Consider the following 56,064-nt stretch of genomic DNA (forward strand, 5'->3'; position numbering starts at 1 on the left):
AACTGATGCGCGCGCGCCCGCTCACGAACCTCGCCGCCCTCATCGCCGTGCTCGCCCTCCTCCTGGCCGGCTGCGCCTCCGGGGCGGACCGCGACGACGGCCGGATCACCCTGCGCTACCAGTCGCTCGCCTGGCAGGACGAGTCGGTGGAGATCAACAAGCGGCTGGTGCGGGAGTGGAACGCGGCGCACCCCGAGGTCCGGGTCGAGTACGTGCAGGGGAGCTGGGAGAGCGTCCACGACCAGCTGCTCACCTCCTTCGAGGGCGGCGAGGCGCCGGACATCATCCACGACGCCTCCGACGACCTCGCCGACTTCGCCTACGGCGGCTACCTCGCCGACCTCACCCGCCTCTTGCCCGAGCGCCTGAAGTCCGATATCCCGCGCCGGAGTTGGCAGACGGCGACCTTCGGGAAGGGCCTGTACGGCGTGCCGTTCCTCCAGGAGCCGCGCGTCATCATGGCCAATCGCACGCTGCTCAGGAAGGCGGGCGTACGCGTCCCCGACGCCGAACACCCGTGGAGTTGGCCGGAGTTCGAGGAGGCGGCCAGGCGGATGACGCGCGGCGGCACGTACGGCGTCGCCTGGCCGCTGAAGGACCCGGTCTCGGCGACGCTCAACCTGTCGCAGTCCACCGGCGGCCAGGTCTTCCACCGGGGCGCCGACGGCAAGGTCGCGGTCCGCTTCGACGCCGCCGACCAGCGGGTGCCGCGCGTCATCCGCGACCAGGTCGTACGGGACCGCTCGGCCGCCCGTGCGACGCTGTCCATGGGCGGCGCCGACACCCTGCCGGGGTTCTTCGGCGGCAAGTACGCGATGGTGCCGCTCGGCTTCTCCTACCGCCAGCAGATCGTCCAGCAGGCGCCCGAGGGGTTCGACTGGACCGTACTGCCCGCGCCCGCCGGGCCCGGCGGCGAGCGGAGCCAGGGCGTGAGCCCGCAGACCCTGTCCGTGGCGCAGGACAGCCCGCACAAGGCGGAGGCGGCGCGGTTCATCGACTTCCTGCTGCGCCCCGCGAACATGGTGCGGCTCGCGAAGGGCGACTGGATGCTGCCCACGGGCACGGCTGCGCTCGCCGCCCCCGAGCTGCGCGGCGCGCGGCACGGCTGGGCCACGGGTGCCGCGCTCGCCGCCGACCTGCGCCCGGCCCCGGCCCGCTCGGTGCGCGGCTACCCGGAGTGGAAGGACAAGATCGCCACGCCCGCCTTCCAGGAGTACTACAGCGGCGCGATCGGGGTGGGGGAGCTGCGCCGGCGGCTGGTGACGGACGGGAACCTGGTGCTGAAGCGGTATCAGAGGTGAGGGAGGCGCGGGCGTACGGGCGTACGTACGCCCCGTATCCCGCCCGTCGCGCCCGTCGCGGGGCCCGCCCCGAAATAAGATTGCACGATACGTATCGTCTCGCATAGCCTGCCGCCCATGCCAACGCCACAGCGTGCCCATATCGCCATGTTCAGCATCGCGGCCCACGGCCACGTCCAGCCCAGCCTGGACATCATCCGCGAGCTCGTGGCCCGCGGCCACCGCGTCACCTACGCCATCCCCGAGCCCCTGGCCGAACTGGTCGCGAGCGTCGGCGCGGAGCCCGTGATCTACCGTTCGACGCTGCCCACGGAGGAACAGCCCGAGGCGTGGGGGAGCGAGCTGATCGACCACGTCGAGATCTTCCTGAACGACGCGATCCAAGCGCTCCCGCAGCTCGCCGCCGCGTACGAGAACGACCGCCCCGACCTGATCCTGTACGACATCACGGCCTACCCGGCACGGGTGCTCGCGCACCTGTGGGACGTCCCCATCGTGCAGCTCTCCCCGAACCTCGTCGCCTGGGAGGGATACGACGAGGACCCCGTCTCCGAGCCCTTCCGGGCCATGAAGGAGACCCCGCGCGGCGCGGCCTACGACCAGCGCTTCCGCGACTGGCTCACCGAGCACGGGATGACCATCGACCCCGATCTCTTCATCGGGCGGCCGGACCGGATCATCGCCCTCATCCCGCGCGCCCTCCAGCCCAACGCCGACCGGGTCGACGAGCGGCGCACCACCTTCGTCGGCTCCTGCCAGGGCGACCGCGGCCACCAGGGCGACTGGGAGCGCCCCGCCGCGCTGGGCCCCGACGACAAGGTGCTGCTGATCTCCCTCGGCTCCACCTTCACCAAGCTGCCGGACTTCTACCGCGAGTGCGTGAAGGCGTTCGGGGACCTGCCGGGCTGGCACGTCGTGCTCCAGATCGGCAAGCACGTCCAGGCCGCGGACATCGTCCCCGAGGGCGCGGCGCTGCCCGCCAACATCGAGGTGCACCACTGGGTGCCGCAGGTCGCCGTCCTCGGCCGGGCGGACGCGTTCATCACCCACGCCGGGGCGGGCGGCTCGAAGGAGGGGCTCGCCTGCGGGGTGCCGATGGTGGCCGTGCCGCAGGCCGTCGACCAGTTCGGCAACGCGGCGGTCCTGGAGGAGCTGGGCGTCGCCCGGCACGTACCCACCGAGGAGGCCACGGCCGAGCGGCTGCGCGAGGCCGTGCTCTCCCTCGTGAACGACCCGGCGGTGGCGGCCCGCTGCGCCGAACTCAAGGCGGAGCTGGCCGCGGAGGGCGGCACCCCGCGCGCCGCCGACCTCATCGAGGCGAACCTACCGGGCTGACGGGCCGCCGGAGGCGGGGTCAGGGGTTCTTGCGCGCCGCCTCGCGGCGCTGCCGCTTGCCCAGCGGCGCCTGGGAGAGGTCCTCCGCGCTGCTCCGGAGATCCGTGTGGCCCAGGCCCGCGCCCGGCCAGCCACGCCTTCGCCGCCTGTTCGGCGCGTTCGGCGTGGCTCCACCGCGTTTCCCGGCGGCGCACGGTGCGGCCCGCGGTGCGGTGCCATATCGGAAACCTCCCGGAAAACCGCACCGGCGTCCGCCTCGGCGGGTCGGCCAATCCGGTGCGGAGTGGCCTGATCGGATCGCCGGGCAAACGTGGCAGACGTTGTCAATTTACTGTCCAATTTGCCGCCGTTGGTCGGGATTTGGAATTCCATAGAGGCGTTGCGTACCTCACACATGGCTACGGAAGTTGAATTGAGCGTGTCAATCCGACAGTGTTTCGAGCCATCCCGGCGCGCCATAGGCCGTCATCGACCGCCGTGCCTTCCCCCCACGAGGCACGGCGGTCGATGGCTATCGGCGCGCCGCCGGCGCGCCGATCCCGTCACTCGACGAGCCACATATCGGCGCAGGAAGGGCAAGGGGGCGAACTTCAGCCGCGGTCATATCCCGGTGGCACCGTTGCCTTCGACCGAAGCGCCCCTTCTGAGCAGGTGTTCCCTGGTTGTTGTGTACGGCACGGAGTTGGCTGGATTGCCATTGATCGTCAGGTGTGGGAGTGCCAGCATGGACGGGTCGCCACGCCCGTGGACGGCATGGCCCACCGGGCCGTACGACGACGGGCCGGTATCGACAATTCGAGACGGGTCCACCGGGGGGAGACGAGTCGATTGTTCAGGGCGTGCTTACACGAAACCTGGTCCACGCACACACGGTGCACTCGATTTCCGGGGACCTCAGGGCCTTCGGTGCATCCATGGTCGTCGGCATCCCCAAGGATTCCGGGGCTGACGGCCCGGCCTGTGCTCGCAATTGACGCGGGCCCCGAAGGGCGGCGAAGCGCGTGACCACGCATCTCGCCGTTGGCAGCGCGCTGGTCGGCGTCTATGTCGCCGCCGCCGGTCTCATCCTCGTCATCGCGGCCCGGAGCCGCAGCGAATCGCTCGGCAGGAACGCTCTCGTGGGGGCCCGCACACGACAGACCCGGAGCGGAGACGCCGCCTGGCGTAGCGGACAGCGCGCCGCGCAGCGACGCTACATACGTCTCGTCCCGGTGCTGGCCGCCGCCGCGGTCGCCTCCCTAGGCAACGCCTTGGCCGGCGGCCCGTTCTGGCTCTTCGCGGTGATCGCGGGGGCCTGTGGCGCTGCGGACATCGTCATCGCCGCATCGTCCGCCTCGGCGGCCAATGCCGCGGCACGTGGCGAACACGGGCGGCCCGTCTAACGGTCAAGGCCGCGTATTTCCTGGTGGCGGCGGCCGTTGACCCCCGCCACCAGTATCGAACGCCGTCGGCACGGTACGGACCCACCGCAGAAACGCGTGGTGTCCGGCCGCCGCCGATGGTCCCACCGCCGGGTGCTTCCCGGCCGGCGCTCTTCTCTGCATGGCCGCAAGTGAAGCGCCGGTCATCGCCGCCCCGGCATGGGCGGAACCACTCAATCGACAGTCCGACGAACAGAAAGTACCTCATGCGTCTGAAGAGAACTACCGCGCTCATTTCCTCCGCCGCCGCTCTTGTCGCGGTCCTCGGCACCGGTGCGGTGGCGGTCGCCGCCGCGCCGTCGCACGCCCGCACGGCCGTCACCGCGAGCGCCGCCGACGGGGAGCACCACGTCAAGTATTCCGACGAGGACATCGTCGGGCTGCTCGTCTTCGCCAAGGGCAAGGCAGCCGACGAGCACCCGGACCTCGCCGCCGAGATCCGCGCGCACCGCAATGAGCAGACCAACCAGGTCACGCTGGCTCAGATTGCCGAGTTCACCAAGGAACTCATGGCCACGGACCCTGAGTTCCACGACAAGATCACCGTGGCTGTCCAGATCAACGACCCGTTCCAGGCACAGGCCGGAATGGAACGGCTCAATGACGACCTGAAGAAGTTCCTGACCGCGCACCAGGTCACGGGCAAGAGCCCGAACCGCGCGGACGGCTGGCTCTGGCATGACGTCAATATCGCCATCGAGGTGAACGCGCTGGCCGCCATCAACGGTGCCGTGTACGCGAACGTGGCGGGCGCCACTGAGGCTGTGGTCGCCCTGGTGGTGGTCCCGTCCGCCGTGAGCTATGGGTTCGACATGAGCCAGCCCAACAGCCTGGATGCGGACGGCATCGTCTCCGCCGTGACCAAGGGCCTGTAGGCACCGCGCTCGCCCGGAGCCGGGAACTGCCCGCCGGGCCGCGTCACCGACGCGGCCCGGCGGGTCCGCCGGCGACCCGTCGGGCCACTCGTATCTCCACGGAACTCATTTCCCACGGATCTCCCAGAATTCAGGGGTCGCGCCCGCATGCCCAGCTCGTCTACCGAATCCCATCTGAGACCGACGGAACGACGCGCCAATTCCGTTCGCCAACTCGTCCTGTTCACCGTTGCCGGCGTCTGCATATTCGGCTATCTCGCTGCCTCGGTCTTCTACACCCTGCCGAGCAATGCGCTGAGCAGTCGACAATCCAAAGGTGCCCGGCAGGCTCTGAACGTCCTCACGCCGGAGAATTGGGCGTTCTTTACCCGCAACCCCGAGACCGTGCAGACCGGGGTGTACGCATACGGGCCGCACGGCGCGGTCCGCGATCTGCTGGACACCCCGCAGGGCGCGCCCTCGAATCTCTTCGGACTCTCCCGTACACAGCGGGCCCAGGGGCCCGAACTGGCCTACATCAGCGCGTCCGCCATCGGGTCCTGGACGGACTGCGCCGGATACCTCGACGCTTGTCTGCGAAAAGAGAACACGAAACCGGCGAAGAGGATGGACAACGAGAGCCCGGTGCCAACCGTGTGCGGGGACGCTTTTCTCACTCAGGAGAAGACAGTGCCGTGGAGCTACCGGCAGTTGGTCGCCTATGACAAGCGCGTCATCAAAATCGCTCACCTGGACGTCCGATGCAACTGACTGCGGCCCTGAACTCCCTGGCCGACCGTCTCGCCGCCCACACCGAACGGCACGATCTGCGCTCCCGGTGGTTCGGAATCGGCCGTACGGTCATCGCCGCCGCCGAGCTGAGCGTGCTGCTCCTGACGCCCGTGAAGGCGCTGCTCGTGCCGGTCCTCACCATCGGGGAATTCCCGCGCTGTGATTCCGCGCGGGCGGCCTCGGCGCTGTGCATCGGCGGTGACACGGTCGGCATGGAGCCCCGCAGATGGCTGCTGATCGCCATCCTCGTCGTGGCCGCCAGCGGATACCGGCCCCGCTGGACCGCCATTCCTCTCGCATGGGCCACCTATTCCGTCGCGGTCAGCATTTCGGTGCCCGACGGCGGCGAGTCCGTGGCCATGATCATGTGCCTTCTGATGATCCCCATCGGACTGGCCGACAACCGCACATGGCACTGGCAGCGGCCGAAGTCCGCACTGGCACCCTCATGGCGGACGCTGTCCCTGGTCGCCTTCCTGGCCATTCGCGTGCAGATCGCCTACCTCTATCTCGACAGTGCCATCAGTAAATTCGGCGTGGCCGACTGGGCGAATGGCACGGCCGAGTATTACTTCCTGCGCGACAACATGTTCGGTGTCAGCGAGCCCTGGGACTCGCTCATGCTGTGGTTGTCCAAGAATCCGCTGATCGTCGTCTCCATGACCTGGGGCGCGCTGGTGATCGAACTCGCCATCGGTGTATGCCTGCTGGCCTCCCGCCGCTGGCGGAAGACGGGGCTGATCATGGACATTGTGCTGCATGGCTCGATCATCCTCACCATGGGCCTGTGGAGCTTCGGCCTGGTGATGATCGGCTCGGCGATCGTCTGCGCGACCCCGGACCGGCGCTCCCCGGCGCCGACCCGCGCGGCCGAAGAAGGCTCCCCCGGGCTGCCCGCACGCGAGGATGTCGCTCCGCCGTGCGCGGCGTGCGGCACGGACGCTCCGACGGCTTCCGCCGCTCACTCCGCCTGACCTGGCTGAACCGACACCGCAAGGCCGGCACCAAGGGCCCGTCGGCGCCCGAAGCGCCGACGGGCCCTGGCGCTCTCCCTCCGCGAAGCTATCGGCGCGCCACCGGCTCGCCGATTCGAAACCTGCTGCCATTGCGCGGGCCGAGTCTGACGGCGACGTCCACGGCCGACGACGTCTCGTCCACGGCGAAGTCCTTGCCCGCCTCGGCGAGCCGCGCGCGCTTCTGCCCCCGGTAGCGAAAATACACGGTGAGGCGGTGCTCGCCAGGGGACACCGGGACTTTCGCGGTGCCCCACTTCGCCGGGTATTCCCGTCCGTCGACCTCGATAACCGGGCTTGTTAAAAGATGGTGGAACCATGCCGCGACAGGGGATGGCCTGACGTCGATGATGACAACTGCCCTTTGTTCAGCCATATATCGATGCTAGAGCCCGTAATGAAAATGATCAACGTGGCGTTATGCGGGGTCCTTTCCTGGTAGTGACGCCCGCAGGCCCGGCCCCGGGGGCGGTCCGCCGCCCATGGCATCCTTGTGTCAACTGATCGACGAGGAGTGCGACATGAGCGGCGGCGAGGCAAGCGGTATGGACGGTTACGTATGGGCCGAGGCGGCGGACGTCCCGGCCAAGGAGCTGTTTCCCGGCATTCGGCTGCGCACCCTGTGGACGGGGGCCGAGGGCGCCTCGGCGCATATCCTGGAGATCGACCCCGGCGGCTGCTGGGAAGGGCTCGACGTCCACGAACCCGGTCCCGAGGAGGTCTACGTCGCCTCCGGCGTCTTCAATGACGGCGTTCGCGACTACCCCGCGGGCAGCTTCATCCACGCCCCGGCTGGCTCCTCGCACATACCGCAGTCCGCCACCGGCTGCACGCTCTTCGTCTTCTACCCCGAGGGCTGACGACGGGAGCGGCGCTCCCGCCGACGGGCTGACCGCGCGTCAGTCCCCGCGCAGCGCCGAGCGCCGCGCCCGCCCCTGCTCCGGCACGCTCGACGCGCGCGGCGCACGCGCTCCCGGCGTCGCGCTCGACGCACGCGATTCCGGCGCCACGCGCGACACGGGCGACCGCGCCCCGTAGGAGAGCGTTAGCACCGTGCGGCGCAGCCCGGCGCGGCGCAGCGGGGTGACGCGGTGCACGCACGCGTCGCCGCGCAGCAGATACGCGTCGCCGGGCCGGTGGTGCGCCCGCCGGGCCGCGGCGCTCCCCAGCCCGGCCGGGTCCAGCTCGCCCGGCGCGTACTCCAGCAGTCCGCCGTCCCGCGGCGAGGACGGCGCGTCCGCGCACAGCACGAACGTCAGCGGATATCCGTCGAGGTGCGCGCCGTGCGTATCGCCCAGCTGATGCAGCACAGTGAGCACGTAGCGCTCCAGCGGATCCGGCGCCTCGACCGCATCGGCCCCCGATATCCGCCGGATCAGCGCGGTCAGCGACGCGTCCGCGTACAGCCGGGGGACCCAGGGCGCGAGCGCGCCGACCATCTGCCCGCCCACCGTCGCCATCCGGCGCGGCGACGCGTCCGCGCGCGCCACCGTGAAGTCCCGCCGCCGCGCGAGCCGTTCCAGCCGCCGGGTCTCGGCCCGCAGCGCCCCGAGCCGGGCCCCGCGCACCACCCCCGGCAGCTTCACGTATCCGTCCCGCCCGAACCGCTCCCGTAACCCGTCGCCCGGCTCGCCCGCCGCGGCGAGCTGCGCCAGGCGATCCGGTTCGAGCACCGTCTCCACACTTCTGATCGGCACGATCGCACCTCCTCGGTCCGTACTGACCGTGGCCAACGTGCATCGCAGTGTAGGCATGGCCCCAGCCGTCACGTACGGCTCTTGGGAGGAAAAGACAGGATCTGTACGGGCTCTTGGCGTCCATCCGGCCCGGTCGGTCAGGCGCTGAGCGCCGGGAGAACCCCGGACGCCGCCACCGCCTCCTCGTATCGCAGCGCCACCAGTCGCGCCAACTCCTCGCACGGGCCCAGCACTTCGGCGAGCACGTCCGCGCCCGCCTCCCGCGCGCCCCGCGCGATACGGTCCGGCAGCCGGCCGGGGGCGATGACGTACGGGGCCACGGCCACGCGCCGGACCCCCTCGGCGCGCAGCTCCCGCACCGCGTCCGCGGTCCGGGGCGACCGGGCGGAGGCGAACGCGGGCCGCACGGCGCACCAGCCGGTACGCCGCCACTCCCGCGCGATTTCAGCGATCACCGCGCCCGCCTCCGGGTCGCTGGAGCCCGCCGAGGCCAGTACGACCCCGGTCGAGCCCCGGTCCTCGGGGCGCACCCCGGCCTCGTACAACCGCCGTTCCAGTCCGCCCGTCAGCAGCGGCGAGGGCCCCAGCACCTCGGCCCGGCGGACCGCGAGCCCCGGCAGCCGGGCCGCCGCCGCGTGCAGCACGGCCGGGATGTCGGTCTTCGCGTGGAACGCGCGGGTCAGCAGCAGCGGCAGGGCGACGACCTCCCGTACGCCGTCCGCCTCCCGTACATCGTCCGCCTCCCGTACGCCGTCCGCTCCCCGTACGCCGTCCCTCTTCCGTCCGCCGTCCGCCGCGAGCCGCGACAGCGCCTGCGGCACGCTCGGCGCGCAGAAGTCCAGATAGCCGGCGGTGACGCGCACGTCCGGGCGGAGCGCGCGGACCCGCGCGACGAGCGCCGCGACCGTCGCCGCGTGCCGCGGGTCGCGGCTGCCGTGGGCGACGACGAGCAGCGCGGGGGCCGGGGCCGCCAGTTGCCGCACGCCCATCAGCGGGCCCCCGCCAGCAGCCCGCGGTTGCGCAGCACCCGGCGCTCCATCGGACTGAAGACGATCAGGTCGATGGCGATGCCGACGAAGAGGATGAGGATGATGCCGAGCAGCACGCCCGGCATGTCGGAGTCGGTACGGGCGTTCTCCAGGTACTGGCCCAGCCCCAGCCCGAGGTCGGGGGAGGAGGCGATGAGCTCGGCGGCCATCAGCGACCGCCAGGAGAACGCCCAGCCCTGCTTGAGCCCCGAGATATAGCCGGGCAGCGCGGCCGGCAGCAGCACGTGCCACGCCCCGCGCAGCCCGGTGGCGCCGATGGTGCGGCCCGCGCGCAGATACAGCGGCGGCACCTGGTCGATGCCGGAGACCAGGCCGTTGGCTATGGAGGGCACCGCGCCCAGCAGGATCACCGCGTACATCGCGGAGTCGGTGATGCCCAGCCAGATCACGGCGGCCGGCACCCAGGCCACCGACGGCAGCGACTGGAGGCCGGAGAGGATCGGGCCGAGCGCGGCGCGCACGATCTTCACACGGGCCACCAGCAGCCCCAGCGGCGTGCCGATGGCGAGCGCCGCGAGGAAGCCGAGCAGGCCGCGCGAGACGCTCGTCCAGACGATGTCGCCCAGCGTGCCTTGGAGCCACAGGGCGCGCAGGCTGTGCCAGACGGCCGAGGGGTCGGGGAGCTTGTAGTCGTCGGTGACCTCGGCCAGGACGAGCAGCTTCCACACCGCCAGCACCAGCAGCACGGCGACCACCGGCGGCAGCACCTTGTGGAGCAGGGTGTGGGAGATCGGCACCCGCTTGACCTGCACGGTGTCGAGCGCGTCCAGCCCGGCCTCGACGCTCGCCAGGTCGTTCCGGCCGTCCGGCGCGCCGGTCTCCTCCTGCGCGGTGGTGGTCTCAGTGCTGGCCATGGCGGCGGATCTCCCCACGCAGTTCTTCGGTGATCTCGACGGACAGATCCGCGACGGCGGCGTCCTCGATGCGGCGCGGCTGCGGGATGTCCACCGACCACTCGCGCGCGACCCGGCCGGGCCGCGAGGACAGCAGCACCACGCGCTGGGCGAGCCGCACGGCCTCGCGGACGTTGTGCGTGACGAAGAGGACCGACAGCTCCGTGCCCTCCCACACGCGGGTCAGCTCGCCGTGCAGCACGTCGCGGGTGATCGCGTCCAGCGCCGCGAACGGCTCGTCCATCAGCAGCACCTTGGAGTCCTGCGCGAGCGCGCGGGCCAGCGCGACGCGCTGCCGCATGCCGCCCGACAGCTCGTGCACCCGCTTGCCGTACGCGCCGCCGAGCCGTACGAGCTCCAGCAGCCGCTCCGCCTCCGCGCGCCGTTCGGACCGCGGCACCCCGCGCATCCGCAGGGTGAGTTCGATGTTGCGGCCCGCGGTCAGCCACGGGAACAGCGCGTGCTCCTGGAACATCAGCGCGGGCCGGCCGCCGGGCACCTCGATGGCGCCGGAGGTCGGCTCGTCCAGCCCCGCCACCAGGTTCAGCAGCGTCGACTTGCCGCAGCCGGAGGCGCCCAGGATGCAGACGAATTCGCCCGGCCGGACGTCGAGGGCGATGTCGTCCAGGACGGGCTGGGCCGCGCCGGGGCGGCCGAAGGACTTGTGGACGTGGTCGATCCGTACGGCGGCCGGTGCGGTCGCGCCGCCGTTGTCCTTCAGGGGCTTCTCGGTGGTCAGTGCCGGTGCCATCGCCGGTCACCTCCTGTCAGCTGGGTGGGCGGTGCGAAGGGGGAGCGGGGCGCTAGTTCTCGCCGAGTCCCGCGGCGTCGACCGTCGGCCTGCCCTCGGCCTTGAGGACCTTGTTGAGGAGCCTCAGGTCGTAGATGCCGCCGAGGTCGGGCTCGGACAGCAGCCCGGCCTTGACGGCGTGCCGCGCCTCGGCGTCCAGGGTCGAGGCCAGCGGGTCGTCGGTGACGCGGATGCTCTGCCAGGCGGGGTCGAGGATGTCGGGCGGCAGTCCCTTGCCCGCCAGGGCCTGGAGCGCCGCGTTGGCGGACGCCCGCGCCTTGGCGGGGTTCGCCTTGATCCAGGCGTTGGTCTTCACCGAGCCGCGCAGCACGGCCTCGACGGCGTCCGGGTGCCGGGCCAGGAACTTCTGCGACACGATCACATTGGTGATGACGAACTTGCGGTCCGGCCACAGCGTGGACTCGTCCAGCAGCACCTTGCCGCCGTCGGCCACCAGCCGCGACGCGGTCGGCTCGGGCACCCACGCGCCGTCCACGGAACCGGACTTGAAGGCGTCCGGGGTCACCTTGTTGTCCGTGCGGACCACCGAGACGTCGCCCTTGCCGCTCTGCGGATCGACCTTCCAGCCGCGCTGGGCGATCCAGTTGAGGAACGCCACGTCCTGCGTGTTGCCCTTCTGCGGAGTGGCGATCTTCTTGCCCTTGACGTCGTCCAGGGACGTGATCTTCTTGGGGTTCACCACCAGCTTCACGCCGCCGGACGCGGACCCGGAGACGATCCGCAGGCCGGTGCCGTGCGTCTTGACGTAGCCGTTGATGGCAGGCGACGGGCCGATCCAGCCGATGTCGATCGAGCCCGCGTTGAGCGCCTCGATCTCGGACGGGCCCGCGTTGAACGTGGTCGACTCGACCTTGGTGCCGCCCAGCTCCTTCTGGATGATCCCCTCGTGGTCGCCGACCAGCGCCGTGGCGTGTGTGAGGTTCGGGAAGTAGCCGATCTTCACGGAGTCGAGGCCGTCGGTCTTCTTCCCCGTCGCGGCCGCCTTGCCGGCGCCGTCCTGCCGCTCGGAGCCGTACCCGCAGGCCCCGAGGGCGCCGATCAGTACGGGGAGGGCGGCGGCTGCCGCCAGGAAGCGGCGGCGGGACGGGGGTGCGGCAGACATGGGAGGGGTTCCTCTCACAGGGCCGGGGCAGCGCGCTCTAAGGCACGCCCGGCGGTTCGGCGGGGCTTCGGGACCGGGTGGTACGCGGGGGAGGGGCCGTCGTCAGCACGCACATCGCCCGACCCCGCCCTGCCCGCTGCCGAGGGAGCCGCTGCCGACGCGGCCGCCCTCCTTGTCGAAGGTCGAGAAGAAGTCCCGGGCCGCCATCAGAAGTCCCAGCCCGCGTCGGCGCCGTCGTCGGCCGCGTCGCCCGCGCCCGCCGCGAACGCGGCGCCCGCCATCCCGGCCGTCAGCGTCGTGCCGTCGGCGGGGTCGATGAGGAGGAAGGAGCCGGTGCGCCGGGAGTCGGCGTACGCGTCGAGGGCCAGCGGCTCCGCGGTGCGCAGGACGACGCGGCCGATGTCGTTGGCGGCCAGCGCTCCGGGCGCCGGGTGCTGGGAGAGGTCGTCGAGCGTCAGCCGCGACGGGATGTCCTTGACGATCGCCTTGACCGTACGGGTGGTGTGCTTGAGCAGCACCCGGTCGCCCGGCCTCAGCGGCCGGTCGGCGACGTGGCAGACCGTCGCCTCGATGTCCCGCGTCGGGGCGGGCGCGTCCGCGCTCGGCGCGATGAGGTCGCCGCGGGATACGTCGAGGTCGTCGGCGAGACGCAGGGTCACGGACTGCGGGGCCCACGCCACGTCCACGCCCCGGCTGCCGAGCGCGTCGATGCCGGTGATGGTGCTCGTACGGCCCGACGGCAGCACCGTCACGGCGTCCCCGACGCGGAGCACGCCGGACGATATCTGCCCGGCGTAGCCGCGGTAGTCGGGGTGCTCGGAGGTCTGCGGACGGATCACGACCTGCACGGGGAAGCGCGCGGGGTCGCGGGACGGGTCGGCGACCACGGCGACCGTCTCCAGGTGCTCCAGGACGGTCGGGCCGCCGTACCAGTCCATGTTCGCCGACGGGGTGACGACGTTGTCCCCGGCCAGCGCGGAGATCGGGATCGTGGTGATCTCCGGGACGCCGAGCGAGGCCGCGTACCCGGTGAACTCCTCGGCGATCGCCGCGAACACGGGCTCCGCGTACTCCACGAGGTCCATCTTGTTGACGGCGAGGACCACGTGCGGCACCCGCAGCAGGGCGGCCACCGCGGCGTGCCGGCGGGTCTGCTCGACGACGCCGTTGCGGGCGTCGACCAGCACCACGGCCAGCTCGGCGGTGGACGCGCCGGTGACCATGTTGCGGGTGTACTGCACATGGCCCGGCGTGTCGGCGAGGATGAACCGCCGCCGGGGCGTCGCGAAGTAGCGGTACGCGACGTCGATGGTGATGCCCTGCTCGCGCTCGGCGCGCAGCCCGTCCGTGAGCAGCGCCAGGTCCGGCGCCTGCTGCCCGCGGCTGCGGGAAGCGTGCTCCACGGCCTCCAGCTGATCGCTCAGCACCGACTTGGAGTCGTGCAGCAGCCGCCCCACCAGCGTGGACTTGCCGTCGTCGACCGAACCGGCCGTCGCGAACCGCAGCAGCGACGTGGCACTCGTGCCGAGGGCGTCGGGAGAGGAGTCGAAGGTCGTGGTCATGGCTAGAAATACCCCTCGCGCTTGCGGTCCTCCATGGCGGCCTCGGACAGCTTGTCGTCGGCCCGGGTGGCGCCCCGCTCGGTGAGCCGGGAGGCGGCGATCTCCGCGATGACCGCCTCGATGGTGTCGGCGTCCGAGTCGACGGCGCCGGTGCAGGACATGTCGCCCACCGTGCGGTAGCGGACCGTGCGCCGCTCGACGCGCTCGCCGTCCCTGGGGCCGCCCCACTCGCCGGGCGCCAGCCACATCCCGGAGCGGGCGAAGACCTCGCGCTCGTGCGCGTAGTAGATGGCGGGCAGCTCGATGGACTCCCGGCCGATGTACTGCCACACGTCCAGCTCCGTCCAGTTGGACAGCGGGAAGACGCGGACGTGCTCGCCGGGGGAGTGCCGGCCGTTGTAGAGCTGCCACAGCTCGGGGCGCTGGCGGCGCGGGTCCCAGCCGCCGAACTCGTCGCGCAGCGAGAAGACGCGCTCCTTGGCGCGGGCCTTCTCCTCGTCGCGCCGGCCGCCGCCGAAGACCGCGTCGAAGCGGCCCGTCTCGATGGCGTCGAGCAGCGGCACCGTCTGGAGGGGGTTGCGGGTGCCGTCGGGGCGCTCGCGCAGCCGCCCGTCGTCGATGAACTCCTGGACGGAGGCGACGTGCAGCCGCAGCCCGTGCTCCGCGACGGTCCGGTCGCGGTAGTCGAGGACCTCGGGGAAGTTGTGCCCGGTGTCCACGTGCAGGAGGGCGAACGGCACCGGCGCGGGCGCGAACGCCTTCAGCGCCAGGTGCAGCATCAGGATCGAGTCCTTGCCGCCGGAGAAGAGGATCACCGGCCGCTCGAACTCCCCGGCCACCTCCCGGAAGATGTGCACCGCCTCGGACTCCAGCGCGTCCAGGTGCGACAGGGCGTAGGGATTCTCGGTGTCCTCACCCACGGCAGCCACCGTCGTCATGCCAGTCCCCTCTCACTGAGCAGCGCGAGCAGCGCCGCCGCGGACTCGTGGACGCCCTGCTCGTGCGCCGCGATACGAAGGTCGGGATCGGCCGGTGTCTCATAGGGATCGTCTACCCCGGTGAGCCCCGTCAGCTCACCGGCCGCCTGCTGGGCGTAGAGCCCCTTGACGTCCCGTACGGAGCACACCTCGACCGGCGTGGCGACGTGCACCTCCAGATACGGGGTGCCGGCCTTCTGGTGCCGCTCGCGCACCGCCGCGCGGGAGTCCGCGTACGGCGCGATGACCGGGACCAGCGCCTTCACGCCGTTCGCGGCGAGCAGTCCGGCGACGAAGCCGATCCGCCGCACATTGGTGTCCCGGTCCGCGCGGGAGAAGCCCAGCCCGGCGGAGAGGAACTCCCGGATCTCGTCGCCGTCGAGCACCTCCACCCGGTGTCCGTCCGCGCGCAGCCGCTCCGCCAGCGCGTACGCGATCGTGGTCTTGCCGGCGCTCGGCAGCCCGGTCAGCCAGATCGTGGCCCCCTGGTCGGGCAGGCTCATCGCACTCTCCTGAGGTCTCGTCATGTCAGCCGTGCAGCCCGCACTCGGTCTTGCCGCTGCCCGCCCAGCGCCCGGCGCGCGCGTCCTCGCCCGCCAGCACCCGGCGCGTGCAGGGCGCGCACCCCACCGAGGCGTAGCCGTCGGTGAGCAAGGGGTTGGTGAGGACCCCGTGCTCGGCTGTGTACGTGTCCACATCATCCTGGGTCCAGCGGGCTATGGGCGAAACCTTCACCTTTCGCCGCTTGGCGTCCCAGCCGACGACCGGGGTGCCGGCCCGCGTCGGGGACTCGTCGCGGCGCAGCCCGGTCGCCCACGCGTCGTACCCGGCGAGCCCCTCCTCCAGCGGCCGTACCTTGCGCAGCGCGCAGCACAGGTCCGGGTCGCGGTCGTGCAGCCGCGGGCCGTACTGGGCGTCCTGCTCGGCCACCGACTGACGCGGCGTCAGCGTGAGCACGTTGACGTCCATGACGGCGGCGACCGCGTCGCGGGTGCCGATGGTCTCCGGGAAGTGGTAGCCGGTGTCCAGGAAGACGACGTCGACGCCCGGCAGGACGCGCGAGGCGAGGTGGGCGACGACGGCGTCCTCCATGGAGGAGGTGACGCAGAAGCGGGGGCCGAAGGCGTCGGCGGCCCAGCGCAGGATGTCGAGAGCCGGGGCGTCCTCCAGCTCCCGGCCCGCCTGCTCGGCGAGGCGCGGCAGGTCCGCGGGGACCGTCATGGGCGGCCTCCTTCGGAAGGTATCGACGGGGCCCCGGCGGTCAGGCCGCGCGCCAGCAGCCCCCGGTACCTGAGCTGGAAGGCGCGGTTGCAGGCGTGGCACTCCCACTCGCCGTGGCCGCCCTCCTCGGCGGGGCGCAGGTCCTCGTCACCGCAGTACGGGCAGTGGAACGGTGCGGCGCGCTCGCTCATGAGAGATCGGCCTCCGCGGCGCGCGCCGCCCAGGACGCGAACCGCTCGCCCTCCGCGCGCTGCGCCTCGAAGCGGGTCAGCACCCGCTCGACGTAGTCGGGGAGCTCGTCCGAGGTGACCTTGAGGCCGCGGACCTTGCGGCCGAACCCGGCCTCCAGGCCCAGCGCGCCGCCGAGGTGCACCTGGTACCCCTCGACCTGCTCGCCGTTCTCGTCCAGGACCAGCTGGCCCTTGAGACCGATGTCCGCGGTCTGGATGCGGGCGCAGGCGTTGGGGCAGCCGTTGATGTTGATGGAGACGGGCTCCCGGAACTCCGGCATCCGGCGCTCCAGCTCGTCGATGAGCCGGGCCCCGCGCGCCTTCGTCTCGACGATGGCCAGCTTGCAGAACTCGATGCCCGTGCAGGCCAGCGTGGCGCGCCGGAACGGCGACGGCGCGACCTGGAAGTCCAGCGACTCCAGTCCCGCGACGAGCGATTCGACCCGGTCCTCGGCCACGTCCAGGATGATCATCTTCTGCTCGACGGTGGTGCGCAGCCGGTCCGAGCCGTGCTCCTCCGCCAGCGCGGCGATCTTCGTCAGGGTGGTGCCGTCCACCCGGCCGACGCGCGGCGCGAACCCGACGTAGAAGCGGCCGTCCCGCTGCCGGTGCACGCCCACGTGGTCGCGCCAGCGCGAGGACGGCTCGTCGGGGGCGGGCCCGTCGATCAGCTTGCGGCCGAGGTACTCGTCCTCCAGGACCTGCCGGAACCGGGCCGGGCCCCAGTCGGCCATCAGGAACTTCAGCCGCGCGCGGTTGCGCAGCCGCCGGTAGCCGTAGTCGCGGAAGATCCCGACGACCCCGGCCCAGACGTCCGCGACCTCCTCCAGCGGCACCCACGCGCCGAGCCGCTCCGCGAGCCGCGGATTGGTGGACAGGCCGCCGCCCACCCACAGGTCGAACCCCGGCCCGTGCACGGGGTGCACGACCCCGACGAACGCGACGTCGTTGATCTCGTGTACCACGTCCTGCACGGGCGAGCCGGAGACCGCGGTCTTGAACTTGCGCGGCAGGTTGGAGAACTCCGGGCTGCCGATGTACCGGTCGTGGATCTCCTGCACCGCGGGCGTGCCGTCGATGATCTCGTCCGCGGCGACCCCGGCCACCGGCGATCCGATGATCACGCGCGGGCAGTCGCCGCACGCCTCGGTCGTGGACAGCCCGACCGCCTCCAGCTTCTCCCAGATCGCGGGCACGTCCTCGATCCGGATCCAGTGCAGCTGGATGTTCTGCCGGTCGGTGATGTCGGCGGTGCCGCGGGCGTACTCCTGCGAGACCTCGCCGATGGTGCGCAGCTGGCGGGCCGTCAGCCGGCCGCCGTCGACGCGCACCCGCAGCATGAAGTGCTTGTCGTCCAGCTCCTCCGGCGACAGGATCGCGGTCTTGCCGCCGTCGATGCCGGGCTTGCGCTGGGTGTACAGGCCCCACCAGCGCATCCGCCCGCGCAGATCGCTGGGGTCGATCGAGTCGAAACCGGCCTTCGAGTAGATCGTCTCAATACGTGTCCGCACATTGAGACCGTCGTCGTCCTTCTTGAACTGCTCGTTGCCGTTGAGGGGCGTGTGGTGGCCGACGCCCCACTGGCCCTCGCCGCGGTGGCGGCCGGCCTTGCGGCGGGGCGGGGCGGCTACGGGGCGTTCCGGCGTGGTGGCAGCCATGGCGGTGTCCTTCGGGGCGGCTCAAAGATGGCGGTCGTGCCCGCGGGCACCCCGGCGGGCCCCAGGGCGCGCGGGCATGCCCGGCAGGGCACGGGAAGCCACGGCGGCGGAGGGCGGTATCAGGGTGCGGCTCGTCCACGACGGCGGGGACGGCCGTGAAGGCGGGGGAAGTCGGCGGTGCTGGGACTCTCAGCCCGCCGGACAGATGGCGCTGGACATGCGGCCGAAGTCGACGTGGAGTCGACTCACCAAGGCAATTCCGGCGCGAGACATGACGGAAGCGTGGCACGGGGCTCTGTCGACAGTCCACCATTGTCCGCATGGCGGACTTTATTGTCCCGAAGCTTGAGATGATGTGGCTGCCGACCACGCGCCGTGCCGGCTGCTGGGGGCGAGTTGTCCGCGGGTCCGTGGGAGTTGATCGCGCAGTTCCCCGCGCCCCTTATGGGGCTTTGCCGGTGTTTCGTCCGCAGGCGGAGTGTGGCCGGTCGCGCAGTTCCCCGCGCCCCTGACGGGGCGCTGTCGGTGTGTCCTCCGCCGGTGTTCCGTCCGCGGGCGGTGCTACGCGCCCGGCCACGGGCCCGGGGTCGGGAGCGCCGGTTCCTCCTCCGTCTCCGTCCGGAACACCCGGAAACCGCGGCGCTCATAGTTGCCCAGCGCGTGCGGCCCGTCCTTGCTGCAGGTGTGCACCCACACCCGCTTCGTCGCCGTGCGCCCCGGCCAGCGGTCCGCCAGATCCCAGGCGCGCGCCGTGCCGTACGACAGCAGCAGCCCGCCGACGCGGCGTCCGCGGAAGGCCGGGAGCAGCCCGAAATAGCTGATCTCGACGGCCGATTCGCGCTGGGCGTCCGCGCTCCCGCCGTCCAGTTCGATGAACCCGGCCGGCGTCCCCCGGTCGTACGCCACCCACGTCTCCACGCCCGGCCTCTCCAGGAACTCCCGCCACCGCGCGTACGGCCAGCCGAGCCGGTCGGTCCACGTCACGTCCTGGCCCACGGCCGTATAGAGGAAGCGGCTGAACTCCGGCGAGGGGACCTCGGCCCGTACGATCCGGACGCCCGGCGCCTCCGACCCGCCGTCGGCGGGCGTCAGGTCGGCCGGCGAGGTCTGTTCCAGATGCCAGGTGGTCACCGTGATGCGATCGCTCATGCGCGTCACCCAACCACGCGCCGGCGGCGCACCCGGGCGCGGGGCCCGGCCCGCGCCGCCGCGACGGTGCGCTGCGCCAAGGCGAGTCAAGGTAACGCGTCCCGGCCGCGCCGCGCGCCCAGCACGAGCGGGGCCGTCGAGCCCGGCAGCAGGTCGGCGGCGTCCGGCGGACAGCGCAGCTGCACGTCGACGCTCTCCGCGAAGCGGTACGGGCGGTGCGTCAGCACCCCCGCCAGCGTGCGCCGGATACGGGACATCTCCGCCCGTACCGTCACCGTGCGCGTCGCGTCGCCGAACAGGTCCACCGCCAGCTCCGCGGCCGTGCGCCCGGCCCGGTGCCGCGCCAGCGCGTACAGCAGCTCCGCGTGGCGCGGGGTCAGGTCCTGCGCCCAGTGGCCCGCCTCGCCCGAGACCGTGATGGTCCAGGGGCGGGGCCGCCGCAGGTCCACCACGACCCGGTTCGCCGTCCGGGCCCGCTCGTCCGCCTGCTCCTCGGAGTCCTCAAGCCGTATCAGCCAGCCGTCCGGCAGCGGCTGCACCGAGCACATCCCGAGCGGCGGCAGCCAGACCCGGCCCGCCTGTACGGACTTGGGCAGCGCGATCCGGCCCGCCGAGGCCATCCCGACCACCGCCGCCGTCCAGCCGTCGCGGTCCACGACCAGCGCCCGGCCGCCCAGCCGGCACAGCAGCGGCGCGGCCATCGACCGCAGCCGGTCCACGGTCTCCCAGTGCCGGGCGCGCAGCTCCCCCTCGGCGACCTTGGCCACCGCGGTCACCAGGGCCAGCGTCGCCGGATAGAACGTCTCGGCCGGGCCGCTGACGTCCACCACGCCCAGCAGCCGGCCGTCCCGCGGATCGTGCAGCGGCGAGGCGGCGCACGTCCACGCGTGGTGGGAGCGCACGAAGTGCTCGGCGGAGTGCACCTGCACCGGCCGCCGCTCCACCAGGGCGGTGCCGATCGCGTTCGTACCGACCGAGTCCTCCGACCAGGCGGCGCCGAGGCCGAACTCGATGCGGTCGGCGCTCCGGCGCACCGCCCGGTCGCCGTACCGCCACAGCACTCTGCCCTCGGGGTCGGTGACGACCAGCAGATGGCGCTCGGTGTCGGCGACGGTCATCAGCCCGCTCCTGAGCTGCGGCAGCAACTGGCCCAGCGGGGACGCGTGCCGGCGGTGTTCGAGCTCCGCCGTCGACAGCGGCAGGGACGGCCGCCCGGTGTCCGGGTCGAGGCCGCTGCGGCGCACCCGGTGCCAGGAGTCGCCGATCACGGGGCGCGGAGCGGCCGGCGGCTTGCCGCCGCCCAGGACGGCATCCCGGACGGCCGGCAGGCAGCCTTGGGGGATTGGTCTGCGGTTCACGCTGCCATGGTGCCGTTGTGGCGGGCCGCGCACGCCGCCATCGGGAAGATCCGATATCCAATGGTTGCAACGCATTGCAACTGTTGCGAACCGTCGGTCCCGTGGCCAAGAGTGGCGGTGAGCGGTCGGAGGGTGGTGCCGAGTCGGCGCGGCACCACCCTCCACTGTCCCCCTGCCGTGCAGGTCACCCCCGAGGTGGCGGATACGGTAAGGACGTGCAGCCAGCGAACGAACCACCGGAGCGGCCGGTCGGGCTCCTCCACAGGGCTCGGGCCCTCTACCGCAACGTGTCGAAACGCAAGTTGGCGTGGCTGCTCCTCAAGGACACCGTCAACTCCTGCATGGAGTACCGGGTCACCGGGCTCGCCGCCGAGGCGGCCTTCTTCACCCTGCTCTCCCTGCCGCCCCTGCTGCTCGGCATCCTCGGTCTGCTCGGCTACCTCGACGTGTGGACCGACTCGCACATCATCGCCAGCGTGCAGGAGAACATCCTCAAGGCGTCCGCCACGGTGCTGTCCGACAAGGGCGTCAACGAGATCGCCCGGCCGCTGCTCGACGACGTCGTCAAGGGCGGCGCCCCCGACGTCGCCTCCATCGGCTTCGCCATCGCCCTGTGGTCCGGCTCCCGCGCCGTGAACGTCTTCGTCGACACGATCACCATCATGTACGGGCTGGAGGGCCGGCGCGGCATCGTCAAGACGCGGCTGCTCGCCTTCCTGCTCTATATCGTCGCCCTGCTGATAGGGGCGGTGGTGCTGCCGCTGATGGTGGTGGGCCCGGACGCGATGGTCTCCGTCGTGCCCTGGAGCACGGATGTCGTGCGGGTCCTGTACTGGCCGGTGGTCATCCTGCTGTCCATCGTCTTCCTGACCACGCTGTACCACGTGTCCGTACCCGTCCGATCGCCGTGGCAGGAGGACATTCCGGGCGCCCTGGTGGCCCTGACGATCTGGGTGCTGGGCAGCTTCCTGCTCCGCATCTACCTCACGCACACCGTCGAGGGCCCCACCATCTACGGGTCGCTCGCCGCGCCCGTCGCCGTGCTGCTGTGGATCGGCGTCTCCGCGTTCGCGGTGCTCGTGGGCGCCGCCGTCAACGCCGCCATAGACCGCGTCTGGCCGTCCGTCGCCACGACCGCCGCCCGCGCCGAGGTCGAACGGAGCAGGGACGCCGCGGTCCTGGCCGCCGCCGCGGCGAACGCCGTGGAACGGGCCGCGCGCGGGCTGGTCGACGACACCGAGGCCCACGGGGACGACGAGGAAGAGGAGGGTCCGGCCGGCGAGGACGTGGAGCCCCCGTCCGAATTCCCGGAGCGGTGGGCCTCGTTCCTTCCCCCGGAGGACATAAAGTCCCGGCTCCACCACTCCAAGCAGGACAAGGAATGACCTCGGTCCAGCAAAGCCCCGCAAAGCCCTGTAAAGCCTGATAGGGCTCTGTAAAGCCTTGCTGTGATACGCCGTTCCGGAGTTGTCCGTCATGCGGACAGGGCTACGTTGATCAAATGAGTTCTGCAACCACGTCAGCGCGTTCTGTAGGGGTAACAGCAGACGACCAGAGCCATGGCCGATTGCGCGCCGACACCGCGCTGCTGTCCCTCAGCGCGGCGTCCGGAGCCGTGGACGCGTTCGCCTTCATCTGCCTCGGCAAGGTCTTCGCCGGAGTGATGACGGGCAACCTCATCCTCATCGGCGCGTCGCTGGGCTCCGGAGGCGACAGGGTCGCCTTCCGCGCCGGGACGACCCTCCTCGGCTACGTGGCCGGGGCGGTCTTCGGCGGGTGGCTGACGGCGCACGCGCGAGGCCGCTGGCGGACCGTCCTGACCGTGGAGACCGCCCTGCTCGTGGCCGTCGCCGCGGTGTGGGCGGCGGGCCTCGGCCGGAGCGGCTGGCCGCATTTCGCGATGCTCGCGGCCGTGTCCCTGGCCATGGGGATCCAGGGGAGCGTCTGCCTCTCCCCGACCAACTACATCACCGGCACGCTCACCACCCTCGCGGGCCGCGCGGGGAACCGCGCGCTGCGCCCGGCCGACCGGTGGGTGGGCGGCCGGCTCCTCGCCATCGTGGCGGGCGCGGCCGTCACGGCGCTCGTCGAGCGGCTGTGGTCGCCCGGAACGGCCCTGGTGGCCGTACCGCTGGCGGTGTTCGCGCTGGTCGTGGAGGCGGCGGCGCGACGCGGGGCACCGACGGAATAGCGGCCTCCGCACTCTCTTCCTTCCTCTTCCGCGATGCCCCGGTCGGCCTTTCGGCCGATGGGGGAGGGGACGCGTCGGCTGTCCGGCCGATCCGCCGCCCCCGCTCCACGGCGCACGATCGAGCAGCGGACGTGCCCGGAGCCCCAACTCCGGGCACGGCCGCTCTCTTTCCGTACCGAACCGTGCGGAGCCGCGCGGCGCCGCCCAGTGCCGCACGGCCCCGCACCGAGCCGCCGCAGGAGCGATACGCCATGCGTCAGAGGACCGATGCCCGCGCACCCCGTACGCAGGCGCCGCGAGAACGGGCGCAGCGCACCCGCACCCCGTCCCTGCTCCGCACCGCCGCCCGCAGCCTGCGCTCCCACCGCCTGCGCTTCGCGCTGCCCGCCCTCGCCGTCCTGCTCGGCGTCGCGTTCGTCACCGGCTCCCTCATCTACAGCGACTCCGTCCGCACCGCCATGGCCCGCGCACACGCCGGCTCGCAGCCCGACGTGTCCGTCACGGTCACAGCCGACGAGCGGACCGGGCCCGCCGACCCGGCCGGGCACGGCCCCGCGCCCCGGCTCGACGACGCGCTGCTGCGCGAGCTCCGCGCGCTGCCCGGCGCGGCCGCCGCGCGCGGCACCGCCGAGGGCCGCTCCTTCCTCGTCGGCCCCGACGGCGCCCTCGTCGGCGACCTCTACCGGGCCACGGGCGTCAACTACGCCCCCGACGCCACCGGCAAGGACCCCCGCTACCCCCTCACCGAGGGCCGCGGCCCCCGCACCGGCTCGGAGATCGCCGTCGACCGGGGCGCCGCCGAACGGTCCGGGCGGAAGGTGGGCGACACGGTGCGCGTCGTCGTCGGCGGCGCGGCCCGCAGCGTCCGGCTGGTCGGCGTCTTCACCGCGAAGGACAGCCGGACGGCCGCCGGCGCCACCCTCACCGCCTTCGACACGGCCACCGCGCAGCGGCAGTTCACGGCCCCCGGCACATACTCGGCGATCACCCTCACCGCCGCCGACGGCACCGCGGACTCCCGGCTGGCGGAGCTGGCCCAGCGGAAACTGCCGTCCGGCCTGCGCGCCGCGACCGCCGCGGAACTGGAGTCCGACGCCTCCGCCGCCGACAACGACAAGCTCACCACGCTGCTGCTGGCCTTCGCCGGCATCGCGCTGTTCGTCTCCACCTTCCTCGTCGCCAACACCTTCACCATGCTCAGCGCCGCCCGCGCCCGCGAACACGCCCTGCTGCGCGCCGTCGGCGCCACCCGCGGGTACGTCATGCGCCTCGTCCTCACCGAGGCCGTGCTCGTCGGGACGGTCGCGGCGGTCGCCGGGTACGCGCTGGGCGTCGGCGTGGCCGCGCTGCTGAACACCCTGTTCGGCGTCGCCGACGGCCCGGCCGCCCCGCTGCGGCTGCTCACCCCGGTGCCGCTGCTCGCGGCGTTCGCCGTCGGCATCTGCGTCACCACGCTCTCCGCGTACCTGCCGGCCCGCCGCGCGGCTTCCGTGCCGCCCGTGGCGGCGCTGCGCACCAGCGAACCGCCGGCCCCCGCCGCACTGCGCCGCCGCAACCGGACCGGCTGGGCGGTCACCGCCTTCGGCGCGCTGCTGACCGGGGCCGCCACCGGCGACGAGAACCTCCTCTTCCTCGCCGTCCCCGTACTCCTCATCGGCCTGATCATCCTCGCGCCGCTGCTCGCCCTGGGCGCCACCCGCCTGCTGCGCTCCCCGATGACACGGCTCGCGGGCATCCGGGGCAAGCTGGCCGTCGAGAACGCCCGCCGCAACCCCCGCCGCACCGCGGCCACCGCCACCACCCTGATGGTCGGCCTCGCCATGGTCACCGCCGTCACCGTGGCCGTCTCCTCGGTGACCCGCGCGGACGAACGGGACGCCGACCGCGCCATGACCTCGGACCTGCGCATCACGGCCGTCGACTTCGCCGAGATCGGGCCCCGCACGGCCGACCGCGTCGCGAAACTGCCCGACGCCGCCGCCGTCACCCCGGTCATCCGCACCGACCTCACCCTCCCCGGCGAGCGCGACACCCTCTCGGCGACCGCCGTCAACCCCGCCGCCGTGGCCCGGCTCGCGCCCATCGACATCCGCGAAGGCTCGCTGAAGGGCCTCGGCCACGGCATCGCCGTCACCGAGCAGACGGCCCACCTCCACGGCTGGCGGCTCGGCTCCCGCATCCCCGCCACGGTCGCCGGGTCGACCGCGCGCACCACGCTGCCCGTCGTCGCGATCTACGACGCACCGGACTCCTTCACCCCCGCCCTCATCTCCACCACCGCCCTCCCGCGCACCACCGACGCCCAGCACCGCCCCCACGTCGACTCCGTCCTCATCGACGCCGCACCCGGCCGCACCGCCGCGCTCCGCGACACCATCCGCCGCACGCTGGACAACCCCGCGCTCCTTGTCCAGGACCGCGCCGACGTCCGGCGGGCCGCCGCCGCCCAGATGGCCCCGATCCTCAACATCATGTACGGCATGCTCAGCGTCACCGTCCTGATCGGCGCCCTCGGCGTCGTCAACACCATGGGCATGGCCGTCTCCGAACGCGTCCGCGAGATCGGCCTGCTGCGCGCCCTCGGCCTGGACCGCCGCGGCCTCGCCTCCGTCCTGCGCCTCGAATCCGTCGCCATCGCCCTGCTCGGAGCCGTCATGGGCCTCCTCTCCGGAACCTTCTTCGGCGCGGCGGCCGTCCTCAGCCAGGAGAGCGTCCCCCTCACGCTGCCCTGGGACCGGATCGCCCTGTGCTTCGCCGTCACCGCCGCCATCGGCGTACTCGCCGCCCTGTGGCCGGGCCGCCGCGCGGCGCGGATCCCGCTGCTGGAGGCGATCGGCTCCGACACGGAGTGAGCGGGGCACGCGCGTACGGGCGCCGGGCGGGAAAACCCGTGGCGCCCGTTCGCGCGGCCGGTCTAGCATCGGCCGTGTCCAGGACGGCGGGCGACCGCCGCCGTCGGAGCTGTGCGAGGGAAGCGGAGGTGAGGACCGTGACGGCTGTCATCGCGCTGGGCGCTGCCCAGGTTCACGAGTTCACCCATCCCACCCCCACGGTCTCCGGCTGACTCGACCTCTTCTTTTCTCCGCGCGCCGTTCGGCGCGCGCGGCCGGGGCCGCCCTTGTGAAGGGTCTTCCCTTGTCAGACATCATTTCCGCGCACCCGCTCACCGCCTACGGCTGGGACGAGGGGTTCGCCGAAAGCTTCGCTCCCCACGCCGCCGAGGGGCTCGTGCCCGGGCGGATCGTGCGCGTCGACCGCGGCCGCTGCGATCTCGTCGTGGCCGACGGCGACACCACCGCCACCGTGCAGGGCGACACCTCCCTCGTCACCACCGGCGACCCGGTGCGCATCATGTGCACCGGCGACTGGGCCGCCGTCGACCCGGAGCGGCGGTACGTACGGGCGCTGCTGCCACGCCGCACCGCGTTCGTACGTTCCACCTCCAGCAAGCGGTCCGAGGGCCAGATCCTGGCCGCCAACGTCGACCACGCGATCATCGCCGTGCCGCTCACCGCCGAACTCGACCTCGGGCGCGTCGAACGGTTCCTCGCGCTCGCCTGGGAGAGCGGCGCCACGCCGCTGGTCGTGCTCACCAAGGCCGACCTCGTCACCGAGCCCACCGTGCTCGGCCACCTCGTCGCCGACACCGAGGGCGCCGCGCCCGGCGTGCTCGTCGTCGCGGTGAGCGCGGAGACGGGGCAGGGCGTCGACGCGCTCGCCGCGGTGCTCACCGGGGGCACGGCCGTACTCCTCGGGCCGTCCGGCGCGGGCAAGTCCACGCTCGCCAACGCGCTGTCCGGAGCGGAGACACAGCACGTACAGACCATTCGCGACCGCGACGGAAAGGGGCGGCACACCACCACCACGCGCAATCTGCTGCCGCTGCCGCGGGGCGGCGTGCTCATCGACACCCCCGGGCTGCGGGGCGTCGGGCTGTGGGACGCCCAGAGCGGGGTCGCGCAGGTCTTCGCCGAGGTCGAGGCGCTCGCCGAGGAGTGCCGCTTCCACGACTGCGGTCATGTCGCGGAGCCCGGCTGCGCGGTGCTGGCCGCCGTCGCGTCCGGCGCGCTGCCGGAGCGGCGGCTGAGCAGCTACCGCAAGCTGCTGCGCGAGAACGAGCGGCTCGCCGCCCGTACGGATGCCCGGCTGCGGGCCGAGCGGCGCCGCGACTGGAAGCAGAAGCAGGAGATCGGACGGCACATGGCGGAGCGCAAGCGGGGGCCGTCGAGGAAGTAGCCCCCGGCCCGCGCCCCGAGCGTGACGTCCGATTTCCGCCGGTCGCCGGGGCGCGGGTACCGCAGACTGGTACGCGTGATGAACGAGGAGACCAGGTACGAGGCGGTGCGCGGGCGGGACGCGCGCTTCGACGGAGAGTTCTTCTTCGCCGTCTCGACGACCGGCATCTACTGCCGGCCGAGCTGCCCGGCGGTCACGCCGAAACGCGCCAACGTGCGGTTCTACGCGTCGGCCGCCGCCGCCCAGGGGGCCGGTTTCCGCGCCTGCCGCCGGTGCAGGCCGGACGCCGCCCCCGGGTCGGCCGAGTGGAACGTCCGGGCCGACCTGGTCGGCCGCGCCATGCGGCTGATCGGCGACGGCGTCGTCGACCGGGAGGGCGTCGGCGGGCTCGCCGCGCGGCTGGGCTACAGCTCCCGGCAGGTGCACCGGCAGCTCACCGAGGAGCTGGGAGCGGGCCCCGTCGCCCTCGCGCGCGCCCAACGCGCCCACACCGCGCGTGTGCTGCTGCAAACCACCATGCTGCCGGTCACCGAGCTGGCCTTCGCCGCGGGCTTCGCCAGCGTCCGCCAGTTCAACGACACGATCCGCGAGATCTACGCCAGCACGCCGACCGGACTGCGGGGCTCCGCACGCCCGGCCCCGGCCGGCCGGGTCAGGAACACGGGGCAGGACGAGCGCGACCACCCCGCCCCGGCCGGCGTCCCCCTGCGGCTCGCCTACCGGGGCCCGTACGCCGCCCGCGAGATCTTCGACTTCCTCCAGCGCCGCGCCATCGCCGGCATCGAGGACATCCTCGGCCCGACCGGCGCCCGGACCTACCGGCGCACCCTCCGGCTCCCGTACGGCACCGCCGTCGCCGAGGTGGACGAGCACGGCGCGGGGCGCGGGCGCGCCCGCAACGCGACAGCGACCGCCGCCGCACGCGGAGAGACGGCCGATGGCGGCTGGCTGGAGTGCCGGCTGCACCTCACCGACCTCCGGGACCTCGCCACCGCCGTGGCCCGGCTGCGGCGGCTGTTCGACCTGGACGCCGACCCGTACGCCGTCGCCGAGCGGCTCGGCGCCGACCCCTGGCTCTCCCCGCTGGTCGCCGCCCGCCCCGGACTGCGCTCGCCCGGCGCGGCCGACAGCGACGAACTCGCCGTACGGGCCGTGCTCGGCCAGCAGGTGACCGTGGCGGCCGGCCGCAGGCTCGCGGGCGTACTCGTGGCGGCGTACGGAAAACCCCTCTCCGCCCCCGACGGCGCCCTCACCCACGTCTTCCCCGAACCCGGCGTCCTCGCCGACGCGCCCCTGACCGAACTGGGCATGCCGGACGCGCGGCGACGCGCCCTGCGCACCGTCTCCGGCGCGCTCGCGGACGGCCGGGTCGCCCTCGACCCCGGCGTCGACCGCGACGCCACCGAACAGGCGCTGCTCGCCCTGACCGGCATCGGCCCGTGGACCGCCCGCTACATGCGGATGCGGGCGCTGGGCGACCCCGACGTGTTCCTGCCGGGCGACGCGGGCGTCCGGCACGGGCTGGCGGCGATCGGGGCGACGGCGGAAGCGGCCGAGGGCTGGCGGCCCTGGCGCTCGTACGCGCTGCACCACCTCTGGAACGCCGCGACGCCGGCGACGCCAGTGATGACGACGGCAGCGACGACCAAGAAAATGGAAAAGAGCGGATGACCGTGCTGTACACCGAGATCGACAGCCCCCTCGGGCTGCTCCTGCTCACCGGCGAACCCTCGCCCACCGCGCCCGGCGGCACCGCCCTGGCCTCCCTGTCCGTGCCCGGCCAGCAGAACGCCGTACGGCCGGGCCCCGGCGACCGCCGCGAACCCGCCGCCTTCGCCGAGGCCGAACGCCGCCTCAAGGCGTACTTCGCCGGGGAACTGCGCGACTTCGGGCTCGAATACACCACGCGCGGCACCGAGTTCCGCGAGAAGGTCTGGTCCGCGCTGGACGCCGTGCCGTACGGGCGGACGACCAGCTACGGCGAGATCGCGGCCCGCATCGGGGCCTCCCGGATGGCGGTGCGCGCCGTCGGCGGAGCGATCGGCGCCAACCCGCTGCTGGTGCTGCGCCCCTGCCACCGGGTGATCGGCGCGGACGGCTCGATGACGGGGTACGCGGGCGGCCTGGAGCGCAAGCGGCTGCTGCTGGACCTGGAGTCATAGGGCCTGGACTCGGCTGCGTACCGCCCGCGGAGTACGGCACGAGCCGCCCGCCGTACGACGCGCGCCCGTCCGGCCTCGGCGAAGGTGGAAGGCGACTGATCCGCTCCGAGCGGCCTCGGGGCGACCGATCGTCACCCATCATCCGAGGAGCCCGCCATGCCTGCCACCACCGCGGCCCGCACACCCGTGCCGCCCACCGAGCCCCCGCCCGCCCCCGGCCCGTACGCGCCGCCCGCCGAACGGCTCGACGCCGCCCGCCCGTACGCGCTCGCCCTCTTCCGCGCCGTCATCGGCCTGCTCTTCCTCTGCCACGGGGCCGCCGCGCTCTTCGGCGTGCTCGGCGGCGCGGGGCCGCAGGGCGGCACGGTCGCCGCCGGCGAATGGCCGAGCTGGTACGCGGCCGTCATCCAACTCGTCGGCGGCGGGCTGGTGATGCTCGGCTTCGGCACCCGCACGGCGGCCCTGATCTGCTCCGGCTCGATGGCCTACGCGTACTTCGACGCGCACCAGGCCACCGCCCTGTGGCCGCTCCAGAACGGCGGCGAACTCTCCGCCGCCTACGCCTTCGCCTTCCTCCTCCTGGTCTTCACCGGCCCCGGAGCGCCGGCCCTCGACCGGCTGCTCAAGGCCCGGCGCCGCGGCTAACCGACGGCGTCGACGGAAGCACCGCCGAGGACCTCCGCCCTCCTGCCCAGCACCGGCGCGGCGACCGGATAGAGCAGGAAGCCGAGGACCACGGCGGTGTTGTGTCCGAAAGCGGTGTAGTCCTCGAAGAACCTGCCGGACGCGACCACCGCGGCCAGCAGCCCCGCCATGGTCAGCAGGCGTACGGGCGGACGCGGCACCCAGTAGGCGAGCAGCCCGGCCACGCACAGGCTCCCGTAACTGACGCCGACGTCGATCGCGCTGCCGAAACCGCGGTCCGGGAAGTGCGCGCTCTCCGTGTGGAGCAGGGTGGTCAGCACCCCGGCGGTGACCAGGGTGGCCAGCACATGGCCGAGGAAGAACACCACGACCGTGCGGAACGTGCCGAACCGGCGCTCCGCGGGCGCGAGGACGCACAGCGCCAGCAGGGCGACCATCGGCAGATCCGGTATCTCGATCCACAGGGCGGAGTCGACCAGGACCGCGACGGGGTGCTCGGCGAGCTGGGTGAGGTTGGTGCTGTGGCTGCGCAGCACCTCGGCCCGGCCGCCCGGGTCCAGTTGGAAGAGGACCACCGAATGGACGACGAGGAAGGTCCAGAGGGCGGTGGTGGCCGGGGCCGTCACCACCCACGCCCTGAGCCGTGTCCCGGCGCGCCGGAGCCGGAGCGCGCCGCTTCCCCCGCGCTCGGGAGCCGGGGGAGGGCCGGCCGCCGCGGCTTCCTGCTCGGCCCGTCCGGGGCCCGTATGAGAGTCCATCAGCCGATCATCGGCTCCGGGCGGACCACTGCCATCGGGGATCTCCCGGACACACCCCTGACCCCTGGGGCCTGGCTCAGGCGTCCGGCAGCCCCCAGCGCGGGGCCGGGGCGTTCGCGGTGACCGGGCCGACAGTGAGGCCGGGGCGGTCCCCACGCGCCGTGATCAGCGCCGTCTCCCCCTTGCGGAGCGCGATGCGGAGGGTGCCGCCCGTACGGTCGTGCCCTCCGTGCCCGGCGGCGCGCTCGTACCGCAGCGGCCGCCCGTGCGCGTCGCGCACCTCCACCGGCCCTTCGATCCCGTGCCGGACCACGCACGGCGCGCCCGCCTCGCTGTGCAGCCGCACCCACCGGGTCCGGCCCTCCTCGCGGACCGCGCTCAGCAGGAACGCGCCCTGGGTGCGGAAGTCCCGCAGTGCCGCCGCGCGCCAGGAGCCGGGCAGCGCGGGGAAGACCCGGATCACGCCGCCCCAGCTCTGGCACACCATGTCGTGCAGGGACTGCGCGGCCGACAGCGGCGTCTCGATGACCGGTCCGGACTCCTTGTACATGGTGTTCGGCTGGATATAACGGGCCATCAGCTCACCCAGGTATTTCAACGCATCGTCACCACGCCCCATTTGAGCGGACATCGAGGCGGCCCCGGTGAAGGTGTAGCCCTGGAGCGCGCCCTCGAAGCCGACCCAGTGGTTCAGCGACTTCTCGATGAGCGCGCGGTGTTCGGGCTGATCCCACGTCACTTCGTAGAGGGGGTAGACCGCGAGCATGTGGGAGTAGTGGCGGTGGGACTTGGCGAACGGGACGCCCGCGCCGATCATGAAGCCGTTGGCGTCGGTCGGGTACGGGGCCAGCCTGGCGAGCACCTCCCGCCAGCGCGGCGCGAGCGCGTCCCGCACGCCCAGCGTCTCCGCCGCGTCCAGCAGGGTCGAGCAGCCCCAGCGCAGCAGCATCAGGTCGTAGTTGCAGTCCGGCGCGTTGACGCCGTACTCGGGGGAGAAGGTGGCGGGCAAATGCAGCCTGCCGTCCCGGCCGGGCGTCAGGAAGTGCAGGTAATAGGTGACGGCCTTACGCAGCAGCGGGAAGACGACGTCGCGGAGGATCGACTCGTCCATGGTGTGGCGGTAGCTCAGCCAGACGTTGTGCAGCGCCCAGGTGAGGTTGCCGACCTCCGGCGTGGGCGGGTCCTGGCCGGGCACACCTACCGCGTAGCCGCCGTTCGCGACGGAAGCGCCGTTCAGCAGCGTCATGTCGGTCGTACGGGCGATGCCCGCCGAATCCGCTCGGTACGGCTTCGCCAGCTCGTCGCTCAGCCGGTGCCGGTACTCGCTCAACGCCCTTGTCACGGCGTCGAGTTCGAGGTGGTTGGAGCCGTGGATCAGCCAGTACTCCAGCTGCACGTTGAGGTTCCACCACGTGGCCGGCCAGGGCGTGGGCTCCAGCCAGGGGCCCGACGTCGCCATGACGGGCGCGTCGCGGCGGGCGGCGGACGCGGCCTTGTAGAGCTGCGCCCAGTAGAAGCGCTGCAGCCGGGCGTCGGGGACCGACAGGAAGCTCTTCCGGTAGTACCGGTGCCACCAGGCGCGATGGGAGGGCGCGAGCGCGTCGTACGGCAGCGCCGCCGCGCTCCGTACGGTCCGCAGCGCCTGCGCGCGGGCGGTGGCCCGGGGGTGGGACCAGGCGACGGCGGCGTACAGGGTGCGCCGGCCGCCGTGCCCGTGCGCCCGCTCGCGCCACGCGGTGACGTGCTGACCGCCCGCCAGCAGCGGCTGGACCGCGGCCCGTACGCCCCCGTGGTTCGCGACGGTCGCGGGCGGATTGCCGGCGTACCCGGCGGGCAGCGGCTTGAAGGCGGCGCGCGGGCTGATCGCCTCGGCCGGGTGGAACGCCCAGCGGAAACCGCGCTCGCCCGCGCTCGGGACGATCTCCACGGCCAGCACGGAGCGCGCGTTGTGCACCATGGCGCGCAGCGCGAGCGTGCCCGCCTCGGTGGTGATGGTGCCGGTGAGCTCGGCGTCGTGCAGGCCGAGCCGCCAGTCGACGCCGGTGATCCGCCCGACCGGTTCGAGGGTGAACCAGCCGATGGGCAGCCGGGCGAGGCCGAAGAGGGAGCCGAACTCGGGGCGGTGGTCCTGCACCTCGCTGTGCTGGACGTTGAACCGGACCGCGTTGCGGCCGGGCTCGGCGTAGATGCCGGAGCCGAGCAGGGCGTTGCCGAGGAACGGGCCCTCGTACCAGGTCTTCGGCATGGTCCGCCAGACGAGGTCGGCGTCGGAGAGGACCTCGTGCCAGGGGTCGCGTCGCGAGCGGCTCTCGGAGGCGGGGACGGGCGCGGAGGCGGGGACGGGGGCCGGGAGCGCGTACGCGGGCGGGGGCGCGAGCCCCACGGCGCCCGCCGCGCCCGCTGCGAGGGCTCCGCCGAGCACGGCTCGTCTGGATGTGCCGCTGGATGTTCCGTTCGGGGTATCCATTCCGCCTCCAGGCGCGTGCGACGGGCTCACACTGATCCGGCTGACTCGTCCGTCGGCCGATGCGTCCGTCAGCCGATGCATCGGGTCGGCCGATTCATCCGAGGTTTCCACCGGAGGAACGTAGGAAGCGCGGAAGACGACGTCAATAGTTCTGACAGAGATCCGATGAGTGGGGGGCCCTCGCGACGGTGCGATCCTCGCGACGGTGCGATCCTCACAGCGGTGCGGTCCTCGCGACCGTACGGGCCGGGCGTCAGCCCCAGACGACCGAGCCCGCCCACGCGCCCACCGCCAGCAGGCAGGCGAACAGCTCGACCAGCACGCTCGTCCCGATCGCCCGCATCACGCCCCGCGTGGACGCCCACGCCTGGCCGTGGCCGCCGAGCCGCCGCCGCTCCACGCCGTAGATCGCCGCGACGAACCCCAGCGGGGCCCCGGCCAGCGGCACCACGAAGAACCCCACCACCCCGGCGGCCCCGGCCAGCCGGAACGTGCGCCGGGTGATGCCCGCGCCGCGCAGCGAACGGGCCGGCAGCAGCCACTGCACCGCCTGGTTCAGCAGCAGCACCGCGGTCGTACCGGCCAGTACGCCCCAGGCGAGCGTGGTCCGCGCGGTCATCGACCACCACAGCACGCCGGCCCAGACGATCGGCGGCCCCGGCACGCCGGGGGTGACCACGCCCAGCAGGCCGAGCAGCATCACCAGCCCGACCAGGAGTAGCTGCGGCGTCTCCATAAGCCAAGGTTGCCGGAAGCCGTGCGGGTCCGCTTCCGGGCGAATATCGACATTCGTCACGTACGGGCGCGGGGGCCCCACACGCCCCGTTCCTCCCGGTCGCCGCCGAAGCGGACGTACGGCTACCGCCCGCCCGCGTGCGCCGGAGAGGACCCGCGCGCGCCCGCGTGCCGGTTCACCTCGCGCGTGCCGGTGTACGCACGCAGCCCCCTCGCCCCGTCACCGCCCGCTGCGGGACACCCAGCCCCGCTCGTACGCGTGCCACCCCAACTGCAGCCGGGTGGTCACCCCCGCCAGCCCCATCAGCCCCTTCACCCGCCGCTGCACCGTCCGCAGCCCGAGATCGAGCTGCTTGGCGACGCTCGCGTCCGTGAGACCCGCCAGCAGCAGCGACAGGATCTCCAGATCCGTGCCGTCCGGCCCCTCCGCCGGGTCCTCGTGGACCGAGCCCGCCACGCCCAGGCGCAGCGGCAGCGCGTCGCGCCACACCGCCTCGAAGAGCCCCATCAGCGATTCGAGCAGCCCGCTGGCGTGCACGACGAGGGCCGCGGGCTCGGCGGACCGCGAGGTCAGCGGCACCATCGCGAGCGTACGGTCCACGATCACGAGCTTGGTGGGGACCCGGTCCACGACCCGTACCTGCTCGTCGCGGCCGAGGGCGGCGGAGAGCTCGGCCAGCCCGTGCGGGCCGGAGAGAACCGCGCGTTCCAGCACCGCGCGGTAGCGGACGCCGCGCTGCGCGGCCTGCTCCTCCGCGTCGTTCTCGATCCCCGTCACCGCCTGCGGAACCCCGGTGACCAGGGCGCACACCTCGTCGGCCGCCCCCAGCTGCAACTGCAGGAACCGGTGCGCCACGGCGCTCGCACCCGTCACCACCTCCACCAGGTCGTGCACGGCGGGCTCCGCGGCCTCGGCCCGGTACTCCTCGGCGAGCAGCGCCGCCGCCAGCTCCGCCTGGTCCAGCTCGTGGCGCTGCTGGGTCAGCAGCGCCCCCAGCGCGACGGCGGGCGGCGCCGCGACCCAGCGGCCGGGGCGGGCGGAGGACTGCGCGGCCAGCCCCTGGCGCTCCAGGCGGCGCAGGGTGCGTACGGCCTCCTCCTCCGGCAGCGTCAACCGGTGCGCGAGGTCGGTCAGCTCGGCCGCGCCGAGCGCCACGAGCGTCCGGTAGGCCGTTTCCTGCGCCTCGTCCAGACCGAGCGCGGTCAGCATGCGATGTGCCCTCCCCATAGGACCGTTCCCGCCGGTTCCACCACCGGTTCCGTCACCCCTTGGCGGAAATGAGCCACGGCACAATTCCGCCTCGGACATCATCCCCGCACTCCCCGCCGCTCTGCCAATGTGACGGCACCGCAGCACCGGACGGCGGCTCCCGCACCGGCGGGAGCCGTTGTCGCGGGCTGACACGCCACCGGAGACACCGCGCCCTCGGGCGCACCGCTCGGGGAGATTGAGGAGATCGATGCGTCCGATATCGCGTACGGCCCTGGCGGCGGCGAGCGCCGCCGTCCTGGCCGTCACCGCGTTCGCACCGTCAGCGGCCGGGGCGCCGCACGGCGGTGGCGACGCGGGCAGGAGACCGATCGTCGGCAGCGAGGCGGCGGGAGCGGCGGCGAAGCAGGGCAGCGCCGCGACCGTCACGCTGGTGACCGGCGACCGGGTCCAGGTCGTCACCGACAGCCGGGGCCGCAGCACCGCCACCCCCCTGCCGGACTCGCAGGGCCGCCAACCGCTCGTACGGACCCGGCAGTTGGGCAAGGACCTCTACGTCTACCCGGAGTCCGCGACGGCGGCGCTCGCCGCGAAGCGGGTCGACGAGGAACTGTTCAACGTCACCGGCCTGATCCGGCAGGGCTACGACGACGCCCACACCGGCGACCTGCCGCTCATCGCCACCTACGGCCGCTCCGTGGACGTCGCCCGCGGCGCCCCCGCCGCCCCGCGCGGAACGCGGCGCGGACTGCTGCTCCCGGCGGTGGACGGCGTCGCGCTCAAGGCCGACAAGAAGCAGGCGGGCCGGTTGTGGCAGGACGTGACCGAGGGCCGCTCCCGCGCCGGCTCCGGGGTGCGCAAGCTGTGGCTGGACCGCAAGGTCACCACCACCCTCGACCGGTCGACGAAGCAGATCAACGCGGACAAGGCGTGGGCGGCCGGGTACGACGGCAAGGGGGCGAAGGTCGCCGTCCTGGACACCGGCGTGGACGCCGGCCACCCGGACCTCAAGGGACGCGTCGCCGACTCCCGCAACTTCACCGACTCGCCCTCCACCGACGACCGGCAAGGCCACGGCACGCACACCGCGTCCACCGTCGGCGGCTCGGGCGCGGCGAGCGGCGGAAAGAAGAAGGGCGTGGCGCCGGGGGCGGACCTGCTCATCGGCAAGGTCCTCGACGACGGCGGCTCCGGCGCGAGTTCATGGATCATCGCGGGCATGCAGTGGGCCGTCGACCAGAAGGCCGACGTCGTCTCCATGAGCCTCGGCTCCCTGGAGCCCAGCGACTGCACCGACCCCATGAGCGAGGCCGCGGCGCGGCTCGCGCACGGCGACAAGACGCTCTTCGTCGTCGCCGCGGGCAACACCGGACCGGCCAAGCCGTCGGTCACGTCGCCCGGCTGCGTACCGGACGTCCTCACCGTGGGCGCTGTCGACCGCGACGACACCACCGCGCAGTTCTCCAGCCGCGGCCCGGTGCTCACCACGCACACCCTCAAGCCGGAGATCGCCGCGCCCGGCGTCGGCATCTCCGCCGCCGCGGCCGGGGGCCGCGGCGTCTACGCGTACCAGACGATGTCCGGCACCTCGATGGCCACCCCGCACGTCGCGGGTGCCGCGGCCATCGTCCGGCAGGCGCACCCCGACTGGACGGCCCAGCAGGTCAAGGCCGCGCTGGTGAGCTCCGCGCAGACCGGCGGAAAGGTCGGCGGCGCGGACGAGACCGGCGGCGGCCGGCTCGACGCGGGCCTGGCCTACCGGCAGAAGGTGCTCGGCGCCCCCGCCGTGCAGGGCGGCAGCTTCAGCTGGCCGCAGGACGCCTCGGACCGTACGAGCGTGGACGTGCCGTACACCAACACCACAGGAACCGACGTCAAGTTGACGCTCTCCGTGGACGGCGTGCGCGGCGACGACGGGTCTCCGATCCGCTCCCGAGTGGCGCGGATCGGCGAGCGGCAGATCACCGTTCCGGCGGCCGGCACGGTGCGGGTGCCGCTGCGGCTCGACCCGAGCGCGCGGCTGACGCACGCCCAGTACGGCGACGTCTCGGGCCGAATCCTCGCCAAGGGCAAGGGGGTTCGGGTGTCCGTGCCCTTCACGCTCCACATCCAGCCGCAGACGGTCACGCTCCGGGTAAAGCTCATCGACCGGGACGGCGCGCCGGCGCGGGGGGCTTCCTCGCTCGACGTGGTCAACACCGACGCCAGCACGGGGGAGCAGCGCGTCAATGACGGGGCCAAGGAGCAGATGTTCCAGGTGAGGCCGGGCGACTACCTGCTGAGCAGCTTCGTGACGAGCGGCGGAAATGACGACAACTCAGCGCCCGACTCGGTCAGTTACGTGGCCCACCCGCAACTGTCCCTCAAGAAGGACACCACCGTCGTCCTCGACGCGCGCACGGCGCACCGCCTCAGCGTGCGCACCGACCGTAAGGCCGAGGTGCGGCGCACCGTGCTGTCGTACGGGCGCTGGTGGGACGACACCTGGGTGATGGCCGGCTCGCTCAGCGCGCCCGCCGACGTCAAGAACGTCTACGCCTCCGTGGTCGGCAAGGCCAGGGACGGCGGGTATGAGTTCAGCAGCAGCTGGCGCGCGTACGGCTCCGACGCCAAGGGCCCGTACGTCTACAACCTCTCGTACCCGGAGCGCGGGCCCATCGGCTCCGACCGCGCCTACCGGGCGCGGGACAAGAAGCTCGCCGCCGTCACCGCCCGCTGGAACGCGGTCGGCAAGGCCGCCGACTACGCCGACATCGTGTCGCTGCGGCCCACGTGGAACCCCGCCGCGACCATCGGCATCGGCGTCTTCGACCAGGTCCACGCGCCCAGCACCCGCACGGAGTTCTACACGCCGGGAGGCGGCAGCTGGCAGCACCAGGCGCAGACCACCTTCCCCTTCGCCGCCGTCCTCCAGGACCAGGACCGCACGTACCGCGCCGGTCAGCGCCGCAGCGAGGAGTGGTACCGCGGCGTGCTGCGGCCGGACGCCGCGCGCGACGCGCAGGGCAAGCGGCTGCTGGTGGCGGAGCGGCAGGGCAGCCGGATGGGCGTCCAGCCCGCGTTCTGGAACGACGGTTCGGGCGACCACTGGTCGTACGGCGGGTCGTTCGGCGACATCGGCAACATGACGCTGCGCCGGAACGGGACGACCATCGGCGAGAGCCCGTACCCGTACGGCGTCTTCGACGTCCCGGACGGCGACGCCGCGTACGAACTCCAGCTGAACACCACGAAGTTGGCCAGCTCCGACCGCAACTGGGCGCGCTCCACGGAAACCACCACCACGTGGAACTTCCGCTCCCACCGCGAACCCGACGTCTACTCCCGAGGGCTCCCCGTCCTCTTCCCCTCCTACGACCTCCCGGTCGACGGCCTCAACACCCTCCCGGACGCCGACGGCCAGCGCATCGCCCTGTCGGCCGGCGGCCACGCCGGGTACGAGCCGGGCGCGATCACGAAGGCGTCGCTGTCGTACTCGTACGACGCGGGCAAGACGTGGAAGGCGGCCGAGGTGACCCATAAGAAGGGCACTTGGGCCGCGGTGGTGAACCACGCGGGCGCCTCCGGGAAGCAGGTGACCCTGAAGGTCTCCCTGACGGACGCCAAGGGCAACTCGGTCACCCAGACGGTGACCCGCGCCTACGACGTGCGGTGACCCCGGGGCGGGGCCCGGCCGGCAGCACGCCGGGTCCCGCCGTACCGCAGTACCTTCGGAGGCACTGTTCCCGGATCCCCTGGACTGTGGACAATAAGGGCATGAACCAGCAGGGGGAGCAGCACGACGGCAACGCCGACGACTGGTGGACCCAGTTGTACGACGAATCCCAGCCCGACACGAACTCCTCCAGACCGGCCGCGCCGACGAGTGACACGGTTCCTCCGCCGCCCGGCCCATGGGCCGAAACCCCGGCTCCGCCCCCACCGGCTTCGCCGACTGACGTCATCCCCGCCCCGCCACCGCCCGGCCTTCCGGGGGAGGGGGCGCCGTTCGCCTGGTGGTCCCCGGGGCCGACGGCCGACGCCGACGCCCCGGCCTTCGGCCCGGTCGAGGGCGACGGCCCCTGGGACCCAGAGCGGCCACCGGCCCCGGCCGGGCCGCCGGGCCTGCCAGGGTTCCCGGCTGTCGCCGGGCCGCCGGACCTTCCCGTGCCGCCGACGGTTGCTGGCCCATCGGACCTTCCCGGGCCCCCGACGGTTGTCGGCCCATCGGACCTCCCCGGGCCCCCGACTGTTGCCGGCCCACCGGACCTTCCGCAATCCCCGGCCGTCGCCGGGCCGCCTGATCTGCCCGGTGCTCCGGACGCAGCGGGGCCGCCCCTCCTCCCCGGTTTCGCGGACGCCGCCAGTCCGCCCCATACTCCCGGTCAGCCGTATGCGGCCGGAGCCCCGGACGTAGCGGGTCCAGTCCAGCTCCCCAGCTCGCCGGAGACGGCTCCGCACCCCGCCGGAAGCCCCTCCGACGCGCCCGTGAGCGCCCCGGCGGCCGAAGCCGCTGACGCGGTCGTGAACGCAACCGCGTCACCACCGGCTCCCGGCACCGACTTCGGCACCGACTCCGGCATCGACTTCGTAGGGGATCGGCCGCCGACCTACGAAGCCGAGCCGACCGCGCTCCCTGAAGCCGACCCCGCCGATCTGGGCGGACTGGTGCCGGACACGGTGCTGGAGGGGGCGCGGTGCGGGGCGGTGACGTTGCGGGCGGTGTCCCTGCGGGGGGATTCCGCGCGGTATCGCGGGGAGGCGCGGCGGGACGCGCTGCTGATCGCCCGGTTCGGGAGCGGGGAGGACGGGCTGGTGCTGGTGGCCGTGGCCGGTGGGGCGCGGGCCGCGTCCGACGCGCATCGCGCCGCGCGCGACGCCTGCGAATGGATCGGGGGAGCCGTCGGGCGCAGCCGAGAGCGCCTGGCGGAGGACATCCGCACTGGTCACCGCGGTGCGCTGGAGTCCGGGCTGCACCGGCTCACGGACCGTTCGTACGGGCGGCTGCGGGCCCGCGCTCATGAGCTGGGGCGCCATCCGGCCGAGTACTCCGCCACCCTGCGCTGTCTGCTGCTGCCCGCCGACCCGAAGTGCGGCACACGCGTCTTCTTCGGCGTCGGCGACGGCGGTCTCTTCAGACTCCGTGGCGGGGTCTGGGAGGACCTGGAGCAGACGGGCGCACAGGCCGGCGGTGACCGCATCACCGTCGATCTCGGAATCATCGGCCCAGGTCCAGGTCCAGGTCCAGGTCCAGGTCCAGGCTCAGGCTCAGATCCAGGGACAGGTCCAGGCCCAGATCCAGGAACAGGCCCAGGCGCGGAGCCCGGCTCCGGCCAGGCGCCCACCGAACCCTTCCGCTTCCAGCTCTGCTCCGGCCTCCCCGGTGACGCCCTCCTCCTCTGCGGCCCCGGCCTCGCCGAGCCGCTGCGCGGCGAGCCGGCGTTCGGCGAGCGCCTCGCCGAGCGCTGGACGGCCGGCGGCGGGCCCGGCGCGGAGCCGCCCGGCCTCGCCGCCTTCCTGGCCGACGCGCAGCTGCGCGTGAAGGGCTACGCCGACGACCGCACCGCGTGCGTCGTCTGGGAGGCATAGCGGCGCGATCCGTGGGTTGATGGAGGGTGGCTCCCGCACGACCGGTACGGGAGCGACCGGCAGCACCCGAAGGGACGAGCGCGCAATGGCGAAGCAGACCGTGGCGGAGCAGACCGTGGACATCCTGGTGAGGGCCGGGGTGCAGCGGCTCTACGGTGTCGTCGGCGACAGCCTCAACCCCATCGTGGACGCCATCCGCCGTAACGCCGCCATCGACTGGATCCAGGTACGCCACGAGGAGGTCGCGGCCTTCGCGGCGGGCGCCGAGGCCCAGCTCACCGGAAAGCTCGCGGCCTGCGCCGGCTCCTGCGGCCCCGGCAACCTCCACCTCATCAACGGCCTCTACGACGCGCACCGCTCCATGGCCCCCGTCCTCGCCATCGCCTCCCACATCCCGAGCAGCGAGATCGGCACCGGCTTCTTCCAGGAGACCCACCCCGACCAGCTGTTCCGCGAGTGCAGTCACTACAGCGAGCTGATCTCCAGCCCCCAGCAGATGCCGCGCGTCCTGCAGACCGGCATCCAGAACGCCATCGGCCAGGGCGGCGTCAGCGTCATCTCGCTCCCCGGCGACATCGCCGGCGAGCAGGCCCCGGAGCGCTCCATCGAGCACGCCATCGTCACCGCGCGCCCCTCCGTGCGGCCGGGCGACGCCGAGATCGAGGCGCTCGCCCGGATGGTGGACGACGCCGACCGCGTCACCCTGTTCTGCGGCAGCGGCACGGCGGGCGCGCACGACGAGGTGATGGAGTTCGCGGAGCGGGTGAAGTCCCCGGTGGGGCACGCGCTGCGCGGCAAGGAGTGGATCCAGTACGACAACCCGTACGACGTCGGCATGAGCGGCCTGCTCGGCTACGGCGCCGCGTACGAGGCCACGCACGAGTGCGACCTGCTGATCCTGCTGGGCACCGACTTCCCGTACAACGCCTTCCTTCCGAACGACGTGAAGATCGTCCAGGTCGATGTGCGCCCCGAGCACCTCGGCCGCCGCTCCAAGCTCGACCTCGCGGTATGGGGCGACGTGCGCGAGACGCTGCGCTGCCTGACGCCGAAGGTGCGGGCCAAGCCCAGCCGCAAGTTCCTCGACAAGATGCTCAAGAAGCACGCCGACGCGCTCGAAGGCGTCGTCAAGGCGTACACCCGCAAGGTCGACAAGCACGTGCCGATCCACCCGGAGTACGTGGCCTCGATCCTGGACGAGGAGGCCGCCGAGGACGCCGTGTTCACCGTCGACACGGGCATGAACAACGTCTGGGCGGCCCGCTACCTCACCCCCAACGGCCGCCGCAGGGTGATCGGTTCGTTCACCCACGGCTCGATGGCCAACGCCCTGCCGCAGGCGATCGGCGCGCAGTTCATCGACCGGGGTCGGCAGGTCGTCTCGATGTCGGGCGACGGCGGATTCTCCATGCTGATGGGCGACTTCCTCACGCTCGTCCAGTACGACCTGCCGGTGAAGGTGGTCCTCTTCAACAACTCCGCATTGGGCATGGTCGAGTTGGAGATGCTGGTCGGCGGGCTCCCCTCGTACGGCACGACCAACCACAACCCCGACTTCGCGGCCATCGCGCGGGCGGCGGGCGCGTACGGCGTGCGGGTCGAGAAGCCCAAGCAGGTGCGGGGCGCGCTGCGCGACGCCTTCGCCCACAAGGGCCCGGCGCTCGTGGACATCGTCACCGACCCGAACGCCCTCTCCATCCCGCCGAAGATCAGCGCCGAGATGGTCAGCGGCTTCGCGCTCTCCGCCGGGAAGATCGTGCTGGACGGCGGAGTGGGCCGGATGCTCCAGATGGCCCGCTCCAACCTCCGTAACGTGCCCCGCCCCTGACGGGTAGTCACTCCACAGTCGGGCTCAGACGCAGCGTCAGGATCTGGAACGGCCGCAGCGACACCGCAATCCCCTCCGGCCCCGAATCGGCCGGCTCCAGCGGCCGTTCCAGCAAGTCCGTCACCTCCGCCCGAGCGACCGGGAACCCGGCGCGCAGCACCCCGTCGGCCCGTCCGCCCCGCGACTCGTACAGCCGCACCACCACATCACCGCCGCGGTCCTCCGCCGCCTTCACCGACTCGACGGTGATCGCCGGATGGCTCACCGAGACCAGCGGCGGGCGCGCGGGCGCGGCCGTCGCCCGCAGCGGCAGGTTGAGCGCGAGCCCTTCCGCGACCGCGTCGCCCACCGCCGCCCCCGGCAGCAGCGCGTACGCGAAGCGGTGCGCGCCCTGGTCGGTCTCGGGGTCCGGGCTGTGCGGGGCGCGCAGCAGGGTGAGCCGTACGGTCGTGCCGAGCCCGCGCTCGTGCGGGGTCCGCGTCACGTCGTGCCCGTACGTCGAGTCGTTGAGCAGCGCGACGCCGTAGCCCTCCTCGGCGACCCGCAGCCAGCGGTGCGCGCAGATCTCGAAACGTGCCGCGTCCCAGCTGGTGTTGGCGTGCGTCGGCCGGTGCACATGCCCGAACTGGATCTCGGCCGCGCTCCGTTCGGCGTGCACATCGAGCGGGAACGCGGCCTTGAGTACCTTCTCCGACTCGTGCCAGTCGGCGTCCGTGACGACGTCGAGCCGCCGCGCCCCCGCGTCGAGGCGCACCGCCTGCTCGACGCGCGACGCCCCGAAGGCCCGTACGACCGTGACCTCGGCGCGCAGCGGCCCCGCCGCGGTCAGCTCGACGGACTCGGCGTCGGTGAGGTCGGTGTGCTTGCGCCGGTAGTGCCGGTCGATGTCCCAGGCGTCGTACTGGTTGGGGTGGTCGGGGTGCAGCTGCAGCAGGTTGCCGCGCCCGCCGGGGGCCAGCACCTCGCGCCCGGCGGTCAGGTCCCGTACGGACGTGACCAGCCCGTCACGGCGGTCGACGGTGACGTGCAGCAGGCCGTTGTCGAGCACGTACGAAGCGTCCTCGGCGGTGGCGCCCACCGCCTCCGCCTCCTGGGGCTCGGCCGCACCGAGCGGCGCGGAGCCCAGTGCCGGGGCGGCGGCGTAGACCGCCACCCGCCCGTCGGGGAGCCCCTGCGTGCGGACGCCGGGCGGCAGCGCCCGTGCCGCGTCCCGGTCGACGGCGACGACCTCGTGCCGCCCGTACGGCGAGGCGTTGAGCACGGCGAGCCCCGCGCCGCCGCCACCCCGGCCCGTTCCCGCGCCCGTTCCCGTTCCCGCTCCCTCTCCCGTTCCCTCGCCCAGCGCCCGTACCGCCTCCGCCGTGATCTCCGCCAGCTCCGCGGCCACCCGCGCGTAGGTGTCGCGCGCCTCGCGGTGCACCCAGGCGATGGAGGAGCCGGGCAGGATGTCATGGAACTGGTGCAGCAGCACCGTCTTCCAGAGCCGGTCCAGCGCGTCGTGCGGATAGACGTATGACGGCACGTCAAGAGACGCCGCCGTAGCCCACAACTCGGCTTCTCGCAGCAGGTGTTCGGACCTGCGGTTGCCCTGCTTCGTCTTCGCCTGCGTCGTGTACGTGCCCCGGTGGAACTCCAGATACAGCTCCCCGGACCAGACGGGCGCCTGGGCCCCGTACTCCTCCTCGGCCGCCGCGAAGAAGGCCGCCGGCCGCTCGATCTCGACGCGCGGCGACCCCTCCAGCGACCGCAGCCGCCGGGCCCGCTCCAGCATTTCGCGGGTCGGCCCGCCGCCCCCGTCGCCCCAGCCGAACGGGACGAGCGAGCGCGTGGCGCGTCCCTTCTCGGCGAAATTCCGCTCGGCGTGCGCGAGTTCCGCGCCGCTGAACTGGGAGTTGTAAGTGTCCACCGAAGGGAAATGCGTGAAGACGCGGGTGCCGTCGATGCCCTCCCACCAGAAGGTGTGGTGCGGCATTCGGTTCGACTGGTTCCAGGAGAGTTTCTGGGTCAGAAACCAGCGGATTCCGGCCAACCTGGCGAGCTGCGGGAAAGCGGCGGTATAGCCGAAGGAGTCGGGCAGCCACACCTCCTCCGTTTCCACCCCCAGCTCCTCCAGGAAGAAGCGTTTCCCGTGCACCAGTTGACGGGCCAGCGCCTCGCCTCCTGGCATATTCGCGTCGGACTCGACCCACATCGAGCCGACCGGCACCCAATTCCCCTCCTGCACCGCCCGCCTGATGCGCTCCCAAATGTGCGGCTGATTCTCCTTCACCCACGCGTACTGCTGCGCCTGCGAACACGCGAAGACCAGCTCCGGATATTCGTCGGCGAGCTCCGTGACATTGGCGAAGGTACGGGCCGCCTTGCGCACGGTCTCGCGCAGCGGCCACAGCCACGCCGAGTCGATGTGCGCGTGGCCCGTCGCCGAGACGCGGTGCGCGCTCGGGTGCGCGGGCCGGGCGAGCACCTCGGACAGCGCGGCCCGGCCCGCCGCCGCGGTCCCCGCGACATCGTGCAGGTCCAGCGCGTCCAGCAGGTCCTCCAGGGCGCGCAGGATCTCGTGGTGCCGCGACCGGTCGGCGGGCAGTTCCCGCATCAGCTCGACGAGCACGTCGATGTCGAGGAGGAGGTGCCACACGTTCTCGTCCAGCACGGCCAGGTCCGCCGAGGCGAAGCGGTACAGCGGCGCGTCGCCCGAGGTCAGGACGTCGCCGAGGCGGGTCGGCGCGAAGCCGTGGCGCAGTACGGCCGGGTTGGCGGCGGCCTCCAGGAGGAGGTGGACCGGCTCGCCCCCGGCGGCGCGGGCGGCGACGGCCACATGCCGGTTGCGGGGGTGGATGCCCTTGATGGGCACCCCGCAGGCGTCGTGGACCAGCCCCTCCGCCTGGAACCCCGGCCCGTCGCCCGAGAAGCCGGGGTCGATGACCGCCTCCACCCGCCGCCCCGCCCACGCGTCCGGCACCGCGCCGTCCAGCCGGAACCAGCTCGTCGACCAGGGCCGCCCCCAGGCCGTGCCGGTCGCGAAGGGCTCGTACGTCCCCTTCAGCGCCTCCTGTACGGGCACGGGCTCGCCGGGGGCGTGCCAGACGGCGAGCACCAGCGGGGTCCGCTCCGCGTACTGCGCGGGCCGGATGAACTGGCTGAGCGCCCGTTCCAGGCGCCCTTCCACCAGTGGTCGGTCGTTGTGCATCACGGCTCCTAGGCGTCGGTCACCGCATTCATGGTCCTAGCATCAATTCCCGCTCGGGGTATGGCGCACCCGTCCCCGCCGCCCATATCGCCATGTTGACGGCTCAACAGGAGTCGGGCACGGTGACGCGGGGCATGCATTCCCGTGAACGTGTTCGATGCCGGACTGTCGAGGGAGCGGTCGGGGCGGGGAGGAATGAAGAGGCGTATTTCAGGTTGGGCAGGCGCGGGGAGCCGGCATTGCGGTGCCGGTTCCCACCATGCCTCCGAACCCGTGGAGGGGGACATTCAGCCGTATCTCATGAGGCGGCTCCGGCGCGCCGATCTGTCGGCGGTCTCGGACGTCCGCCGGTCGCTGCGGGAAATGCTGCGGGAGTGGGGGGTGCCGGGACAGGCCGATATCGCGGAACTGCTGACGAGTGAACTCGTCGCGAACGCACTGGTGCACACCGATGACGGCGCGGTGGTCACGGCCGCCATCGCCGAGGGCCCGGACGGGCTGCTGAAGGGCCGGCTCCGGGTGGAGGTGCGGGACTTCATCGCGCGGCGCCCTACGCTGCGCGCCGCGGCCCACGCGGACGACACGTCGGGGCGGGGCCTTCAACTGGTGCACACCCTCTCGGACGCCTGGGGGGTGCGGGCGCACGGCGTGGGCAAGGCCGTGTGGTTCGAACTGAACGGCGGACCGGCCTGATGCCGGGGTGTCCGGTCCGCCGCGGACCACCGCGGCTCAGCCGAACTGCCGCTCGATCTCCTTGAGTTTCTCCTCAAGGGAGTCGAGCCGCGGGATCGTCTGAGTCTCGTCCTCGGCGGTGAGGTCGATCGGCTCGGGGTCGGTCACGGCCTGCAGCGAGGGCCGTGAGCGCACGGGGAGCTGTTCCGGCTCCGGTATCGCGGGCTCCGAGCCGATCTGCGGCGGCTGCTGCACGGCGGACGGGGCGGCGGGCACCTGCCGGCCCCGGCCGCGGCCCCACACCCGGTGCTGCCGGTTGTACGCCTTGATGCGGGCCCGCTCCAGCTTGGCCGCCTCGCGCTGCCGGAGCCGCTCCTGCTCCTTCTGCCGGCGGTCGTCGCGCACCTCCTCGACGGCCTCGTCGAGCGACCGCACCCCTTCGAGCAGCATCAGCGACCACGCGCGGAACGTCTCGCGCGGCGCCCGCAGCCAGCGCACCATGCGGATCTGCGGCAACGGACGCGGCACCAGGCCCTGTTCGCGCAGCGCGGCGCGGCGGGTCTGCTTGAGCGCCCGGTCGAAGAGCACGGCGGCCGACAGCGACATGCCCGCGAAGAACTGCGGCGCGCCCGCGTGGTCCAGCCCGCGCGGCGCGTGCACCCAGTTGAACCAGGCGGCGGCGCCCGCGAACGTCCACACCAGCAGCCGGGAGCCGAGCGCCGCGTCGCCGTGGCTGGCCTCGCGCACCGCGAGCACCGAGCAGAACATGGCCGCGCCGTCGAGTCCGAACGGCACCAGGTACTCCCAGCCTCCGGAGAGGTTGAGGTTCTGCCGCCCGAAGCCGACCAGGCCGTGGAAGGAGAGCGCGGCCGCGACCGCCGCGCAGCAGAAGAGGAGCACGTACGACGCGCTGCCGTACACGGCCTCCTTGCGGCGCCGGCGCTCCTCGCTGCGCTCCCAGGTGTCACCGGCCTTGGCCCCGTCGTCCGCGGCGCCCGCGCGCCGGCCGCGCAGGAACACCGCCGCCGCCACCGCGATCCCGACGAGCGCCACGGCACCCGGAAGTGCCCAGTCCAGCGATATGTCGGTCAGTCTCATTTCGCGTCCCTTGCATAGCAGTACGGCGTTTCCCGCGCCATCCTGGCGGAATCCGACTGTTCGCCAAGGGGTTTTGGAGCAAGAAGTCGCCAATGAGCCCCAAGGGCCTACGAATAGGTGTGTTCCCGTTCGAACTCGCGGGACGGAAAAGCCGCCTGCGTTCTATTCGCATCACTCGATCGAATGAATTGAACGAAGCTATATTGCGGAGAGTCGCTCAATGCGCTCGGCGTCGCAGGTGCGCGGGCAGGTGACGCAGGTGTCCTTGGGGCGCAGCGTGTAGAAAAGGCAGCAGCTCGCCCGGTCCCGCGTGGCCAGCGCCTCGCCCTGATGGCCGGTCAGTTCGCGGAAGGCCGCGCCGCCGACGTACGGGCCGGTGCCGCCCGGCAGCAGCAGCCCGAGCTCGCGCTTGGCCCGCGGCTCCGCGCCGAACAGGTGCCCCAGATACCAGAGCCCCTCGACGACCTCGTCCGTGGCCATGCCCCACAGCGCCCGCCGCCCCCGCCGCATCCGGGGCCGAAACCCGTCCAGGACCGGTTCCAGGTGCTCGGCGAGCGCCGCCCGCAGCTCAGCGCGCAACTCCTCCTCGTCCGCCGCGACCCGCGCGCCGGGCAGGGCCGCGGCCGGGTCGCCCGGCAGGCAGGAGAACGAGTCGATCCGCGCGGTCATCCGGCCCGAGGCGCGCTGGTAGGCGACGCCGTCCGCCGGGACGCGGGGGACCCGGCGATCGAGGAACCAGGGGACCGTGAACAGCAGGCAGGCGGGCCAGGCGTACCGGTGCAGGCCGAAGGTCGCGACGACGTCCGGGCGGGCCCGCTCCCCGTAGTCGGCGAGGAGCTGCGCGTCGTCCCAGGCGAGGAAGGCGTCGAGCGCGGCGCCGCCCGCCGCGAGCTCGGCCGCCGAAACCCAGCCGTCCCCCCGCGGGGGAGCCTCTTCGGTGACGGTCAGCCCCGGAAAGACCTCGGAGAGCCTGGTGTACGCCGCGCCGACCGGCGACGAGGGGAGGGGGAGCGGGAGGGCTGCGGCAGTGGACATGCGGGGCACCACCGAATCACGATCATTTGCAGGTAAGCCTTACCTTACCTGATGGGAGGGTTGATTGACTGCTCCAGTATTGAATCGCTCCACTGTTTGAACTGTCACAGGGCCCGCCTATCGTTCATAAAGGACGACAGGAGGAAGCAGATGGAGCAGGGCCGAACGGAGACCGCGCCCGCACGGCTGCGGATCAGTGTGCCGGCGCAGGCCACACCGACCGCGCGCGGAGAACACCCCTGCGCCGAGCCCGCGTACGGCCGCCCTGCCACCGGGCCGGGGCCCGCGCCCGCCGCACAGCCGCCGCCCCCCGCGCGGAAGGTCCCGCAGCGGCACTCCGTACGCGGCCAGATACTGGACGCCCTGCGCTCGGCCCTCGTCGGCGGCGAACTCGTACCCGGCGAGGTCTACTCCGGCCCCGCGCTGGGCGAGCGGTTCGGGGTCTCCGCGACCCCCGTCCGCGAGGCGATGCAGCAGCTCGTCCTCGAAGGCGCCGTCGAGGTCGTCCCCAACCGCGGCTTCCGCGTCGCCCGCCGCAGCGCCCGCGACCTCGCCGAACTCGCCGAGATACGGGTCCTGCTCGAAGTCCCCGCCATGCTGCGCCTCGCCCGTACGAGCCAGAGCGTCGACTGGTCCGCGATCCGCCCCCTCGCCGAGGCCACCACCACCGCCGCCGCGCGCGGCGACCGCGCCGCCTACGCCGAGTCCGACCGCGCCTTCCACCGCGCCCTCCTCACCCTCACCGGCAACCGCCAGCTCGTCCTCATCGCCGACGACCTCCACCGCCGCTCCCAATGGCCCGCCCCCCACACCCCCTCCGCCCGCCCCACCGACCTCATCACCGACGCCTCCGAACACCTCGCCCTCCTCGAAGCCCTCGCCGCCCAGGACGCCGCGACCGTCGAGGAGCTGGTGACGGGGCATTTCGCGGGGGCGGTCTGACGGCGGGCCACTGCCGCGGGGCCTGAGTCGAGCGGTGCGCGGCGGGCGTTAGCGGTTTGTTAGTCGATCATCAGAGGTTTCGAGAACAGTTCTCTCCGCGTACGCGAACGGCTCGTACGTCACCGCAATGCCGAGGGGAACCCCATGTCGCACCGCACAGTGCTCCGTCGAGGCGGCAGGGCCGCTGCCGTTGCCGCCCTGGTGGCCGCTACGGCGGTTGGGCTCGCTGCTTGTGACGGGGGGAAGTCCGACTCGGCGGGCGGCTCGTCTTCTTCCTCCGCCGCGCCCGATGCCCGGGCTTCGAAGAATTCCGCGGAGGCGGACTCGGTCACCAGGGACGCCCCGGCCGCCGACAAGGCCGATGCCGACAAGGCCGATGCCGACAAGGCCCCCAAGGGCGCCGGCGACAAGAATTCCGCTCGGGCTCAGCACAGCGCCGCGGCGCACGGGGCTACGACGCACGCCAAGTCGTCGGGGAGCGGTTCCGGCGGCGGTCGCTGTACGACAGCGGAGCTGAAGGCCGGGTGGGGCGCCAAGCCCGACATGAAGAGCGACCAGCAGCAGACGGCCTCCGTGTGGCTGAAGAACACCGGCACCGGCGACTGCACCATGAGCGGGTTCCCCGGCGTCCAGCTCAAGCCCGCCGCCGGCAGCGCCATCGACCTGCCGCGCTCGTCCAGGAAGCCGGTTCCCGTCAATCTGAAGCCGGGCGAGGACACGTCCTTCACCATCCGGCTGCTCGCCGAGCCGCTCGACTCGGACCAGCACACGATCAAGCCGAGCACGGTGCTGGTCACCCCGCCGAACGAGAAGCAGCACTTCCAGCTCAAGTGGCCGTTCGGCGGCGCCATCCTCGACCAGTCGATGGCCACCCACCCCGGCACGTTCGTCAATCCCGTCAACGCCGGCTGACGCCTGACACGGTTACCGGCCGCGGTTCCCTTCCAGCGAACGCAGGCCCTCCACCAGTAGTCGCAGACCGAATTCGAAATGGGCGGTGAAATCGCCCCCGGCCAGGGCGGGCAGGCCCGTGGCCAAGTGCGGGTAGGGCCCCGACGCCACTGCGTGACGCAGGCGTTCGGGGTCCGCCGGCGTTTCGCCGTCGGCGCATTCCGGCTGCAGCGCGGCCTGTTCCTCCAGTGTGTGGCCGAGGGTGAAGGCGCCCACCGCCATCAGGGCGCGCGCCGCGTCCTCGTCACCGAAGCCCGCCTCGCGCAGCACACCCGTCACGGCCTCGGAGAAGCCGAGCGTGTTCGGGCCCGTCGAGTGCGTCCCGGCGTAGACGCGTGCGCCGTCGCGCCGGGCGAGCAGCGCCGTCCGCATGGACCGGGCCAGCGCCGCCAGCCGCTCGCCCCAGTCGCCCGCCGCCCCTGAAGCGGCCGCCTCCGCCGCGACCCCGGCCAGCATCCGTTCCGCCATCGCCGTCAGCAGCTCCTGCTTCGTGGCGAAGTGGCGGTACAGCGCCCCGGCCCGCACCCCCTCGGCATCGGCCAGCCGCCGCATCGTCAGCGCGTCGAGGCCGGACTCGTCCAGTAGGCGCAGCGCCGTCTCGACCGTGCGCGACGGTTCGAGCCGCGCGGGACGGCCCCTGGCGGTGCTCGTGGCGGTGCCCGTGGCGGTGCTCGTGCTGCCTTCGGCGCTTGACGGAGAACTCATGGACCCCACTATAGTGAACAGCGTTCACGTGAACGCTGTTCACTAAATGAGGGAAGGTGTCTCCGTTGGACACGAATCCGCCTGACACGCACGCCGGTACGCCGGACACGCACACCGATGTGCTCGTCATCGGCGCCGGCCCCACCGGCCTGATGCTCGCCTGCGAACTGGCCCTGGCCGGCCTCCGGCCCCGCCTCGTCGAGCGCCGCACCGAACCGCAGCGCAACTCCCGCGCCCTGACCCTCCACCCGCGCAGCGTGGAGCTGATGGACCTGCGCGGCCTCGCGCCCCGCTTCCTCGCGCTCGGCGCCACCCGGCCCGGCTGGCACTTCTCCGGCCTCGACACCCTGCTCGACTTCGCCGCCCTGGACAGCCGCCACGGCTACACCCTGTTCCTGCCCCAGGCCCGTACCGAAGCCCTGCTGGCGGAGCGGGCGCGCGAGCTCGGCGTGGAGACGGAGCGGGGGTACGAGGGGGTCGGGCTCACCGAGCACGCCGACGGCGTCGACGTGGAGCTGCGCGGACCCGACGGCGCCGTCGAGACCGTACGCGCCCGCTACGTCGTCGGCTGCGACGGCGGCCGCAGCTTCGTACGGCAGGCCGCCGGCATCGGCTTCCCCGGCGACGACGAAACCTTCACCGGCATGCTCGGTGACTTCGCGGCCGTCGACGCGGACCCCGCGGCCCTCGCCGCGGCGCGGGCGCTCGGCGTCATCGCCGCACCGATGGAGGGCGGGCTGACCCGGTTCGTCTGCATGGACCCGGAGCGGATGCGGGTCCCCAGCCGGGAGCCGGTGACCCTGGAGGAGTTCCGGGCGGCCCTGGTCCGGAGCTGCGGCACGGACTACGGGATCGCCGAGCCGCGCTGGCTGTCGCGGTTCGGCAACGCCACCCGGCTCGCGGACCGCTACCGCTCCGAGGGCCTCGCCGGTTCCGCCGGCGCCGGCCGCGTGCTGCTGGCGGGCGACGCCGCCCACATCCACTTCCCCGCGGCGGGCCAGGGCCTCAACACCGGCCTCCAGGACGCCATGAACCTGGGCTGGAAACTGGCCGCCGAGCTGCACGGCTGGGCGCCGCCGGGGCTCCTCGACAGTTACGACGCCGAGCGCCGCCCCGTGGGCCGGTCCGTCACCGAGAACACCGCGGTGCAGACGATGCTCATGGAGCTGACGTACGTCCCGCAGTACCGGCGCCCGGCCGCCGCGCTGCGCGAGCTCCTCGACGAGCTGCTCGGGATGGCGGAGGTCAACCACCGTCTGGCCGGGCAGGTTTCGGCCCTGAGCACCGCCTACCCGCCCGCCTCGCCGGACGCCGACCCGCTCGTGGGACAGCGCATGCCCGACATCGGGCTGACCGCCGACGGATCGGAGGCGGTACGGGCGTACGAACTCTTCCACCAGGGGAGGTTCGTGCTGCTGGACCTCGCCGGAGGCGCCGACGCGGCGGAGAGCGTCACCGCAGGCTGGAGCGCCCGCGTCACGGCGGTCACCGCCGCCGAGCATGAGGGACACGCCGCGCTCGACGGGGTGCGCGAAGTGCTCGTACGCCCCGACGGCCACGTCGCCTGGGCCACCCGGACCACCGACGAGGCCGCCCGCCGCGCCGGACGCGCCGCCGCGCTCACCGCATGGGCCGGCGGCTGATCCGCGGTGCGCGCGGGGCGGACCGTATGGCAGGGTCCTCGGGATGAGCGACGACTACGAGATCTCAAGTGACCCGGCCCGCCTCGACGCGGCCCTCGTCCACCACTGGCTCTCGACCGACGCGCACTGGGCGCTCGGCCGTTCGCGGGACAAGCAGGACCGGGCGATCGCCGGTTCGCTGAACTTCGGCGCGTACGACCGGGTGTCCGGCGCCCAGGCCGGCTACGCGCGGGTGGTCACCGACCGGGCGACCTTCGCCTGGCTCTGCGACGTCTACATCGATCGCGCGGCACGCGGGAAGGGCCTCGGCACGGCCCTGGTCGCCGCGGTCCGCGACGAGTTGGAGCCGTACGGGGTGCGGCGCATCCTGCTCTCCACGCCGGACGCCCACGGGGTCTACGCGAAGATCGGCTTCCGGGGGCTGGCGGAGCCGGACGAGTGGATGGCCTATAGCTATAGCTGACGCAACGTCAATTGCCTTAGCCGATGCGTAAGTCGATCGGCCCCGTCGTCGGGTTCGGCGGGGCCGGTGACCAGTCGCCGGGCGGCGCGCGCGGCTCACTCCGGCGCCGCCGCCTCCTCCAGCCGCTTCGCGAGCCACGACGGGACCCCGCCGAGCAGATGCACCAGACGGCGCGCCTCCTCCCTCAGCCGGGCCGCCTCGTCGGCGTCGGGTTCGACCTCGGCCAGGGAGGCCAGGGCCGGGGCGATGCCGATCAGATAGCCCAACTCCTCGCGTATGCGCAGGGATTCGGCGAATCCGTGCCGGGCCTCGGCGAGCCTGCCGTCCTCCCCGGCCATCGCCGCCACGTGCCGCCAGGTGGAGGACAGCAGTAACGCATGGCCGTGGGCCGTGGCGCCCGCGTGGGCGCGCTGGAAGGCGGCCGCCGCGCCGGCCGGGTTCCGGGACAGGTGCTGGGCGATCAGGCCGCGCCGGAAGTCGAGCAGCGGGCGGGTCGGCGATCCGGGTCTGAGCAGGGCCGCCGCCCGGCCCAGCGCGGAACGCGCCTCGTCGGCCCGGTCCCGCACCCCGAACAGCGTGGAGGCGTACGCCAGGCTGCCGCGCTCGCACGCCGCCGCCCCGCGCGCCTCGTCGTCGTCGGCCAGCGCCTCCGCCGAGCGCAGCGCGTCGGCCGCCGCCTCCCAGCCCGTCGCCGTGAACATGCACCGCTCGATCAGCACCCCGGCGCGCCGCAGCGCGAGTTCCGGCTCCGTCTCGGCGCGCGGCGCGAGGAGGGCGGCGGCGTCGTCCCAGCAGGCGCGCGAGCGCAGTCTCCATACCGCCCGGTCGAGCGGATCGCCACCCGGAGGGTGTGAACCCTCTGGCTCCGACAACCCAGAATCCCGCATGGCGGTATCCGCCACAGTGCCCTCCCCAAGCGCGCCGTCGAGCTGGAAGCCTGTCCGCATCAGAGCACGAAGACGTGGGCCCGGCCAAGGGTCTGGTGTGAAGCAATTCACAAACAGCTCGGCCGCTCCTGGACGCCGGCCTCGCGCACGCGGCAGCCGAAGTCCGGTGAGCCCGACGAGGATTGCCGAACCCTCACGTCCCGCGACTCCCGGCGGTAGAGGAAGGTTACCGAAGAGATCGCAGGTCACCGACCAGAGGTGGGCGAAGGGCCGTGGTCGGCGCGTGATCGTGGAATTTGCCGCGGCAGCAATTTCTCTCGCCCCTGACACGGCGCGCCCGCATGATCGGAGAGGAGGGCGCGGCGACCGGGCCGCGACATCTTTTGTACGGACATGACGTCCGATCAGTGCCATCAGGAGGAACCATGCCGCAGTCCGCCCCTTCGCCCGCTCCGTCCGCCGCGCCGGCCCTGGACGTACGGCACCGTCTGGTGGAGGCGCCCGGCGGCCGGATCCACCTCGTGGAGCAGGGCAGCGGCCCGCTGGTCCTCCTGGTCCACGGGTTCCCCGAGTCCTGGTACTCGTGGCGCCACCAGCTCCCGGCGCTCGCCGCCGCCGGGTACCGCGCGGTCGCCGTCGACGTGCGCGGCTACGGCCGCTCGTCGACCCCCTCGGACGTGGCGGCCTACCGCATGCCGGCCCACGTCGCCGACAACGTCGCGGTCGTACGCGCCCTCGGCGAGGAGAGCGCGGTCGTCGTGGGCCACGACTGGGGCTCGACCATCGCGGCCAACACCGCTCTGCTGCGGCCCGACGTCTTCACGGCCGTGGGACTGCTCAGCGTGCCGTACGCGCCGCGCGGCGGCATGCGGCCCACCGACGCCTTCGCGATGATCGGCGGGGACGAGGAGTTCTACGTCAGCTACTTCCAGCGGCCGGGGCGGGCCGAGGCGGAGATCGAAGCCGATGTCCGCGGGTGGCTCGCCGGGTTCTACGCCGGGCTGTCGGCGGACACGATGCCGAAGGACGGGGCGGGAGGGCTCTTCTTCGTCCCCGAAGGCGCGCGGCTCTCCGACCGCTTCCCGCGCGGCGTCCTGCCCTCCTGGCTCACCGAGGCCGATCTCGACTTCTACGCGGGCGAGTTCGAGCGGACCGGGATGACCGGAGCGCTCAACCGGTACCGCAATGTCGACCAGGACTGGACGGACCTCGCCGCCTGGGACGGCGCGCCGATCGCCCAGCCCTCGCTCTTCATCGGCGGCGGACTCGACTCCTCCACCACCTGGATGGCCGACGCGATCGAGGCGTTCCCGCAGACGCTGCCCGGTCTGGTCTCCTCCCGCGTCCTCGACGGCTGCGGCCATTGGATCCAGCAGGAGCGCGCGGAGGAGGTCAACGAGCTGCTGACGGACTGGCTGCGGGGGCTTCCCGCCGGCCGGGAGGGGGCCGCGGCTGACGGTTCATGACCTGATGGCCCATGGCCTGACGGTCCATGACCTGATGCCCATGATCTGATGGCTCATGGCCTGACGGCTCGTAACCTGACGGCCCGTCGAGCCGGACCGTACGGACGCGGCCGCCGCCCGAGCGGGGAGGCTCGGGCGCCGGCCGACTCCCGTGCAGCCGACGTCAGTTGGCCGCCACGAACTTCTTCGCCAGCGCGTCGCCGCGCTTGACGGCGTCGCTGTGGCTCTCGATCGGGTTGGCCTGCGAGTTCTTGAAGAGGATGTAGGTGACGCCGGACTCGGCGCCGCCGGTCTCCGGGTCGGGGTCGATGCCGAGCCCCTTGGCGGCGGCGTACGACGCCTCGCCGATGATCTTGTCGGGGCCGGTGTCGCCGACGACCGCGTACTCGACCTGGTTGTTGTAGATCACGGCCACCACGCCGCCGCCCTTGATGCCGGACTTGGTGTAGTCCCAGATGCCGCTGACGCTCGGGACCACGACGTACGGCAGCTTCTCGGCGGTGAGGGGCTTGTCGTCGGATGTGTGGTAGTAGGTGTCGTCCTGGAACCACGGGTCGGTCTGCTTGTTGCACTTCGATGTGACCTGGCCGTCGCAGTCGACGTCCATGTCCGCCTTCCAGAAGACGGCCCCGGTCTTCTCGCAGACCGGAACGGTGGCCGAGGTCTCCTCGTCCGTCCGGTACTTGCCCTTGGATATCTGTTTGCAGCCGTTGACCTTCGCCAACAGGTCCGCGGCGCTGACCGAGCCCTCCTGGAGCCGGGTAGCGGACGGCTTCGAGGCCGCGGCGGCCG

The 56,064-nt window shown here is 72.8% G+C and carries 48 protein-coding genes and 1 pseudogene (2 of these 49 running past the window's edge); 24 read left to right on the forward strand and 25 right to left on the reverse strand.

Translation table 11 applies throughout. The features are described 5' to 3' along the window. The 3 genes from AB0I49_RS01835 to AB0I49_RS01845 all read left to right on the forward strand — a co-directional run. Nucleotides 1-6, forward strand: partial view of a carbohydrate ABC transporter permease gene (locus tag AB0I49_RS01835; protein ID WP_363224757.1) — the 3' end only. Its footprint begins 843 nt before the window's first position; the window shows 6 of its 849 coding nt (coding positions 844-849); its start codon lies off the left edge, out of view; its stop codon occupies nucleotides 4-6. Continuing rightward, the gene (locus AB0I49_RS01840; protein ID WP_363224758.1) at nucleotides 6-1,301 is read left to right on the forward strand and encodes a sugar ABC transporter substrate-binding protein; all 1,296 of its coding nucleotides are present in this window, start codon (nucleotides 6-8) and stop codon (nucleotides 1,299-1,301) included. Before AB0I49_RS01835 ends, AB0I49_RS01840 begins: the two co-directional genes overlap by 1 nt. Nucleotides 1,302-1,418: 117 nt before the next feature. Next, nucleotides 1,419-2,636 (forward strand): macrolide family glycosyltransferase, encoded by a 1,218-nt coding sequence (locus AB0I49_RS01845; protein ID WP_363224759.1) that lies wholly within the window; start codon nucleotides 1,419-1,421, stop codon nucleotides 2,634-2,636. A gap of 19 nt (nucleotides 2,637-2,655) precedes the next feature. Here the strand turns inward: AB0I49_RS01845 and AB0I49_RS01850 are convergent. Beyond that, nucleotides 2,656-2,797 (reverse strand): annotated as a pseudogene (locus AB0I49_RS01850) (DUF6204 family protein); the annotation flags it as partial. Nucleotides 2,798-3,637: 840 nt separating this feature from the next. Here AB0I49_RS01850 and AB0I49_RS01855 point away from each other — a divergent pair. The 4 genes from AB0I49_RS01855 (at nucleotide 3,638) to AB0I49_RS01870 (ending at nucleotide 6,677) form a co-directional block, all read left to right on the forward strand. Further along, on the forward strand, nucleotides 3,638-4,018 hold the full coding sequence (locus AB0I49_RS01855) for a hypothetical protein (protein ID WP_363224760.1): 381 nt from the start codon (nucleotides 3,638-3,640) through the stop codon (nucleotides 4,016-4,018). Between the two features lie 245 nt (nucleotides 4,019-4,263). Further along, the gene (locus tag AB0I49_RS01860) at nucleotides 4,264-4,932 is read left to right on the forward strand and encodes a sporulation delaying protein family toxin (RefSeq protein WP_363224761.1); all 669 of its coding nucleotides are present in this window, start codon (nucleotides 4,264-4,266) and stop codon (nucleotides 4,930-4,932) included. Nucleotides 4,933-5,079: 147 nt separating this feature from the next. Beyond that, the gene (locus tag AB0I49_RS01865) at nucleotides 5,080-5,682 is read left to right on the forward strand and encodes an SdpA family antimicrobial peptide system protein (RefSeq protein ID WP_363224763.1); all 603 of its coding nucleotides are present in this window, start codon (nucleotides 5,080-5,082) and stop codon (nucleotides 5,680-5,682) included. Beyond that, nucleotides 5,673-6,677: a sporulation-delaying protein SdpB family protein gene (locus AB0I49_RS01870; protein WP_363224765.1), complete on the forward strand. Its 1,005-nt coding sequence runs from the start codon at nucleotides 5,673-5,675 to the stop codon at nucleotides 6,675-6,677. The genes AB0I49_RS01865 and AB0I49_RS01870 overlap by 10 nt, the downstream gene beginning before the upstream one ends. A gap of 88 nt (nucleotides 6,678-6,765) precedes the next feature. Here the strand turns inward: AB0I49_RS01870 and AB0I49_RS01875 are convergent, their stop codons facing one another. Continuing rightward, nucleotides 6,766-7,092 carry a hypothetical protein gene (locus tag AB0I49_RS01875; RefSeq protein ID WP_363224766.1) on the reverse strand — a complete coding sequence of 109 codons (327 nt, stop codon included), beginning with the start codon at nucleotides 7,090-7,092 and terminating at the stop codon, nucleotides 6,766-6,768. A gap of 145 nt (nucleotides 7,093-7,237) precedes the next feature. On the opposite strand from AB0I49_RS01875, the gene AB0I49_RS01880 reads away from it, so the two are divergent. Further along, on the forward strand, nucleotides 7,238-7,576 hold the full coding sequence (locus AB0I49_RS01880; protein WP_363224767.1) for a cupin domain-containing protein: 339 nt from the start codon (nucleotides 7,238-7,240) through the stop codon (nucleotides 7,574-7,576). 39 nt (nucleotides 7,577-7,615) lie between these two features. Here the strand turns inward: AB0I49_RS01880 and AB0I49_RS01885 are convergent, their stop codons facing one another. From AB0I49_RS01885 to AB0I49_RS01945, 13 genes are all read right to left on the reverse strand, one after another. Beyond that, nucleotides 7,616-8,413 (reverse strand): hypothetical protein, encoded by a 798-nt coding sequence (locus AB0I49_RS01885; RefSeq protein WP_363224768.1) that lies wholly within the window; start codon nucleotides 8,411-8,413, stop codon nucleotides 7,616-7,618. A gap of 137 nt (nucleotides 8,414-8,550) precedes the next feature. Continuing rightward, a complete protein-coding gene (locus AB0I49_RS01890; RefSeq protein ID WP_363224769.1) occupies nucleotides 8,551-9,402 on the reverse strand; it encodes a sirohydrochlorin chelatase in 852 nt (283 codons plus the stop codon). Next, the gene (locus AB0I49_RS01895) at nucleotides 9,402-10,316 is read right to left on the reverse strand and encodes an ABC transporter permease (protein ID WP_363224770.1); all 915 of its coding nucleotides are present in this window, start codon (nucleotides 10,314-10,316) and stop codon (nucleotides 9,402-9,404) included. The genes AB0I49_RS01890 and AB0I49_RS01895 overlap by 1 nt, the downstream gene beginning before the upstream one ends. Continuing rightward, a complete protein-coding gene (locus tag AB0I49_RS01900; RefSeq protein WP_363224771.1) occupies nucleotides 10,303-11,106 on the reverse strand; it encodes an ABC transporter ATP-binding protein in 804 nt (267 codons plus the stop codon). The genes AB0I49_RS01895 and AB0I49_RS01900 overlap by 14 nt, the downstream gene beginning before the upstream one ends. Nucleotides 11,107-11,158: 52 nt before the next feature. After that, on the reverse strand, nucleotides 11,159-12,268 hold the full coding sequence (locus AB0I49_RS01905; RefSeq protein WP_363224772.1) for an ABC transporter substrate-binding protein: 1,110 nt from the start codon (nucleotides 12,266-12,268) through the stop codon (nucleotides 11,159-11,161). 206 nt (nucleotides 12,269-12,474) lie between these two features. After that, entirely contained in the window at nucleotides 12,475-13,830 is a 1,356-nt protein-coding gene (locus AB0I49_RS01910; protein ID WP_363224773.1) for a GTP-binding protein, read from the reverse strand. A 2-nt stretch (nucleotides 13,831-13,832) separates the two neighbouring features. Beyond that, nucleotides 13,833-14,768 carry a sulfate adenylyltransferase subunit CysD gene (gene cysD / locus AB0I49_RS01915; protein WP_363224774.1) on the reverse strand — a complete coding sequence of 312 codons (936 nt, stop codon included), beginning with the start codon at nucleotides 14,766-14,768 and terminating at the stop codon, nucleotides 13,833-13,835. Next, nucleotides 14,765-15,334: an adenylyl-sulfate kinase gene (gene cysC / locus AB0I49_RS01920; RefSeq protein ID WP_363224775.1), complete on the reverse strand. Its 570-nt coding sequence runs from the start codon at nucleotides 15,332-15,334 to the stop codon at nucleotides 14,765-14,767. Before cysC ends, cysD begins: the two co-directional genes overlap by 4 nt. A 1-nt stretch (nucleotide 15,335) precedes the next feature. Beyond that, nucleotides 15,336-16,028, reverse strand: coding sequence for a phosphoadenylyl-sulfate reductase (locus AB0I49_RS01925; RefSeq protein ID WP_363224776.1), 693 nt, complete (start codon nucleotides 16,026-16,028; stop codon nucleotides 15,336-15,338). Further along, nucleotides 16,025-16,219 carry a hypothetical protein gene (locus tag AB0I49_RS01930; protein WP_363224777.1) on the reverse strand — a complete coding sequence of 65 codons (195 nt, stop codon included), beginning with the start codon at nucleotides 16,217-16,219 and terminating at the stop codon, nucleotides 16,025-16,027. Before AB0I49_RS01930 ends, AB0I49_RS01925 begins: the two co-directional genes overlap by 4 nt. After that, nucleotides 16,216-17,916 (reverse strand): nitrite/sulfite reductase, encoded by a 1,701-nt coding sequence (locus AB0I49_RS01935; protein ID WP_363224779.1) that lies wholly within the window; start codon nucleotides 17,914-17,916, stop codon nucleotides 16,216-16,218. Before AB0I49_RS01935 ends, AB0I49_RS01930 begins: the two co-directional genes overlap by 4 nt. 561 nt (nucleotides 17,917-18,477) lie before the next feature. Continuing rightward, nucleotides 18,478-19,065 (reverse strand): GNAT family N-acetyltransferase, encoded by a 588-nt coding sequence (locus tag AB0I49_RS01940; protein ID WP_363224780.1) that lies wholly within the window; start codon nucleotides 19,063-19,065, stop codon nucleotides 18,478-18,480. 86 nt (nucleotides 19,066-19,151) lie between these two features. Continuing rightward, nucleotides 19,152-20,423, reverse strand: coding sequence for a GAF domain-containing protein (locus AB0I49_RS01945; RefSeq protein WP_363224781.1), 1,272 nt, complete (start codon nucleotides 20,421-20,423; stop codon nucleotides 19,152-19,154). Between the two features lie 215 nt (nucleotides 20,424-20,638). Between AB0I49_RS01945 and AB0I49_RS01950 the strand changes: the two genes are divergently transcribed. The 7 genes from AB0I49_RS01950 (at nucleotide 20,639) to AB0I49_RS01980 (ending at nucleotide 29,657) form a co-directional block, all read left to right on the forward strand. After that, a complete protein-coding gene (locus AB0I49_RS01950; protein ID WP_363224782.1) occupies nucleotides 20,639-21,808 on the forward strand; it encodes a YihY/virulence factor BrkB family protein in 1,170 nt (389 codons plus the stop codon). A gap of 182 nt (nucleotides 21,809-21,990) precedes the next feature. Next, the gene (locus tag AB0I49_RS01955; protein WP_363224783.1) at nucleotides 21,991-22,614 is read left to right on the forward strand and encodes a YoaK family protein; all 624 of its coding nucleotides are present in this window, start codon (nucleotides 21,991-21,993) and stop codon (nucleotides 22,612-22,614) included. Between the two features lie 251 nt (nucleotides 22,615-22,865). After that, a complete protein-coding gene (locus AB0I49_RS01960; RefSeq protein ID WP_363224784.1) occupies nucleotides 22,866-25,466 on the forward strand; it encodes an FtsX-like permease family protein in 2,601 nt (866 codons plus the stop codon). A gap of 283 nt (nucleotides 25,467-25,749) precedes the next feature. Beyond that, nucleotides 25,750-26,850 carry a ribosome small subunit-dependent GTPase A gene (rsgA, locus tag AB0I49_RS01965; protein WP_363224785.1) on the forward strand — a complete coding sequence of 367 codons (1,101 nt, stop codon included), beginning with the start codon at nucleotides 25,750-25,752 and terminating at the stop codon, nucleotides 26,848-26,850. 78 nt (nucleotides 26,851-26,928) lie between these two features. Beyond that, nucleotides 26,929-28,521, forward strand: a complete 1,593-nt coding sequence (locus AB0I49_RS01970; protein WP_363224959.1) for an AlkA N-terminal domain-containing protein — start codon at nucleotides 26,929-26,931, stop codon at nucleotides 28,519-28,521. Then, a complete protein-coding gene (locus tag AB0I49_RS01975) occupies nucleotides 28,518-29,012 on the forward strand; it encodes a methylated-DNA--[protein]-cysteine S-methyltransferase (protein WP_363224786.1) in 495 nt (164 codons plus the stop codon). The genes AB0I49_RS01970 and AB0I49_RS01975 overlap by 4 nt, the downstream gene beginning before the upstream one ends. A gap of 156 nt (nucleotides 29,013-29,168) precedes the next feature. Beyond that, nucleotides 29,169-29,657 (forward strand): DoxX family protein, encoded by a 489-nt coding sequence (locus AB0I49_RS01980; RefSeq protein WP_363224787.1) that lies wholly within the window; start codon nucleotides 29,169-29,171, stop codon nucleotides 29,655-29,657. On the opposite strand, the gene AB0I49_RS01985 is transcribed toward AB0I49_RS01980, so the two are convergent. The 4 genes from AB0I49_RS01985 to AB0I49_RS02000 all read right to left on the reverse strand — a co-directional run bounded on the left by AB0I49_RS01985 (nucleotide 29,654) and on the right by AB0I49_RS02000 (nucleotide 34,827). Next, nucleotides 29,654-30,415 carry a rhomboid-like protein gene (locus AB0I49_RS01985; RefSeq protein ID WP_363224788.1) on the reverse strand — a complete coding sequence of 254 codons (762 nt, stop codon included), beginning with the start codon at nucleotides 30,413-30,415 and terminating at the stop codon, nucleotides 29,654-29,656. The genes AB0I49_RS01980 and AB0I49_RS01985 overlap by 4 nt on opposite strands. Nucleotides 30,416-30,491: 76 nt before the next feature. Next, nucleotides 30,492-32,882 (reverse strand): Tat pathway signal sequence domain protein, encoded by a 2,391-nt coding sequence (locus tag AB0I49_RS01990; RefSeq protein ID WP_363224789.1) that lies wholly within the window; start codon nucleotides 32,880-32,882, stop codon nucleotides 30,492-30,494. A 253-nt stretch (nucleotides 32,883-33,135) separates the two neighbouring features. Then, nucleotides 33,136-33,618, reverse strand: coding sequence for a DUF456 domain-containing protein (locus tag AB0I49_RS01995; RefSeq protein WP_363224790.1), 483 nt, complete (start codon nucleotides 33,616-33,618; stop codon nucleotides 33,136-33,138). A gap of 219 nt (nucleotides 33,619-33,837) precedes the next feature. Beyond that, a complete protein-coding gene (locus AB0I49_RS02000; protein ID WP_363224791.1) occupies nucleotides 33,838-34,827 on the reverse strand; it encodes a helix-turn-helix domain-containing protein in 990 nt (329 codons plus the stop codon). A 250-nt stretch (nucleotides 34,828-35,077) separates the two neighbouring features. On the opposite strand from AB0I49_RS02000, the gene AB0I49_RS02005 reads away from it, so the two are divergent. From AB0I49_RS02005 to AB0I49_RS02015, 3 genes are all read left to right on the forward strand, one after another. Further along, nucleotides 35,078-38,482 (forward strand): S8 family serine peptidase, encoded by a 3,405-nt coding sequence (locus AB0I49_RS02005; protein ID WP_363224792.1) that lies wholly within the window; start codon nucleotides 35,078-35,080, stop codon nucleotides 38,480-38,482. 848 nt (nucleotides 38,483-39,330) lie between these two features. After that, nucleotides 39,331-40,395, forward strand: a complete 1,065-nt coding sequence (locus tag AB0I49_RS02010) for a protein phosphatase 2C domain-containing protein (protein ID WP_363224793.1) — start codon at nucleotides 39,331-39,333, stop codon at nucleotides 40,393-40,395. Between the two features lie 85 nt (nucleotides 40,396-40,480). Further along, nucleotides 40,481-42,223: a pyruvate dehydrogenase gene (locus AB0I49_RS02015; protein WP_363224794.1), complete on the forward strand. Its 1,743-nt coding sequence runs from the start codon at nucleotides 40,481-40,483 to the stop codon at nucleotides 42,221-42,223. Nucleotides 42,224-42,230: 7 nt separating this feature from the next. Here the strand turns inward: AB0I49_RS02015 and AB0I49_RS02020 are convergent, their stop codons facing one another. Beyond that, nucleotides 42,231-45,410 carry a glycoside hydrolase family 38 C-terminal domain-containing protein gene (locus AB0I49_RS02020; RefSeq protein ID WP_363224795.1) on the reverse strand — a complete coding sequence of 1,060 codons (3,180 nt, stop codon included), beginning with the start codon at nucleotides 45,408-45,410 and terminating at the stop codon, nucleotides 42,231-42,233. A 300-nt stretch (nucleotides 45,411-45,710) separates the two neighbouring features. Between AB0I49_RS02020 and AB0I49_RS02025 the strand changes: the two genes are divergently transcribed. Continuing rightward, nucleotides 45,711-46,103 (forward strand): ATP-binding protein, encoded by a 393-nt coding sequence (locus tag AB0I49_RS02025; RefSeq protein ID WP_363224796.1) that lies wholly within the window; start codon nucleotides 45,711-45,713, stop codon nucleotides 46,101-46,103. A gap of 36 nt (nucleotides 46,104-46,139) precedes the next feature. Here AB0I49_RS02025 and AB0I49_RS02030 read toward each other — a convergent pair whose 3' ends face one another. Beyond that, nucleotides 46,140-47,180, reverse strand: a complete 1,041-nt coding sequence (locus tag AB0I49_RS02030) for a DUF2637 domain-containing protein (RefSeq protein ID WP_363224797.1) — start codon at nucleotides 47,178-47,180, stop codon at nucleotides 46,140-46,142. 198 nt (nucleotides 47,181-47,378) lie between these two features. Beyond that, the gene (locus AB0I49_RS02035; RefSeq protein WP_363224798.1) at nucleotides 47,379-48,215 is read right to left on the reverse strand and encodes a (2Fe-2S)-binding protein; all 837 of its coding nucleotides are present in this window, start codon (nucleotides 48,213-48,215) and stop codon (nucleotides 47,379-47,381) included. 150 nt (nucleotides 48,216-48,365) lie between these two features. On the opposite strand from AB0I49_RS02035, the gene AB0I49_RS02040 reads away from it, so the two are divergent. Then, nucleotides 48,366-49,157: a GntR family transcriptional regulator gene (locus AB0I49_RS02040; RefSeq protein WP_363224799.1), complete on the forward strand. Its 792-nt coding sequence runs from the start codon at nucleotides 48,366-48,368 to the stop codon at nucleotides 49,155-49,157. A 144-nt stretch (nucleotides 49,158-49,301) separates the two neighbouring features. Continuing rightward, nucleotides 49,302-50,069, forward strand: coding sequence for a DUF4232 domain-containing protein (locus AB0I49_RS02045; RefSeq protein WP_363224800.1), 768 nt, complete (start codon nucleotides 49,302-49,304; stop codon nucleotides 50,067-50,069). 12 nt (nucleotides 50,070-50,081) lie between these two features. Here the strand turns inward: AB0I49_RS02045 and AB0I49_RS02050 are convergent, their stop codons facing one another. Continuing rightward, nucleotides 50,082-50,813 carry a TetR/AcrR family transcriptional regulator gene (locus AB0I49_RS02050; RefSeq protein ID WP_363224802.1) on the reverse strand — a complete coding sequence of 244 codons (732 nt, stop codon included), beginning with the start codon at nucleotides 50,811-50,813 and terminating at the stop codon, nucleotides 50,082-50,084. Between the two features lie 65 nt (nucleotides 50,814-50,878). Here AB0I49_RS02050 and AB0I49_RS02055 point away from each other — a divergent pair, with 65 nt between their 5' ends. Beyond that, complete coding sequence (locus tag AB0I49_RS02055) at nucleotides 50,879-52,456, forward strand: monooxygenase (protein ID WP_363224803.1); 1,578 nt, start codon at nucleotides 50,879-50,881, stop codon at nucleotides 52,454-52,456. A 43-nt stretch (nucleotides 52,457-52,499) separates the two neighbouring features. After that, nucleotides 52,500-52,919 carry a GNAT family N-acetyltransferase gene (locus AB0I49_RS02060; RefSeq protein ID WP_363224804.1) on the forward strand — a complete coding sequence of 140 codons (420 nt, stop codon included), beginning with the start codon at nucleotides 52,500-52,502 and terminating at the stop codon, nucleotides 52,917-52,919. Between the two features lie 95 nt (nucleotides 52,920-53,014). Here the strand turns inward: AB0I49_RS02060 and AB0I49_RS02065 are convergent, their stop codons facing one another. Next, the gene (locus AB0I49_RS02065; RefSeq protein ID WP_363224960.1) at nucleotides 53,015-53,806 is read right to left on the reverse strand and encodes a hypothetical protein; all 792 of its coding nucleotides are present in this window, start codon (nucleotides 53,804-53,806) and stop codon (nucleotides 53,015-53,017) included. Between the two features lie 425 nt (nucleotides 53,807-54,231). On the opposite strand from AB0I49_RS02065, the gene AB0I49_RS02070 reads away from it, so the two are divergent. Further along, nucleotides 54,232-55,272, forward strand: a complete 1,041-nt coding sequence (locus AB0I49_RS02070) for an alpha/beta hydrolase (RefSeq protein ID WP_363224805.1) — start codon at nucleotides 54,232-54,234, stop codon at nucleotides 55,270-55,272. A gap of 163 nt (nucleotides 55,273-55,435) precedes the next feature. Here AB0I49_RS02070 and AB0I49_RS02075 read toward each other — a convergent pair whose 3' ends face one another. Continuing rightward, nucleotides 55,436-56,064 carry the 3' portion of a glycoside hydrolase family 75 protein gene (locus AB0I49_RS02075; protein WP_363224806.1) on the reverse strand. It continues 88 nt past the right edge of the window, so the window shows 629 of its 717 coding nt (coding positions 89-717); its start codon lies off the right edge, out of view; it ends in the stop codon at nucleotides 55,436-55,438.

The sequence above is a fragment of the Streptomyces sp. NPDC050617 genome, assembly GCF_040654795.1.
Lineage (GTDB): Bacteria > Actinomycetota > Actinomycetes > Streptomycetales > Streptomycetaceae > Streptomyces.

What these genes read in the sequence shown, in the direction of transcription:
- AB0I49_RS01840 (WP_363224758.1), top strand. Translation starts at nt 6, where the DNA reads ATGCGCGCGCGCCCGCTCACGAACCTCGCCGCCCTCATCGCCGTGCTC.
- AB0I49_RS01970 (WP_363224959.1), top strand. Translation starts at nt 26,929, where the DNA reads ATGAACGAGGAGACCAGGTACGAGGCGGTGCGCGGGCGGGACGCGCGC.
- AB0I49_RS02015 (WP_363224794.1), top strand. Translation starts at nt 40,481, where the DNA reads ATGGCGAAGCAGACCGTGGCGGAGCAGACCGTGGACATCCTGGTGAGG.
- AB0I49_RS02065 (WP_363224960.1), bottom strand. Translation starts at nt 53,806, where the DNA reads ATGCGGGATTCTGGGTTGTCGGAGCCAGAGGGTTCACACCCTCCGGGT.
- AB0I49_RS02035 (WP_363224798.1), bottom strand. Translation starts at nt 48,215, where the DNA reads ATGTCCACTGCCGCAGCCCTCCCGCTCCCCCTCCCCTCGTCGCCGGTC.
- AB0I49_RS01980 (WP_363224787.1), top strand. Translation starts at nt 29,169, where the DNA reads ATGCCTGCCACCACCGCGGCCCGCACACCCGTGCCGCCCACCGAGCCC.
- AB0I49_RS01880 (WP_363224767.1), top strand. Translation starts at nt 7,238, where the DNA reads ATGAGCGGCGGCGAGGCAAGCGGTATGGACGGTTACGTATGGGCCGAG.
- AB0I49_RS01960 (WP_363224784.1), top strand. Translation starts at nt 22,866, where the DNA reads ATGCGTCAGAGGACCGATGCCCGCGCACCCCGTACGCAGGCGCCGCGA.
- AB0I49_RS01930 (WP_363224777.1), bottom strand. Translation starts at nt 16,219, where the DNA reads ATGAGCGAGCGCGCCGCACCGTTCCACTGCCCGTACTGCGGTGACGAG.
- AB0I49_RS01905 (WP_363224772.1), bottom strand. Translation starts at nt 12,268, where the DNA reads ATGTCTGCCGCACCCCCGTCCCGCCGCCGCTTCCTGGCGGCAGCCGCC.
- AB0I49_RS01990 (WP_363224789.1), bottom strand. Translation starts at nt 32,882, where the DNA reads ATGGATACCCCGAACGGAACATCCAGCGGCACATCCAGACGAGCCGTG.
- AB0I49_RS01925 (WP_363224776.1), bottom strand. Translation starts at nt 16,028, where the DNA reads ATGACGGTCCCCGCGGACCTGCCGCGCCTCGCCGAGCAGGCGGGCCGG.
- AB0I49_RS01900 (WP_363224771.1), bottom strand. Translation starts at nt 11,106, where the DNA reads ATGGCACCGGCACTGACCACCGAGAAGCCCCTGAAGGACAACGGCGGC.
- AB0I49_RS02040 (WP_363224799.1), top strand. Translation starts at nt 48,366, where the DNA reads ATGGAGCAGGGCCGAACGGAGACCGCGCCCGCACGGCTGCGGATCAGT.
- AB0I49_RS01860 (WP_363224761.1), top strand. Translation starts at nt 4,264, where the DNA reads ATGCGTCTGAAGAGAACTACCGCGCTCATTTCCTCCGCCGCCGCTCTT.
- AB0I49_RS01975 (WP_363224786.1), top strand. Translation starts at nt 28,518, where the DNA reads ATGACCGTGCTGTACACCGAGATCGACAGCCCCCTCGGGCTGCTCCTG.
- AB0I49_RS01940 (WP_363224780.1), bottom strand. Translation starts at nt 19,065, where the DNA reads ATGAGCGATCGCATCACGGTGACCACCTGGCATCTGGAACAGACCTCG.
- AB0I49_RS01845 (WP_363224759.1), top strand. Translation starts at nt 1,419, where the DNA reads ATGCCAACGCCACAGCGTGCCCATATCGCCATGTTCAGCATCGCGGCC.
- cysC (WP_363224775.1), bottom strand. Translation starts at nt 15,334, where the DNA reads ATGACGAGACCTCAGGAGAGTGCGATGAGCCTGCCCGACCAGGGGGCC.
- AB0I49_RS02005 (WP_363224792.1), top strand. Translation starts at nt 35,078, where the DNA reads ATGCGTCCGATATCGCGTACGGCCCTGGCGGCGGCGAGCGCCGCCGTC.
- AB0I49_RS02000 (WP_363224791.1), bottom strand. Translation starts at nt 34,827, where the DNA reads ATGCTGACCGCGCTCGGTCTGGACGAGGCGCAGGAAACGGCCTACCGG.
- AB0I49_RS01910 (WP_363224773.1), bottom strand. Translation starts at nt 13,830, where the DNA reads ATGACCACGACCTTCGACTCCTCTCCCGACGCCCTCGGCACGAGTGCC.
- AB0I49_RS01865 (WP_363224763.1), top strand. Translation starts at nt 5,080, where the DNA reads ATGCCCAGCTCGTCTACCGAATCCCATCTGAGACCGACGGAACGACGC.
- AB0I49_RS01995 (WP_363224790.1), bottom strand. Translation starts at nt 33,618, where the DNA reads ATGGAGACGCCGCAGCTACTCCTGGTCGGGCTGGTGATGCTGCTCGGC.
- AB0I49_RS02030 (WP_363224797.1), bottom strand. Translation starts at nt 47,180, where the DNA reads ATGAGACTGACCGACATATCGCTGGACTGGGCACTTCCGGGTGCCGTG.
- AB0I49_RS01890 (WP_363224769.1), bottom strand. Translation starts at nt 9,402, where the DNA reads ATGGGCGTGCGGCAACTGGCGGCCCCGGCCCCCGCGCTGCTCGTCGTC.
- AB0I49_RS02045 (WP_363224800.1), top strand. Translation starts at nt 49,302, where the DNA reads ATGTCGCACCGCACAGTGCTCCGTCGAGGCGGCAGGGCCGCTGCCGTT.
- AB0I49_RS02060 (WP_363224804.1), top strand. Translation starts at nt 52,500, where the DNA reads ATGAGCGACGACTACGAGATCTCAAGTGACCCGGCCCGCCTCGACGCG.
- AB0I49_RS01895 (WP_363224770.1), bottom strand. Translation starts at nt 10,316, where the DNA reads ATGGCCAGCACTGAGACCACCACCGCGCAGGAGGAGACCGGCGCGCCG.
- AB0I49_RS01875 (WP_363224766.1), bottom strand. Translation starts at nt 7,092, where the DNA reads ATGGCTGAACAAAGGGCAGTTGTCATCATCGACGTCAGGCCATCCCCT.
- AB0I49_RS02070 (WP_363224805.1), top strand. Translation starts at nt 54,232, where the DNA reads ATGCCGCAGTCCGCCCCTTCGCCCGCTCCGTCCGCCGCGCCGGCCCTG.
- AB0I49_RS01870 (WP_363224765.1), top strand. Translation starts at nt 5,673, where the DNA reads ATGCAACTGACTGCGGCCCTGAACTCCCTGGCCGACCGTCTCGCCGCC.
- cysD (WP_363224774.1), bottom strand. Translation starts at nt 14,768, where the DNA reads ATGACGACGGTGGCTGCCGTGGGTGAGGACACCGAGAATCCCTACGCC.
- AB0I49_RS01985 (WP_363224788.1), bottom strand. Translation starts at nt 30,415, where the DNA reads ATGGACTCTCATACGGGCCCCGGACGGGCCGAGCAGGAAGCCGCGGCG.
- AB0I49_RS02050 (WP_363224802.1), bottom strand. Translation starts at nt 50,813, where the DNA reads ATGAGTTCTCCGTCAAGCGCCGAAGGCAGCACGAGCACCGCCACGGGC.
- AB0I49_RS02020 (WP_363224795.1), bottom strand. Translation starts at nt 45,410, where the DNA reads ATGCACAACGACCGACCACTGGTGGAAGGGCGCCTGGAACGGGCGCTC.
- AB0I49_RS01935 (WP_363224779.1), bottom strand. Translation starts at nt 17,916, where the DNA reads ATGGCTGCCACCACGCCGGAACGCCCCGTAGCCGCCCCGCCCCGCCGC.
- AB0I49_RS02025 (WP_363224796.1), top strand. Translation starts at nt 45,711, where the DNA reads ATGAGGCGGCTCCGGCGCGCCGATCTGTCGGCGGTCTCGGACGTCCGC.